Annotated in this window: 57 protein-coding genes, 1 tRNA gene and 1 pseudogene (2 of these 59 running past the window's edge); 23 read left to right on the forward strand and 36 right to left on the reverse strand. The window is 39.3% G+C overall.

Annotated elements, in window-relative coordinates; genetic code table 11:
• From WG904_RS12510 to WG904_RS12520, 3 genes are all read right to left on the reverse strand, one after another.
• A protein-coding gene (locus WG904_RS12510; protein WP_339579660.1) for a RagB/SusD family nutrient uptake outer membrane protein crosses the window boundary here: on the reverse strand, nt 1-434 show its 5' portion. The gene continues 1240 nt to the left of window position 1, outside the view; the window shows 434 of its 1674 coding nt (coding positions 1-434); its start codon is at nt 432-434; the stop codon falls past the left edge of the window.
• Between the two features lie 97 nt (nt 435-531).
• Entirely contained in the window at nt 532-3546 is a 3015-nt protein-coding gene (locus tag WG904_RS12515; RefSeq protein ID WP_339579661.1) for a SusC/RagA family TonB-linked outer membrane protein, read from the reverse strand.
• Nucleotides 3547-3641: 95 nt separating this feature from the next.
• The gene (locus tag WG904_RS12520; RefSeq protein WP_339579662.1) at nt 3642-4511 is read right to left on the reverse strand and encodes an inositol oxygenase family protein; all 870 of its coding nucleotides are present in this window, start codon (nt 4509-4511) and stop codon (nt 3642-3644) included.
• 227 nt (nt 4512-4738) lie between these two features.
• Between WG904_RS12520 and WG904_RS12525 the strand changes: the two genes are divergently transcribed.
• Complete coding sequence (locus tag WG904_RS12525) at nt 4739-5749, forward strand: LacI family DNA-binding transcriptional regulator (RefSeq protein ID WP_339579663.1); 1011 nt, start codon at nt 4739-4741, stop codon at nt 5747-5749.
• A gap of 212 nt (nt 5750-5961) precedes the next feature.
• Nucleotides 5962-6750, forward strand: a complete 789-nt coding sequence (locus WG904_RS12530; RefSeq protein ID WP_339579664.1) for an alpha/beta fold hydrolase — start codon at nt 5962-5964, stop codon at nt 6748-6750.
• Nucleotides 6751-6794: 44 nt separating this feature from the next.
• Here WG904_RS12530 and WG904_RS12535 read toward each other — a convergent pair whose 3' ends face one another.
• Genes WG904_RS12535 through WG904_RS12560 form a run of 6 tightly spaced genes read right to left on the reverse strand, consistent with a single transcriptional unit; the run spans nt 6795 to nt 13237 of the window.
• A complete protein-coding gene (locus tag WG904_RS12535) occupies nt 6795-7895 on the reverse strand; it encodes a metallophosphoesterase (RefSeq protein WP_339579665.1) in 1101 nt (366 codons plus the stop codon).
• 28 nt (nt 7896-7923) lie between these two features.
• Entirely contained in the window at nt 7924-8799 is an 876-nt protein-coding gene (locus WG904_RS12540; protein ID WP_339579666.1) for an endonuclease/exonuclease/phosphatase family protein, read from the reverse strand.
• Nucleotides 8793-9395, reverse strand: coding sequence for a histidine phosphatase family protein (locus tag WG904_RS12545; RefSeq protein ID WP_339579667.1), 603 nt, complete (start codon nt 9393-9395; stop codon nt 8793-8795). Before WG904_RS12545 ends, WG904_RS12540 begins: the two co-directional genes overlap by 7 nt.
• Nucleotides 9388-10830: an FGGY-family carbohydrate kinase gene (locus WG904_RS12550; RefSeq protein ID WP_339579668.1), complete on the reverse strand. Its 1443-nt coding sequence runs from the start codon at nt 10828-10830 to the stop codon at nt 9388-9390. Before WG904_RS12550 ends, WG904_RS12545 begins: the two co-directional genes overlap by 8 nt.
• Nucleotides 10830-12278: an FGGY-family carbohydrate kinase gene (locus tag WG904_RS12555; protein ID WP_339579669.1), complete on the reverse strand. Its 1449-nt coding sequence runs from the start codon at nt 12276-12278 to the stop codon at nt 10830-10832. Before WG904_RS12555 ends, WG904_RS12550 begins: the two co-directional genes overlap by 1 nt.
• Nucleotides 12275-13237 carry an NAD(P)-dependent oxidoreductase gene (locus WG904_RS12560; RefSeq protein WP_339579670.1) on the reverse strand — a complete coding sequence of 321 codons (963 nt, stop codon included), beginning with the start codon at nt 13235-13237 and terminating at the stop codon, nt 12275-12277. Before WG904_RS12560 ends, WG904_RS12555 begins: the two co-directional genes overlap by 4 nt.
• Nucleotides 13238-13455: 218 nt before the next feature.
• Here WG904_RS12560 and WG904_RS12565 point away from each other — a divergent pair, with 218 nt between their 5' ends.
• From WG904_RS12565 to WG904_RS12580, 4 genes are all read left to right on the forward strand, one after another.
• Complete coding sequence (locus WG904_RS12565) at nt 13456-14220, forward strand: DeoR/GlpR family DNA-binding transcription regulator (protein ID WP_339579671.1); 765 nt, start codon at nt 13456-13458, stop codon at nt 14218-14220.
• A 209-nt stretch (nt 14221-14429) separates the two neighbouring features.
• Complete coding sequence (locus WG904_RS12570) at nt 14430-15557, forward strand: metallophosphoesterase (RefSeq protein ID WP_339579672.1); 1128 nt, start codon at nt 14430-14432, stop codon at nt 15555-15557.
• Nucleotides 15558-15714: 157 nt separating this feature from the next.
• Nucleotides 15715-18765: a SusC/RagA family TonB-linked outer membrane protein gene (locus WG904_RS12575; RefSeq protein WP_339579673.1), complete on the forward strand. Its 3051-nt coding sequence runs from the start codon at nt 15715-15717 to the stop codon at nt 18763-18765.
• Between the two features lie 40 nt (nt 18766-18805).
• A complete protein-coding gene (locus WG904_RS12580; RefSeq protein WP_339579674.1) occupies nt 18806-20500 on the forward strand; it encodes a RagB/SusD family nutrient uptake outer membrane protein in 1695 nt (564 codons plus the stop codon).
• 77 nt (nt 20501-20577) lie between these two features.
• Here the strand turns inward: WG904_RS12580 and WG904_RS12585 are convergent, their stop codons facing one another.
• The 3 genes from WG904_RS12585 to WG904_RS12595 all read right to left on the reverse strand — a co-directional run bounded on the left by WG904_RS12585 (nt 20578) and on the right by WG904_RS12595 (nt 24264).
• Nucleotides 20578-21498 carry an endonuclease/exonuclease/phosphatase family protein gene (locus tag WG904_RS12585; protein WP_339579675.1) on the reverse strand — a complete coding sequence of 307 codons (921 nt, stop codon included), beginning with the start codon at nt 21496-21498 and terminating at the stop codon, nt 20578-20580.
• Between the two features lie 9 nt (nt 21499-21507).
• A complete protein-coding gene (locus WG904_RS12590; RefSeq protein ID WP_339579676.1) occupies nt 21508-22905 on the reverse strand; it encodes an FAD-dependent oxidoreductase in 1398 nt (465 codons plus the stop codon).
• Between the two features lie 108 nt (nt 22906-23013).
• Nucleotides 23014-24264, reverse strand: a complete 1251-nt coding sequence (locus WG904_RS12595) for an MFS transporter (RefSeq protein ID WP_339579677.1) — start codon at nt 24262-24264, stop codon at nt 23014-23016.
• A gap of 192 nt (nt 24265-24456) precedes the next feature.
• Here WG904_RS12595 and WG904_RS12600 point away from each other — a divergent pair, with 192 nt between their 5' ends.
• Complete coding sequence (locus tag WG904_RS12600; RefSeq protein ID WP_339579678.1) at nt 24457-24672, forward strand: hypothetical protein; 216 nt, start codon at nt 24457-24459, stop codon at nt 24670-24672.
• 49 nt (nt 24673-24721) lie between these two features.
• Here the strand turns inward: WG904_RS12600 and WG904_RS12605 are convergent.
• The 5 genes from WG904_RS12605 to WG904_RS12620 form a co-directional block, all read right to left on the reverse strand.
• Nucleotides 24722-24795: transfer RNA gene (locus WG904_RS12605), tRNA-Pro, on the reverse strand.
• Between the two features lie 265 nt (nt 24796-25060).
• Complete coding sequence (locus WG904_RS19640; RefSeq protein WP_431844425.1) at nt 25061-25261, reverse strand: YgaP family membrane protein; 201 nt, start codon at nt 25259-25261, stop codon at nt 25061-25063.
• 76 nt (nt 25262-25337) lie between these two features.
• On the reverse strand, nt 25338-25940 hold the full coding sequence (locus WG904_RS12610) for a YceI family protein (RefSeq protein ID WP_339579679.1): 603 nt from the start codon (nt 25938-25940) through the stop codon (nt 25338-25340).
• Between the two features lie 54 nt (nt 25941-25994).
• Complete coding sequence (locus WG904_RS12615; protein ID WP_339579680.1) at nt 25995-27317, reverse strand: hypothetical protein; 1323 nt, start codon at nt 27315-27317, stop codon at nt 25995-25997.
• Nucleotides 27318-27342: 25 nt separating this feature from the next.
• A complete protein-coding gene (locus WG904_RS12620) occupies nt 27343-27969 on the reverse strand; it encodes a YceI family protein (RefSeq protein ID WP_339579681.1) in 627 nt (208 codons plus the stop codon).
• A 242-nt stretch (nt 27970-28211) separates the two neighbouring features.
• On the opposite strand from WG904_RS12620, the gene WG904_RS12625 reads away from it, so the two are divergent.
• From WG904_RS12625 to WG904_RS12645, 5 genes are read left to right on the forward strand one after another with little or no spacing between them, the layout of a single operon-like run.
• Nucleotides 28212-29687 carry a L,D-transpeptidase family protein gene (locus tag WG904_RS12625; protein ID WP_339579682.1) on the forward strand — a complete coding sequence of 492 codons (1476 nt, stop codon included), beginning with the start codon at nt 28212-28214 and terminating at the stop codon, nt 29685-29687.
• A gap of 8 nt (nt 29688-29695) precedes the next feature.
• Nucleotides 29696-30568: a universal stress protein gene (locus WG904_RS12630; protein WP_339579683.1), complete on the forward strand. Its 873-nt coding sequence runs from the start codon at nt 29696-29698 to the stop codon at nt 30566-30568.
• Nucleotides 30569-30579: 11 nt separating this feature from the next.
• Nucleotides 30580-31458: a hypothetical protein gene (locus WG904_RS12635; RefSeq protein WP_339579684.1), complete on the forward strand. Its 879-nt coding sequence runs from the start codon at nt 30580-30582 to the stop codon at nt 31456-31458.
• A complete protein-coding gene (locus tag WG904_RS12640) occupies nt 31451-32218 on the forward strand; it encodes a DUF6920 family protein (RefSeq protein ID WP_339579685.1) in 768 nt (255 codons plus the stop codon). The genes WG904_RS12635 and WG904_RS12640 overlap by 8 nt, the downstream gene beginning before the upstream one ends.
• A gap of 2 nt (nt 32219-32220) precedes the next feature.
• Nucleotides 32221-32961, forward strand: coding sequence for an LOG family protein (locus WG904_RS12645; protein WP_339579686.1), 741 nt, complete (start codon nt 32221-32223; stop codon nt 32959-32961).
• A 95-nt stretch (nt 32962-33056) separates the two neighbouring features.
• Here WG904_RS12645 and WG904_RS12650 read toward each other — a convergent pair whose 3' ends face one another.
• Both WG904_RS12650 and WG904_RS12655 read right to left on the reverse strand, forming a co-directional pair.
• Complete coding sequence (locus WG904_RS12650) at nt 33057-33725, reverse strand: BON domain-containing protein (protein WP_339579687.1); 669 nt, start codon at nt 33723-33725, stop codon at nt 33057-33059.
• A gap of 88 nt (nt 33726-33813) precedes the next feature.
• On the reverse strand, nt 33814-35208 hold the full coding sequence (locus WG904_RS12655; protein ID WP_339579688.1) for an MBL fold metallo-hydrolase RNA specificity domain-containing protein: 1395 nt from the start codon (nt 35206-35208) through the stop codon (nt 33814-33816).
• 150 nt (nt 35209-35358) lie between these two features.
• Between WG904_RS12655 and WG904_RS12660 the strand changes: the two genes are divergently transcribed.
• A complete protein-coding gene (locus WG904_RS12660; RefSeq protein WP_339579689.1) occupies nt 35359-35889 on the forward strand; it encodes an RNA polymerase sigma factor in 531 nt (176 codons plus the stop codon).
• A 17-nt stretch (nt 35890-35906) separates the two neighbouring features.
• On the opposite strand, the gene WG904_RS12665 is transcribed toward WG904_RS12660, so the two are convergent.
• From WG904_RS12665 to WG904_RS12675, 3 genes are read right to left on the reverse strand one after another with little or no spacing between them, the layout of a single operon-like run.
• Entirely contained in the window at nt 35907-36473 is a 567-nt protein-coding gene (locus WG904_RS12665) for an HdeD family acid-resistance protein (protein ID WP_339579690.1), read from the reverse strand.
• Nucleotides 36474-36479: 6 nt separating this feature from the next.
• Nucleotides 36480-37358, reverse strand: coding sequence for a universal stress protein (locus tag WG904_RS12670; RefSeq protein WP_339579691.1), 879 nt, complete (start codon nt 37356-37358; stop codon nt 36480-36482).
• A gap of 32 nt (nt 37359-37390) precedes the next feature.
• Complete coding sequence (locus tag WG904_RS12675) at nt 37391-38800, reverse strand: L,D-transpeptidase scaffold domain-containing protein (RefSeq protein WP_339579692.1); 1410 nt, start codon at nt 38798-38800, stop codon at nt 37391-37393.
• 216 nt (nt 38801-39016) lie between these two features.
• Here WG904_RS12675 and WG904_RS12680 point away from each other — a divergent pair, with 216 nt between their 5' ends.
• The 6 genes from WG904_RS12680 (at nt 39017) to WG904_RS12705 (ending at nt 43596) form a co-directional block, all read left to right on the forward strand.
• On the forward strand, nt 39017-39466 hold the full coding sequence (locus WG904_RS12680) for a hypothetical protein (RefSeq protein ID WP_339579693.1): 450 nt from the start codon (nt 39017-39019) through the stop codon (nt 39464-39466).
• A gap of 117 nt (nt 39467-39583) precedes the next feature.
• Nucleotides 39584-39979, forward strand: a complete 396-nt coding sequence (locus tag WG904_RS12685) for a hypothetical protein (protein WP_339579694.1) — start codon at nt 39584-39586, stop codon at nt 39977-39979.
• 21 nt (nt 39980-40000) lie between these two features.
• A complete protein-coding gene (locus tag WG904_RS12690) occupies nt 40001-41074 on the forward strand; it encodes a class I fructose-bisphosphate aldolase (protein ID WP_339579695.1) in 1074 nt (357 codons plus the stop codon).
• A gap of 96 nt (nt 41075-41170) precedes the next feature.
• Nucleotides 41171-41572 carry a hypothetical protein gene (locus WG904_RS12695; RefSeq protein ID WP_339579696.1) on the forward strand — a complete coding sequence of 134 codons (402 nt, stop codon included), beginning with the start codon at nt 41171-41173 and terminating at the stop codon, nt 41570-41572.
• A complete protein-coding gene (locus WG904_RS12700) occupies nt 41569-42507 on the forward strand; it encodes a 1-phosphofructokinase family hexose kinase (protein ID WP_339579697.1) in 939 nt (312 codons plus the stop codon). Before WG904_RS12695 ends, WG904_RS12700 begins: the two co-directional genes overlap by 4 nt.
• 42 nt (nt 42508-42549) lie before the next feature.
• Entirely contained in the window at nt 42550-43596 is a 1047-nt protein-coding gene (locus WG904_RS12705) for a response regulator (protein ID WP_339579698.1), read from the forward strand.
• A 9-nt stretch (nt 43597-43605) separates the two neighbouring features.
• Here WG904_RS12705 and WG904_RS12710 read toward each other — a convergent pair whose 3' ends face one another.
• The 3 genes from WG904_RS12710 to WG904_RS12720 are packed head-to-tail and all read right to left on the reverse strand — an operon-like array spanning nt 43606 to nt 46113.
• Nucleotides 43606-44586, reverse strand: a complete 981-nt coding sequence (locus WG904_RS12710; RefSeq protein ID WP_339579699.1) for an MlaD family protein — start codon at nt 44584-44586, stop codon at nt 43606-43608.
• A 3-nt stretch (nt 44587-44589) separates the two neighbouring features.
• Nucleotides 44590-45342, reverse strand: a complete 753-nt coding sequence (locus WG904_RS12715; protein WP_339579700.1) for an ABC transporter ATP-binding protein — start codon at nt 45340-45342, stop codon at nt 44590-44592.
• Nucleotides 45343-46113 (reverse strand): MlaE family ABC transporter permease, encoded by a 771-nt coding sequence (locus WG904_RS12720; RefSeq protein ID WP_431844426.1) that lies wholly within the window; start codon nt 46111-46113, stop codon nt 45343-45345.
• Between the two features lie 163 nt (nt 46114-46276).
• Here WG904_RS12720 and WG904_RS12725 point away from each other — a divergent pair, with 163 nt between their 5' ends.
• Nucleotides 46277-47113 (forward strand): universal stress protein, encoded by an 837-nt coding sequence (locus WG904_RS12725; protein ID WP_339579701.1) that lies wholly within the window; start codon nt 46277-46279, stop codon nt 47111-47113.
• Between the two features lie 161 nt (nt 47114-47274).
• On the opposite strand, the gene WG904_RS12730 is transcribed toward WG904_RS12725, so the two are convergent.
• From WG904_RS12730 to WG904_RS12745, 4 genes are read right to left on the reverse strand one after another with little or no spacing between them, the layout of a single operon-like run.
• On the reverse strand, nt 47275-48177 hold the full coding sequence (locus WG904_RS12730) for a universal stress protein (protein WP_339579702.1): 903 nt from the start codon (nt 48175-48177) through the stop codon (nt 47275-47277).
• Nucleotides 48178-48214: 37 nt separating this feature from the next.
• The gene (locus WG904_RS12735; protein WP_339579703.1) at nt 48215-48844 is read right to left on the reverse strand and encodes a hypothetical protein; all 630 of its coding nucleotides are present in this window, start codon (nt 48842-48844) and stop codon (nt 48215-48217) included.
• 37 nt (nt 48845-48881) lie between these two features.
• Nucleotides 48882-49736 (reverse strand): universal stress protein, encoded by an 855-nt coding sequence (locus WG904_RS12740; RefSeq protein WP_339579704.1) that lies wholly within the window; start codon nt 49734-49736, stop codon nt 48882-48884.
• A 10-nt stretch (nt 49737-49746) separates the two neighbouring features.
• Nucleotides 49747-50844, reverse strand: coding sequence for a baeRF3 domain-containing protein (locus WG904_RS12745; protein ID WP_339579705.1), 1098 nt, complete (start codon nt 50842-50844; stop codon nt 49747-49749).
• A gap of 268 nt (nt 50845-51112) precedes the next feature.
• Here WG904_RS12745 and WG904_RS12750 point away from each other — a divergent pair, with 268 nt between their 5' ends.
• Entirely contained in the window at nt 51113-51532 is a 420-nt protein-coding gene (locus WG904_RS12750) for a hypothetical protein (RefSeq protein ID WP_339579706.1), read from the forward strand.
• Here the strand turns inward: WG904_RS12750 and WG904_RS12755 are convergent.
• The 4 genes and pseudogenes from WG904_RS12755 to WG904_RS12770 all read right to left on the reverse strand — a co-directional run bounded on the left by WG904_RS12755 (nt 51526) and on the right by WG904_RS12770 (nt 52705).
• The gene (locus WG904_RS12755; RefSeq protein ID WP_339579707.1) at nt 51526-51678 is read right to left on the reverse strand and encodes a hypothetical protein; all 153 of its coding nucleotides are present in this window, start codon (nt 51676-51678) and stop codon (nt 51526-51528) included. The two genes, WG904_RS12750 and WG904_RS12755, sit on opposite strands and share 7 nt — an antisense overlap.
• 19 nt (nt 51679-51697) lie before the next feature.
• On the reverse strand, nt 51698-51856 hold the full coding sequence (locus tag WG904_RS12760; protein WP_339579708.1) for an SDR family NAD(P)-dependent oxidoreductase: 159 nt from the start codon (nt 51854-51856) through the stop codon (nt 51698-51700).
• Nucleotides 51857-51866: 10 nt separating this feature from the next.
• Nucleotides 51867-52228: pseudogene (locus tag WG904_RS12765) on the reverse strand (putative PEP-binding protein).
• A 45-nt stretch (nt 52229-52273) separates the two neighbouring features.
• The gene (locus tag WG904_RS12770) at nt 52274-52705 is read right to left on the reverse strand and encodes an Hsp20/alpha crystallin family protein (RefSeq protein WP_339579710.1); all 432 of its coding nucleotides are present in this window, start codon (nt 52703-52705) and stop codon (nt 52274-52276) included.
• A gap of 208 nt (nt 52706-52913) precedes the next feature.
• Between WG904_RS12770 and WG904_RS12775 the strand changes: the two genes are divergently transcribed.
• The gene (locus tag WG904_RS12775) at nt 52914-55454 is read left to right on the forward strand and encodes a cation-translocating P-type ATPase (RefSeq protein ID WP_339579711.1); all 2541 of its coding nucleotides are present in this window, start codon (nt 52914-52916) and stop codon (nt 55452-55454) included.
• Here WG904_RS12775 and WG904_RS12780 read toward each other — a convergent pair.
• Complete coding sequence (locus tag WG904_RS12780) at nt 55441-56109, reverse strand: BON domain-containing protein (RefSeq protein WP_339579712.1); 669 nt, start codon at nt 56107-56109, stop codon at nt 55441-55443. The two genes, WG904_RS12775 and WG904_RS12780, sit on opposite strands and share 14 nt — an antisense overlap.
• 244 nt (nt 56110-56353) lie before the next feature.
• The gene (locus tag WG904_RS12785) at nt 56354-56965 is read right to left on the reverse strand and encodes a CDP-alcohol phosphatidyltransferase family protein (protein ID WP_339579713.1); all 612 of its coding nucleotides are present in this window, start codon (nt 56963-56965) and stop codon (nt 56354-56356) included.
• A gap of 136 nt (nt 56966-57101) precedes the next feature.
• Here WG904_RS12785 and WG904_RS12790 point away from each other — a divergent pair, with 136 nt between their 5' ends.
• Nucleotides 57102-57287 (forward strand): hypothetical protein, encoded by a 186-nt coding sequence (locus WG904_RS12790; protein ID WP_339579714.1) that lies wholly within the window; start codon nt 57102-57104, stop codon nt 57285-57287.
• Between the two features lie 218 nt (nt 57288-57505).
• Here the strand turns inward: WG904_RS12790 and WG904_RS12795 are convergent, their stop codons facing one another.
• On the reverse strand, nt 57506-57671 hold the 3' end of the coding sequence (locus WG904_RS12795) for a pyridoxamine 5'-phosphate oxidase family protein (protein WP_339579715.1). Its footprint extends 296 nt past the window's final position; the window shows 166 of its 462 coding nt (coding positions 297-462); its start codon lies off the right edge, out of view — the gene reads right to left on this strand; its stop codon occupies nt 57506-57508.

The raw sequence follows: 57671 nt of genomic DNA on the forward strand, positions 1-57671 counted from the left end.
CTCATTCCTCTTGCTTCGGCTAAAAATTTCTTAGCATTAGCATCATTACTAGTTTGTAATGCATTTATAGCCGTTACACTTCTCGACAACCCGATTAAGATATTATTCCAAGTATTTCTCACATTGGCATCTGAACTGATATTTTCGTGTTTATGTAGTTGAAGGTAAATGCCATTATCTCCCCAATCTGTTCCACCCCTAAACGGTAAGATTGCTTCGTCGGTAGAAATTTCTTGCAAGGCAAAATAATTGGTGTGCAAAAAAACATCTTCCAGCTTTGCGTAAACTGGTGCAATAATTCCTTCTGCCTGTTGCTTCTCTGTGAGTCCGGTAACAGACGATTCGTCGAGCACTTTTTCATCGAGTTTCGAACAGCTGTAAATTGCCGTAATGGTAATAAAACCTACTAACAGCATTAATATTTTTGTTTTCATTGTTATATGTTTTGTTTTTAAGGGTGATGAAGCCGCATCGATTTAAGGATGTGATCGCAATATCGTGAAGGGTTCATATTCTTTATTTTATTACTTGTTAAAATGAGACATTTAGGCCAAAAATGATAGACCTCGCCTTTGGATAACTTAAAAAATCAATTCCATAAGAAGATACCCCATTAATTGCTCTATCGGCGTTTACTTCAGGATCGTATCCCGTATAATCGGTAACTACAAAAAGATTTTGCCCAGTTACCGATAAACGAATACCAGAAACCCATGTATTTATACCTAAATTTTTGGTATTGAGGTTATAGCCCAAAGAAGCATTATTTAATCGTAAATAAGCACCGTCTTTAAGGTATCTTGTAGTTACCGGCGTGGCATTGTTTAATGATTCTGATGCATTAGCAATTGCTTCTCGAGTTGTATTTGCATTTTTTGCAAGTCTCAACTTCGAAAAACTAACATTTTGTGTATAGTCGTAGATTTTATTTCCAGAGACGCCATTAAAATTTAAGCTTAGATCGAAGCCTTTAAAAGCTACGCTTCCAAAAAAACTATAGATTTTATTTGGTAGAGCAGAACCAGCAGCAATCCGATCTTTATCCGTAACCACACCATCTCCATCCAAATCACGATAAGTACTTAAACCAGCACCGTCAAATCCTGTAAATTCCTTTAAGAAGAACGTTCCAATAGGTTCGCCATTTACATAGCCATTGATGGTTGATGAGGTGATACCTGCACCAGAAACTGAACCAGCAGGAATAACTGAATAAGGAGAATTTTCTACCTTATTTTTCATGTAAGCCATATTACCACCGATAGAATAAGAAATACCATTTTCAGATTTATGGCTGTAATTTAATTCCACCTCTAAGCCTTTATTGGTTATCGTCATGTCTTTAACATTAGACCAAACCTCTGAGGCTGGCTGAACAGGGTCGGCCGGAATTACTTGCAACAGAATGTTCTCCGAGATTTTGTTAAACACATCTACAGTACCTGTTAACGCACCTTTAAATAGTCCGAAATCTAAACCGATATCCGTTTGTTTCGAAGTTTCCCATTGAATATTCGGGTTGGCAAGTCTCGAATACGTTGTTCCAGCTGGGTAAGCACCTGTTGGGTATAATGGATAACTTGCCGAAGCAAGAGAAGTAAATAAAGCTTGTGTAATTTTTGGTGGAATTTCTTGATTACCCGTTTCACCATATCCAGCTCTTAATTTTAAAGTACTAAAAATCGAATTCTTCATGAAATCCTCTTCAGAAATCTTCCAACCAAGCGAGAAAGATGGGAAATATCCATATTTGTTATTCGATCCAAATTTAGAAGACCCGTCTGCTCTAAAGTTGGCTGTTAATAAATACTTGTTATCAAGCTGGTAAGTTACCCGTCCAAAAAAGGATTGCAGTTCGTTAATAAAGGCAAATCCGCCTGGTCTGTTATTTGCCAAGGTTAAATCTTGTCCAACACCTGGATTGTAAATTGGATCTATGCCCCCAACTAAAAATTTGTTTATGCTATTATTCCGTTGTTGTACATAAATTCTTTGGTATGAATGTCCGCCTAATACAGAAACATTATGGCGGGTATTGTTCCAATTGTAGGTAAGGTAATTTTCGATCAGTGTGTTTCTATTGTAGTTATAAAACGTTTCTAATCTTCCTTCTCGCAAAGGCACTGCATTAGGTAAGTTCAATACATCGCGTGTAGCAGTAGAATTATCGACACCTAAATTTGCTTTATATACCAATCCTTTAATTAGTTTAAAAGAGGGAGAAACATTGCCTATTATCCTATTAATGGTGGTAATTTCTTTATCCAAATCGAAAAATAGCAAAGGGTTGTTGATGTTCTGATAAATCGCAGTTGCGCCATTTGCATCTCTTGCAGGATAAGTTGGATTATTGATGAGTACATCGGTTAAGATACTCGTAATTGGCGGGCGTTGTTGTTTGGTATTTGAAGCGTTTAAATTTAACTCGAGCACCAATTTATCTTCTAAGAACTTCTGGGTTACATTAAATCGGCCAGAATATCGATTAAGATCATTTTTCTTAATTATACCTTCTTGCTTTTGAGCGCCCAGTGAGGCAAAATAGGTTAATTTATCTGCCCCTCCACTCATGTTAATATTATAATTTTGAGTTTTGGCCACTCGTGTAGCTTCTTTCTGCCAATCGGTATCACCGCCTTTATCGTCTAAAACACCTCCCGCTTTGGGCACTTCTACACGAAATTCGGCTGCTGTTAAAACAGGTAAAGCATTTGCCATTGAGGAAGTACTAAATGTTGCAGAGGCTCCGAGTGTAGAAACTCCTGCTTTACCTTTCTTAGTGGTAATGATAATTACACCATTGGCACCGCGAGATCCATAAATGGCGGTTGCAGATGCATCTTTCAACACATCGATCGATTCGATGTCCTGCGGATTAATAAAATTCAGTGGATCGCCCCCACCTGTATTCGAGTTGTCTAATGGCAAACCATCTACTACAAAAAGAGGCGTACTGCCCGATCGCACTCCACCTGGCCCTCTAACTGTAATTCCCATAGGTGCACCAGGTTCGCCACTGGCAGAAGTTACGTTTACTCCAGATACTTTACCCTGTAATAATTGTTGTGGAGAATTAATGATACCTTGATTAAAATCTTCGCTCTTCAATGATTTTACAGCTCCCGTTACGTCTTTTTTATTTTGGGTTCCATAGCCTACAACCACTACTTGAGAAAGATTGGCGGCAATGGCTTTAAGGCGAACCTCAATTCGGGTTCTGTTGCCTACTAAAATTTCTTGTGTAACATAACCTACGTATTTAATAACAAGAACCGCATTGTCATCGGGAACACTTATGGTAAAAGCCCCGTTTCCATCGGCAATTACAGATTGGGTACCGGCTTTAACGGAAATGCCTGCACCGGGTAGTGGTTTACCGTCTTCCGAATCCAATATAGTTCCGGTAACCGTTTTTTGCTTCACTACTTTAGCGCTGTTGTTTTTTGCGAATGTATTTTCTGGATTGAAAATGCAACAGCAGATAATAAACGCAGCTGAAAATAATTTTAGCCAACGTTGTGAATAATAAAAGTAAATTTTGCTCATATAGTTGTTTTTGTTTGGTTGCAAATTAGCATAGGCATATTAATTCCCTGTTAGTGGAACCCTACGGATGTGTTAATACTGAAAAAATATTTTATCTAAAATTTTAACGTTTCAGGCAAGTATTTTGCGACAAGATTTTCGTAATAAGGTTTTAACTTTTTCCAATCTGGCGGCTCTGGATTTTTCGAATACAAATCGTATGGATTAAATAGTTGCACCCATTTTAGCATCTCTCGATCGTGATCATCTAATAGATACTCGTATTGCCCCTCACGATGCCATGAATAGAAAGAATGATAACGAAGCATATATAAGCCCGCTTCCGGGATACGATCTTTAAGCATATGATATACATATTCATCATGCCCCCAAGACATGGTTACCTTTCGTAAACCACAACCTTTGTCATAAATTCCGCATTGGGTTTGGTAGACTGGATTGGTATAGTCGGGGTTGTTTTTAAAAAATTCAGGGTATACAATTTTATCTGAAAAAGCACAGCCTACTGGAAAGGTATCGCCAACTACCGCCCATTGTGGTTCGTCGAATAAACAGAGTACTTTACCCATGTCGTGCATTAGCCCAACCAACACCATCCAATCAGGATGTCCATCGCGACGGATCGCTTCAGAGGTTTGTAGTAAATGCTGAAATTGGTCTAAGTCAGTATCGGGATCTGAATCGTCTACCAACTGATTTAAAAATTGAAAGGCCTCCCAAATGGGCATTTCCTTTTTATCGAATTTTAAATAGTTATTTCGTTTTTCTTGCACAAACGCATAGGTTTGATAGGTATGGTTTATGCGATAAAATTCTCGAACATGATCTTTTGTAGAATCGTCGTACGTACGGTATTCTTCTGTTTTTTTCGCAGTGGCAATGCTATCAGGATCTGGATAACGTTGTAATACATCATCTTCCCATTCATCGAGATTGGCTAGCGGATTATTTTGGTTAGTATCCATCACATACACATATTTGGTTACTCTAAATTGGAGTTTTTTTAACCTGCTTGTTCATAACTGATCAGATTTATTTACGAAACCGTTTTCGCTTACCTACTGCAAAGCCGAAAAGGTAAGAAAGCAGGATTCACACAAATCCGTGTTTTTGTGTTTAGGTATAGTTTTTCGATATGCGAGTTTTTTTGTATGTTGTAGAACCAATTCATAGCTGATATTTAGTTAACCAAATGAAAAATATAAACATTAAAGAACTTGCGCATGAGCTGAATCTTTCGGCTTCTACCGTCTCAAAGGCTTTAAACGACAGTTATGAAATAAGCGAAGAAACCAAACGGCGCGTACTGGAAACCGCAGCAAGACTTAACTATGTTCCCAATCCTTATGCCAGTAGTTTAAGAGGCAGGAAAAGTAAAAATATTGGTGTAGTGATTCCCGAAGTAGCCGATAGTTTTTTTTCCCTAGCTATTAATGGCATCGAATCGGTAGCTAAAGAAAAAGGGTATCATGTACTAATCTGCTTAACGCACGAAAGTTTTGAAAATGAAAGAACAATTTTAAAGGAATTTCAAGGTGGAAGAGTAGATGGTGTACTTTTATCCGTGTCGAGCGAAACCACACAATGCACTCACATTAACGATTTAATGGCGAATGGCGTACCCTTAGTTTTTTTTGATCGTGCTTGTGAGGATGTAGAAACAGCGAAGATTACTACTGATGATTTTGAAAGTGGATATAAAGCCACGGCTCATCTGATACAACAAAAGTGTAATCATGTTGCTTTTTTAAGCATTTCGAATAGCTTATCGATCAGTAATAAAAGATTGGAAGGATACGTACAGGCTTTAAGTGATTTTAACCTTCAAGTTAACCCTAAACATATTATTCAATGTACTCATGATGCAGCTCAAAATTATACGCTCATTAAAAAATTATTACAACAAAAAAATAGACCTGATGGTATTGTAGCCTCTGTTGAAAAATTAACTACACCTGTGTATATGGCCTGTAAGGTGTTAAAATTAAAAATACCTATAGATATAAAGGTTATTTGCTTCTCTAATTTAGAAACGGCAGCTATTCTTAATCCATCACTTACTACCATTACACAACCTGCATTTGAAATGGGTAAGAGCGCTGCTACACTTTTATTTAGAGCGTTGGAAAATAAAAATTTTAGCTTGATTAAGGAAGATTTCATGATTCCATCTGCTCTTGTAGTGAGGGGTTCGAGCAGGTAAGATAGCGTTTTTTAGAAATTCATTTGCGCAAGTAAATACTTGCTCTTATATTTGCAAGCATATACTTGCGGAATAATGTCACTAAACTTAAAAACTACAATTTTTTAATTTACCTAGTTAACCAACTCATGATTTTTAACCTTCGTGCATTGTCTACAATTTTTATGCTATTGAATATTTTTCAGGCTAACGCACAAAAACCCACAGACTGGATGAAAACAACAACAAACTCAGGAAATGCTCCAATTAATGGAATTAGCATGTATTATGAAATTCACGGCAAGGAGGGTATTCCTTTAGTATTAATCCACGGTGGCGGCTCAACCATAGCGAGTTCTTTTGGTGTTTTGTTACCATTGTTAGGCCGTGATCATACCATCGTAGCCGTTGAACTGCAAGCACATGGCCGCACTAGTGACAGGAATCTTCCCGAATCTTTCGAGCAAGATGCTGATGATGTAGCAGCTTTGCTTAAGTACTTAAAAATCGATAAGGCGAATATTGTCGGTTTTAGCAACGGTGGTACTACCACCCTGGAAATAGCCATCAGGCATCCAATGTTATTAAACAAAATGGTGATCATGTCTGGTGCATATAAAAGAGATGGCTTTATAAATGGTTTCTTCACCTTTATGAAAAGCGCCACATTCGAAAGCATGCCACAGCCGTTAAAAGATGCTTATTTAAAAGTTACCCCTAGCCAGACAGGGTTATTAAACATGTTCAATAAGGACAAGCAGCGTATGATTGATTTTAAAGACATCAATGAAGATGCAATCAAAAACATAAAAACTCCTACACTATTTATGGTAGCTGATAAGGATGTTGTAACCCTAGAACATACAATAGCTATGTCAAGAATGATAAAAGGTGCAGATCTAATTGTATTACCTGGTACGCATGGGCAGTTTTTTGGTGAAGTAGGATCGGAAAATGTTGGAACGCAATTACCCAAAGCCACGGCGATGTTAATAACAGAATTTTTAAAGCGGCAATTTTAAATGTAAACATTGTTGTGTCTTGCTTTGCGATACAAATACTTAACTCACTCGAACCTTATCGTATATTCATTTCTAGCATCCTTCTTCCAAGCATTTGGTTGCGATGTAGGCGATATGCCAAACAGTGGAGAAAATGTACGTACCTTAACTGTTTTGTTGTCTGGGAAGAACTCCAAGATACGAAGCCAGCCGTCGCCGCCATTTCCTGTTCGGCCACCGCCACCCATAGATTGGGCATCGAACATAATTTGATGAACGGTTTTACCTTTATCATTCTTATCCTTACGGTAACCTTCGCCAGAATAATGCCCGCTAAGTACCATTTCGATAGTAGAAGACGGCTTTACCAGCTTCTCCCAGATCTGTTTGCCACTATTAGCAAATGGTAGTTTGATTCGTGGCGATTTCTGGATCATGTTGTTAATACGGTAAGGCTCCCAGTATAACCAACTTACATCCGCATCACCTAGATTATCTTTCGCACTAAGGTAACTGTGCGTAGACATAATGATACGGTGATTTTTATATTCTTCCATGGCAGCTACCTTTTTTGCCCAGGTTATTACGGTATCTCTTGGCGCATACTCAACCGTTAAAAAAAGATAATCCTTACCATTTAGATTTTTAAGTTCGTACGCCGAATTCGCTAAAGTCTGCTGGCCTTGTTCATCTCTTGCTTGCTGAACTAGGTATTTCTGGTTAAGGTAATTTTTTTCTATAGGAAAAAATGCATTGTACCGAGAAGTTCTGTTTCCTTCTCTATCGATACTGTAATCATGATTACCTGTAGCTGCCACATAAGGAACTTTCCCATTAAACCGATCAAAAAAGCGGGAAGCTGCCTTCCACTGCTGATCGCTGGTCTGGTCTCCATCATAATCATTCATAATTTTCTCATTGTTATTCACCAAATCGCCCATACCTAAAACCATTTTAATATTCAGCGAATCAAGGTTATTCTCGATCCAAGCCGACATAAGATCGAGGATGGGTTGGTTCGTTCCCCATTTTACGTAATTCTGTATATCGGGTACCATAATTACCGTAAACGACTTTTTGTTTTCCAGTGCGGGCTTTTGGTAGGTAGACTGAGCTTGGGTAATTGTTGCAGCTAGAAACAGTATATAAAATAAGATCTTTTTCATCTGTATAAAATTTATTTTCAATTAAAGTTTATTTCCAAGTTATGTAAACCGGATAATGGTCGGATAATTGATTCGTTTCATCGGTCTGCAGTATGTCGGCAGATTTAATATGCGAAGCCATTGCCTTATTTACCCAAATGTAATCGATCCGGATTTTTCTTCCATGCTCAGCCGCATGATCCTTTGTGGGTGCGCTGTGTTTAAATGTAGTATTAGCCAAATAATAGGAATCTTTAAATCCGGCTTTCACCATCCGGTTGGTCACCGTATAATCGAGCCTGCCATGGTCGAGGTTATTGTAATAAATGGTTTTAAACTTCACAATGGCAGTACCGCTTTTAGGCTGCAGCTTACCATCCGTTTTAAGCATTGCCGTAAGCAAATCTCGACCATAATTAGCCGAATCAACCGCAGAAAGGGCATTAAAATCGCCTGCTATCACTATTTTTTCATTGGCAGGGATCAACTTTACATGCGCCAGAATGCGATCTACATCATTCCTTCTTGTATCTACTTCAAAAGGTGAAAGATGCGTTACAAAAAAGTGAATTCCATTAATGTTACCATAAAGATACGAGTGCCACATATTTGTTGTTACCTGCTGCACCATCACAATCGGATAGCGAGAGGTAATCCCCAGGGGATGCGTTACTCCCGTATTTAAGATGGCATAGGGGTGTCCATACCGCTTTCCAAGTTTTTCCAAACTGTCTTGTGTATAGCCATTAAGTTCTTGATAAGCAATTATATCGGGGTTTTCCTTGCTAATCCAATCTACATAACGTTGTTCAAGCGCTTTATCATTGTTAAATCCATGAAGTACATTGTAACTGATGAACTTCTGCCCTTTGCACACAAAAAAGCTTAGGAACACTACGATAAGTGAGCTTATTTTTTTTAACATATTAAAATAGCATTTAGTTTTTTAAGTGTAAAAACACCGTCATCATCGAGTTCAAATAAGGTTATGGACGAATTTTCTTGAGCCAGTTGACGGTAATTTTTCAAAGGCATCCCTAATTTATGTGCCATATATAATCTATTCACACCATTGTGCGCAACCGCTAAGATTGTCCCATTTGGGTGTTTTTTATAGATTTCTTTAAAAAAATCGTCTACCCGTTCTACAATTGCTTGGCCACTTTCACCCGTACCACCTGCATTTGATAGTTGTGGGTCTGTCGACCAATTTGTCCATAGTTCTTCATTCTCTATAATAAACTGCTCGCGAGTTTTGCCTTCCCATACACCAAAGTCCGCTTCAATTAATCGATCATCCGTAATCACATTGTCTCCCGATGCAATCGCTGCGGTTATTTTAGCACGCTTTAGCGGAGAGGAGTACACTGCATCAAATTGAACATCTTTTAAAAGGGTATTCGCCAAATTTGCTTGGGCTAATCCTTTTTCGGTAAGGTCAATATCGGTTCTTCCACAATACCTGTTCCCATCGGCATTGTAAGTTGTTTCTCCGTGACGTAACAAATAAACTTTAAGCATCAATAGTTTCTTTAATATATCCTTTTGTGATCAGCAGATTAATAAATTGTTGATAGTTTTTATTGTATTTTTCAACTAGTTTATTGTCGGGCTGAACTTCTTTTTCAATGCATGTTAATTTTTCAACTGCCTCAATTACTGAACTAAAATAAGTATTCGAAGCGGCTAAAATGGCAGCTCCAACGGCACCACTTACGTTTTTCATCTTTATTATGGGCAGATTTAACACGTTACTTCTGATTTTTAACCATACGTCGTTATTACTTCCCCCGCCTGCAGTATAAACTGCTTTAATTTCTTCTCCGGTAAATGCTTTGATCAGTTCGAAAGCATATCTTTCTATATACGCAACGCCTTCCATATTGGCTGTAAATTTTTCTTCAATTGTTAATCCTGCGGGTTCAAAACCGATTGCATTAGGAGCTAACATTGGAAACCTTTCTCCCTTTTGTCTTAATGGATAAGCTAAATGGCAGGAAGGAATTAATTTTGCAGCTGCATTACTTAAATGTGCAAGTTCTTGACCAAATTCGTTGGTTACCCAATCTGCACCGGTATTGCTTGCCCCACCTGGCATCCAATATCCTGCAGGATGTCTGTGGCTATAAATTCTTCCCTCCTCATCAATAACCTGTTTGATCGTTACCCCCTTAATTACCATGGTTGTGCCAATGGTGGTGTTCCAATCGCCAGGTTTAATTGCACCCGAAGCAATTTGAGAAGCGCAACCATCAGTAATGCCAGTAATCACCTTAATATGCTTTGGAAGTCGGAGAACATCTGCTAACGCAGGGTCAACCGTACCGATTACACTTCCAGAAGGCAATACTTTGGGCAGCCATTTTTTATCGATCAATAAATCTGTTGTGAGATAAGAAGGCCATTCTAATTTATTTACATCGTAGCCCGATTTAAATGCATTAGTGTAATCCGTAATTCCCCATTCTCCACTCAGCTTACCAGTAATGTAATCTGCCGCATGGATCCATTTACTAAGCCTACTTGCCTTTTCAGGATAGGTTTCCTGGAACCACACCATTTTAGCCAAGCCACTGGAGGAGTTAAATCCAGTAAACCCTTCAACCTTATATTTAATAGCTAGGGAAGTACATTTTTCTCCCTGTGGTGCCGCCCGCTTGTCGCTATACATGATTGCATTGTGCAGAGGCTGATTAAATTCATCTAAGGGAATAACCGTTCCAGAGGTAGAGGTAACCGCAATTGCAATAATATTTGCACTGGTTGCTGTTTCTGTTAAATCTAACAGACACGCTTTACAGGCATCCCACCACATCTCTGGCGATTGCTCCTCTCTAGATAGTTCGTCTAAACCAAAGCTTCTTTCGCTGCATGCCGTAATTTCCCCAACTTGGTTTAAGATTACTACTCTTGCTCCCTGTGTTCCAATATCAATTCCTATAAAATGTGCTGCCATTAACAGAAGGTCTTTCTAAATGAGTTTCTTGTCTCTTTCCATTGCGTGTAACGTTCTTCAAATTGCACAATGCTTTGTGGAATTGTCTCGTCCAAAATTGAGGAATTTAAGGGCGCAAAGCCTAAGGCCTCATTGCAAATGTACACACCGCCAATTACAGAAGCTTGCCGATAATCGGCATTAATAATAATTTTTTTACCTAATAGATTAGCTAAAAATTGACGTAACACGGGGCTCTGTACACCACCGCCACATGCCCATATATAATCGGGTTCGTGTGCAGTTACCTCACATAAGGTTTTGTAGTTTTCATTAATGCAACAGGCAATATCCCATAAGGTTGCCCAAACAAAACTGGCCCGGGTTAACTGATGAGAAATGGGCACATTAAAGATAAACCCACCCCTAGTTAATGGCGATTTTTCCTTAGCCACTAGCGAACCTAATGAGGCTACACATTGAAAGTCCTGCAGTTCGGCAAGTTCCTTTTCAATCACATCATAATCTTCCGTAGGATAAAAAATTTCCTTTAAACGTTGATAATTTAACCCAGTTACACCAGCATTGGTTTCTAAAATAAAACTATTTTCGTCTGTATGTCTATTGGTCCAAGTACGTTGTAGTTGATCAGTGACATACGTTTCTGTTAATTTAATGATCGGAGTGGTTGTGCCCGATACAATAACTACATCATTAAGAGAGGGCTTAGTACTAATTACCGCCAATTGCGTGTCGGCACCCCCTACTATTACCTTCGCATTTGGTGAAATTTGAATTGCTTCGGCCTCACTAGCGAGTACAGTTCCCAGAATTGTTCCCGAAGGGGTTAAGTTTGCAAGCAGTTTAAAATCCAGATTAAACAAATCACACAGCTTGGGAGACCACTCTTTTTTTGCTACATCGTATAACAATGTTTCAGATGCTTGTGAGTGTTCGTAATGGATTACACCACTCATTTTATATTCGACCCAATCACTAATGCTCATAAAAGAAGCCAGCTTCTCCCAAATTTCCGGTCTTTTCTTTTCGATACCGATAAGTTTAAACGCCGAAAATAACGACGTTGGGAAGCGACCGGTTAGTTGATAAACTTCGTCTTTTGCCAATAACATGTCTTCCCATGCTCGTCCTCGGTGGTCGATATTGGGTAGTCCGATAAGCGACTCTCCATCTTTACCAATCAGTACAATGCCTTCTCTTTGGCTTGTAGCAGTAATTCCTTCAATATGTATATCAGGCGCCTGAGCTAAACTTAATCTCGCTAGTTCTTGAATTTGTTTCCATAATTCATTAGGTTCAAAATATAAACTCTCTGTATAGTTGGGATCCTTTATGTTCTTAAGATCGGCACGAGCAATGCCTAAAATACGACCCTCTCTGGCTACTACGGCAACACGCACGTTGCCAGTACCTACATCAATAATTAAGTATCCTCGTTGGTTGTTCATGATAATTGTTTTTCAGTTGCAAACCAATTGATAATTTTTTTATTCATAATTGCCACATGGTGATCTTCAACCTCATGCGTAGCCCCCGCAATATGGGGAGTAGCTAATACATTAGGGTGATTGATTAACCTATAATCTTTTTCATCTGGTGGCTCATGATCAAATACGTCTAGTACTGCGCCCCTTATCAAATTGTTCTCAATGGCATATAAAAGATCATCCCGCTTTACTACCGATGCCCTTGCTGTGTTTACTAATATCGCATCCGTTTTCATGTTAGAAATCAGCTCGTGGTTAATCATCCCAATGGTGCTATCATTAACGGGTAAATGGATGGAAACAATATCGGAGGTTTTAAATAACTCGACTAAACTTATTTTTTTATACTTTTTAGTGTCCAGCTCAATAAAGGGGTCGTAAAATTGAATGGCACAAGGAAAATTCTCTACCATGTGTGCAATTCTTTGTGCCACTGCGCCGAAACCAATCAGGCCTATTGTTCTGTTGGCCAGCTCATTTCCTTTAAACTGCAAATAAGAGGTGTGTGCGCCATCGTCCCATTTCTTTTCCTTTAGCCATTGGTTACTCGCTATTGTTTTGCGTAATAGATCAATCACAGTAGCGATAAATAACTCAGCTACGGCTTGGGCATTTCGTGCAGGGGTATGAAAAACAGGAATGTTTTTTTCTTTGGCGGTTTTTAAACACACGTTAGAAGGAGTACCTCTGCAAACACCTATAAAAGCGAGATGTGGATTAGCATTGATAACTTTGGAAGTCACATGATCATGTTCTGTAATTAAGGCATCGGCTTTGGTAGATGCAATTAAATCAATAAGCTCATCTTCATTGAAAGCTCGTTCATTTGCTTTCCATGGTCTGTAAATAACTTCGCCAAGCAATGCTTTGAGCTCGGCTTGACCGTTTTCGTGATAGGGTGCGGTAACTAATATCCTCATTTAGTTAATAGTAATTCAATATGTTTGATAGTTGCTCAACAAATTAAGTTAATTTAACTTAAAAAAACAAAATAAAAATATAATGAAAGAAAATTTTAGTCTTGTAAAGCATTTTATCGTTTAAAACTTAATTATGCTTTAATTAAATTCTTTTAATTAAATTTGTGCTAATGAACCAAATTAACGCATTAAACCAGCGTTAAAACAAACTATATCTAATGAAAAACATTACCGATAGACACGAACTCATACTCCAACGACTTAAAGAAAATGGCAAAGTAACTATTACCGAGCTTACAGCGTTAATGAAAGTAACCGGAGTAACCATTCGAAAAGATTTAAAGCTTTTAGAAGATAAAAATCTTTTGTTTCGCACTAAAGGTGGCGGTTCTATTCATAATCCTTACGCCTCTGAGCGCAACATCAATGAAAAGGAGTTCATCAATTCTGATCAGAAAAAGAAAATAGCTAAAGCGGCGTTAACCTTAATCGGGGACAGCGACTCAATAAGCATTGGTTCTGGAACAACCGTTTTTGAACTGGCACATTATCTATATCCCGCTAAACCCTTAACCGTAATAACGCCAGCATTAAAAGTAGGTTTAGAATTAAGTAATCGCCCTAATGTAGAAGTTTTACAGCTAGGCGGACTTATCAGATCTAATTCTTCTTCTGTTGCGGGATCTTATGCAGAAAGAATTCTCCAAGAATTATCCTGCGAAATTATTTTCCTAGGGGTAGATGGTATCGACCTCGACTTCGGTTTTTCGATTACCAATATTGCCGAGGCTACACTCAATCAAAAAATGATTGATACGGCCCAAACAGTTGTTATTTTAGCCGATAGCACCAAATTTAATCGTAGAGGCTTAGGCAAGATCTGCGGTTTTGAGCAGGTTCAGTATGTAGTTACAGATGATAAGGTAGCTGAGAAAACAATAAAACAACTGGAAGACCGTGGGCTGAAAGTAATCGTTGTTTAAATTTCAAATTTCTTTCTTTTTGTTTTTAGGTCAATTCTAAAGTGTTTAGGATATGACCTCTATTTGTTAAAACAAAAATTTTAAAATAAAATTATGTTTAATAAACTTTTTATTTAGCTTTGATTTGCTTTAATAATATTATATTTACTTTAATTTAGAGTAAATAAGTTAATACTAATTAAAAAGCAACTAACCAAGATTTGCTAAGTATGAAAGAAAAGAACCGGATTGAAGAACTCGGCATGCGCCTCAAGTTTTTAAGTGGTAGAATTGCTAGGGTTGTAACGATTGCATTGGTAATAATTGCCATAGATGGGTGCAAACATACGGGAGAACAAGTTATTCCGAAAGAAAAACCGGCAGCCGATGAGAATGATGAAACTTTTTCAATAGCAATCATCCCCGATACCCAATATTATACCTCTCTTAAACACAACGGCACAATGTCTATGTTCGAACAACAAATTCAATGGATCAGAGACAACAAAACGAAAGAAAAAATAGCTTACGTGATTCATCTTGGCGACCTGGTCGACACAGGTAGCGATCAGGCACAATGGATTAGAGGTAAAACCGAGATGTATAAACTGGAAACCGATCACATCCCATATGGTATCGCAGTGGGCAACCATGACCAATCTCCAAATGGTGATCCAACTTTTCCAAGTACCGAATTGGGCTACAATCTTTATTTCGGTAGAACACACATGTCTGCATTTCCATGGTTTGGCGGAGCAGAGGGCTCATCCAACAATGCAGACAATCATTACGACCTCTTTACCGCAAACGGAGTAGACTACCTTGTGCTTTACGTAGAATTTAACTCACCAGGCGCTGCGGAATATAATCCTGCACTAGAAGCCACCACAATGAATTGGGTTAATGGTGTTTTAACTACCTACGCCAATCGCAAAATAATAGTAGTAAGCCACAGCATCTTAAATGTACCTAGCGAAAGCAATAGCCCAACCATTCCAGGACAGGGGAATAATAATATAGAGGGGCAATTTACCGTTCAAGGCAAAATAATTTATGCAAATATGAAATTGCATAAAAACGTATTCTTAATGCTAAGCGGCCATATCTCTGGTGAAGGCTTTAGAAAAGATGAATTTGATGGCGGAGTAATCAAAACCTATTTAGCTGATTATCAATCCCGAGAAAATGCACCTTATAACGGCACTAAGAGAAATGGAGGAAATGGCTTAATGCGTTTAATGCGTTTCAACAAAACCAAACAAACCTTAAGTGTACGCACTTTCGCACCTCAAAAAGACGGAACGCTCATTGAAGAACGAGATAGCGATAGTGAATTTACCAAACCCCTTTATAATTAAGTAAGTACTAACGTTAAATAAATGTTAATATAACTTTACTATTTTCTTTTATTTTGTTTTATTTAATTTTATTGTATTTATTTACATAAATTTTTAAATCGCAAAAAGAAATGAAATTAAACATTATAAATGATTACAAAACCAAATTATAAACCATATGACTAAAAAAATCTATTTCGTAATGCTGATGTTGTTAATGTCGTCTCTGATGGCTTTAGCACAACAGATACAGGTGACTGGAAAAGTTACCGACAATCTCGGAGCTGCAATTCCAGGGGTTACTGTAACTATAAAAGGAACCACCAATGCGGTAGTTACCGATGGAAAAGGAGTGTATATGTTGCCAAAAGTTGACGGCAACGCTGTCTTAGTGTTTTCTTCGTTAGGAATGAAAATGCAGGAAGTAAAGGTAGGCAATCGTAATACGATTGATATTTCTTTAGATAGCGAAGCTTTCAGTTTAAACGAGGTGGTAGCCATTGGTTATGGCGTTACCAAGAAAAAAGATCTTACAGGCTCTGTAGCAACTGTTAGCGGAGAAACTTTGGCGAAAAGAGCGACTACTCAAGTTTCTCAGGCCTTGCAAGGAACCATGCCGGGCGTAACCGTAACTAGATCGAACAGCGAGCCGGGCGCCTCTGCTTCTATTAGAGTAAGGGGTATCACAACAATTGGTGATAGTAGCCCATTGGTAATTGTAGATGGTGTACCGGTAAATAGCATGGACGATATAAATCCTGATGATATTGAAGACATCTCCGTTTTAAAAGATGCTGCATCTGCTTCCATTTATGGAGCAAGAGCTGCAGCTGGTGTAGTGATTATTACCACAAAAAGGGCTAAATCTAATCAAGTAAACATAGATTTTACCACTAATTTCGGCTTCGATGCACCAACAGCCTTCCCTGAAACAGTAGGTGTACAAAGATACATGCAAATGATCAATGAGTTTTCGTGGAACGATGCCGGAAATGTGGTAGGTGGCGAGTACAGTTTATACCCGAAAAACGATATAGAAAATTGGTTAACCTTAAACCAAACGAATCCAAACCGTTATCCAAACACCAACTGGATCGATTTAATTGTAAAAGACCGTGCACCTCGTTTTAGTCAGAACATTTCCTTTTCTGGAAGTTCGGGAAAAGTAAAAACCTTTGCTTCTTTAAACTACGAAAATGTAGATGCTCTGTATGCACATAGAAATTACGAAAGAACCATGGCTAGGGTTAACAATAGTATTGATATTTCTAATAAGTTTACGGCAAATGTCGATTTCTCCTTTAACTATGTAGTGAGAAAAAGTCCATCTGTAAATCCCATTTGGGATGCACAACGTTACCCGGCTGCCTTTGCAGCTACCTGGGCCGACGGTAGGATTGCAAGTGGACAAAATGGCAGCAATGCTTATGCAGCTTTAGAATATGGTGGTTTTAATAATAGTACAGTAAGCAGAGTAAACGGAAGAATTTCACTTCAATATAAGCCGATTAATGATCTTAGCTTTACCGCAGTAGTTTCACCTTATTTTACCAATAGCAAAGGAAAGCAGTTTACCAAGCAAATTCCCTATTATTCTGATTTAGATCCTACGCTACGCTTAGGATATATTGCAGGGTATGCAACAACCTTCTTATCCGAATCTCGAGACGATGGGAAGACGTTTACCAAACAGTTTTTGGCTAATTATGATAAAAAGATTGGCAGCCACACGATTAGTACATTAGCTGGGTACGAAGATTATACTTCCTTTTCAGAATCATTAGGTGCACGTGCAGACAACTATACCTTAACTAACTTCCCCTACCTAGATCTAGGCCCATTAAATTACACTTCCAATAATGGAAATGCTGTAGAAACTGCTTACCGTTCTTATTTTGGAAGAATAAATTACGATTATAAAAAACGTTATTTACTGCAAGCAAACATTAGGTATGATGGTTCTTCTCGCTTTCATCCCGATTTCCGTTGGGGAACATTTAGCTCAGGATCTGTTGGATGGGTAGTAACAGAAGAAGATTTTATGCCCAAGAGCAAAATCTTATCTTACCTTAAATTTAGGGCATCATGGGGTCAGTTGGGTAACGAAAGAATAGGTAACTATCCGTATCAATCATCTATCGGTTATTCAAATGCGTTATTCTATCAAGGAAATACTGTCGTTTCAGCTACCACAGCAGCTCAGTTTGCTTATGCTATCCAAGACATCTCTTGGGAAACAACAGAAACTACAAACCTTGGCTTCGATGCTACTTTCTTTACTAACCGTTTATCGCTTACGGCCGACTATTTCCAAAAGAAAACTAAAGACATGCTGTTAGAATTAGAAATTCCTGATTATATGGGATTTGAAAACCCTAATCAAAACACAGGGTTAATGACTACCAAGGGATGGGATGCACAATTGTCTTGGAAAGATAAAATCGGAAAATTTGGGTATTCCGCAACGGTAAATATCTCAGACTCCAAATCCAAAATGGGAAATTTAGGCGGTACTGTATTTACAGGGACTCAAATTACCAGAGAAGGAAGTGAGTTTAATGAATGGTATGGATACCGATCGAACGGCATTTACCAAAACGCAGAAGAAATTACGAGTTCTGCAAAATTGTACAAAAATGTAAAGCCAGGGGACATTAGGTACGTAGATATTAGCGGGCCGAATGGAGTGCCCGATGGGATTATTAGCCCAGATTACGACCGTGTACAATTGGGAGGTTCCCTACCTCGTTACGTTTTTGGTGGCATTATCAATTTAGATTACAGCGGCTTTGATCTGTCTTTAGCTTTTCAAGGAGTTGGCAAACAAAATGCAAGGTTAGCAGAGCAAGTGGTTAAACCATTTAACTCTTCTTGGACCAATCCACCAGCAATTATAGATGGAAAATACTGGAGTGTTTATAATACACCAGAGCAAAACTTAAGTGCGCAATATCCAAGATTGTCGTATACTTCTGGAGAAAATAACAACTATGTGATGTCAGATTACTGGATGATCAATGGTGCTTACTTCCGTCTTAAAAACGTTGTATTGGGTTACACATTCCCTTCCGCATTAACATCAAAGCTAAAAATTGATCGCGTTAGGCTTTTTGCTTCCGCTACAGATCTGTTCTCTGTTGATAATTATCCAAAAGGATGGGATCCAGAAGTGGCCTACAATACCTATATCAGCAAAACTTTCAATTTCGGATTATCAGTTAAATTTTAACATTTGAAACCATCATCATTAAAGACAAATTATAAACAGGATGAAAAAAATACTAGCATTATTATTGTGCCTTAATTTATTCGCAGGATGCGCTAAATTAGACCTCAATCCACTGTCTGAAGGTTCTTCCGAAAATTGGTATTCGGATGAAACAGAAATCGCCTTATCTTTAAACGATCTATATAGAACCTATTTATGGGAATTTGAAAGTGACTTTAACGCTGAGCGAATGAGCGATAACTGGACTCAACGCCAGGCTATCGATGCATTTCCAGCAGGTTCCATTACCAGTACTTGGTCTAGGGGACAAGATTTGTGGTTAAATACCTACAAAGGAATTACCAGGGCTAACACCATTTTAAGTAGTTTAGATAACGCTGTAGGCAAAGTAGCACCTGCAAGAATTAAGCAGTTGGCAGGTGAAGCTTACTTTATGCGTGCTGCTTATTATTCACGCCTAATCTTCTATTGGGGAGATGTGCCTTTCTACAAAGAAACCATTAGCATTGAAGATGCATTTAAGCTTGGTCGTACCAGCAAAGCGACCATTTTAGCAAGTGTTTACGAAGACTATGACAAAGCAATCGCCAGCTTGCCGGTAACTTACTCTTCTTCTGAATTGAAACGCGCTACCAAAGGAGCCGCTTTAGCTTTTAAGGCTAGAACTGCTTTATATATGGGCGACTTTTCGCTTGCTAGAGATGCGGCAAAAGCTTGCATGGACCTCAATACCTATTCACTTCACCCAAGCTATGGCGATTATTTCTTGTCTAAAACAAGAAACTCAGCAGAAACCATTTTTGCTATTCCACGTTCATTTACTTTAGGTGTTTCATGGACGGCCACAAACTTCTACACCAGAACAGCAGGCGGTAGTGCAGTAGCTCAGCCTTCTTGGGAAGTTTTCTGTTCGTACACCTGTACAGACGGACTACCGATCGATGAATCGCCTTTGTTTAATCCACGCCAGCCGTTCGATAACCGCGACCCAAGGTTAAAAGCAACTATTGCCGAATTTGGTAAAGAACATTTAGGAATCATATACGACCCGAACCCAACTGCACTAACCGTATTAAATGTGGCTACAGGTAAACAGGTTGCAAATAAAGACAACCGAGCAGTAGATACTTTTGCCGCATATAATGGTTTGGCACTAAAAAAAGGAGTCGATGCAGATTGGTCAGACGATAAGCAGACAGATTTTGATATCAGAATTATGCGTTATGCTGATGTATTGTTAATATATGCCGAAGCAAAAATCGAATTAAACGAAATTGATGCTTCCACTTTAACCGCCATTAATGCTGTTAGAGCAAGAGCGTATGGTGTTCCGGTTAATTCAACCACCTCCTACCCGGCCGTTACCACGACCAACCAAACACAGTTGAGAAAAATATTGAGAAATGAAAGACGCGTTGAATTTGTTTGGGAAAACAGAAGATTTGATGATTTATTAAGGTGGCATTTAGCAGAAAAAGCGTTAACTAGGCCAATCTTTGGTGTACTAGATCCGGCTGCTTTTAAAACAAAGGTTGTAGACAAAGGCTTATATTTCTTCTCACAGACTCCTCAAATTGATGAAGATGGAATTGCAGACTTTAGCGCTTTGCAAGCAGAGGGTACAATAAAATTACTGGTAAACAGAGCCTTTGATAAGTCGAAACAATACTTGTTTCCAATCCCCTCGAAAGAAATATTAATTAATAACAATTTGGTTCAAAACCCTGGGTATTAATGGTCTCGTTATCAGCTCCAAAACAAAAAAACCATCTGCAAAATGCAGATGGTTTTTTTTTACACTTTAAGTTAGCATCAAGTAAACGCAATCTCAGCACTTACAAAATAATGATCGCTTGGATAAATGCCATCAACCATGTCATCAATAATTTTAGCATTTGTAGTTCGGATATTTCCTTTGCTAAAGATAAAATCGATTTTCCCAGTTTTCTTTTCAGTAGATTTTGAATAGTCCTTTCCTAAAAAATTATGGAAGGTTGGTCCTGGCTCTACATCTCCATAGATTGTACGATACGTATCTTTCCAGTTTCCAGCTACTATAATGCTGTATACAGGGTTTGTCGCATCAACATTAAAATCACCTATTAATAATTGTGGAAAATCGGCGGCATATTGATTGCTTTCTTTTACAATTAGCTGCCCTTGTCTATTTCTGGCTTCTTGATCTTTATGGTCTAAATGAACGGCCATAATTCTGAACTGCTTGCCCGTTTTTTTATCTTTTAATCTCAACCAATTCACATGCCTTGCTCTGGCCGTATTCCATGATTTGCTGCCTCCAATTTCTGGTGTTTCCGATAGCCAATAGCATCCGGCAGCGACCATTTCGTACCTCTGTTTAGCATACAACACCAAGTTTTTTGCGATGCCATTATAGGTTTCTGGATTAAGATCCATCTCTGGGCCCTCAAAACCAAAACAGCCATAATCTTGCATTTCATTTTTAAGATCATCTGCCTGAACTTTCAGTACCTCTTGAAAACCTATTAAGTCTGCTTTTTGAGCTTTTATGAGTTTTATACACGCTTTTTTTCTTGCTGCCCAACCTCGTCCCATCGCATCATCTTCTGGTAATGCTACCCTAATATTACATCCAAGTACTTTATGCAAGTTTACATCACTAAGATTGGGACTAGCAAATCCAGCATTCGGAAGGTATGAAGCGGTTATCGCTAATCCGGTTCCTTTGATAAAATTTCTTCTCGATAACGACATGTTGTGCGCTTAAGATTCTACTAATGATTCTGGATTTAAAAAAGCACCTTTACCAATTAATTCTTCTCTAAGAGTAGATACATCCAATTGTGAAGGCGTTACCCCAGCGCGAATTGCTAGTTTTGCGGCCCTACCAGCTGCTTCACCCATTGCCATGCAAGGTGCCATTACACGAATGGCCGACATGGCTTCATGAGTTGTAGAAATGCATCTTCCGGCAACGATTAAGTTTTCTATATTTTCTGGAATTAGTGAGCGATAAGGAATGTCGTAACAATCGCCACACCATTCTAAGGTACAGCCACCCCCCTGTGGATGATGAAGGTCTAACGGGTAACTCGCAACGGCAATCGCATCATCAAATCGCTTACAACCTAAAATATCGGCAGCGGTCATCACATATTTGCCAACAATTCTACGGGTTTCGCGAATGCCAATGAAAGGAGCCATCTTGGTAAAGTATGCGTTTTCAAAGCCTGGCACATAATCTATTAAATACTTTTGAATATCATGGATTTGCCTTCTTCCTTCGGCTTCGCCCCAAGTTAAACTAGCAGGGTCGGTACCATCCAATCCGTTTACCCTGGTCATATTCACCCAAACTTCTCCTTCCCTTAGTCCAGTAATTACAATGGTTCGTTCAGTGGGTAGTTTTAAGCCATCTTCGGTAGCCTTTTGTATCAACGAACGTAGACCCACTACTATAAATTGATTATTTTGCCCAAAATATTCGTTAGGGATAAAGTCTGTTAAATAGGTACGTGGCTCTTCCGATATGCTCAAGCGTAACTTTTCAGTATCCACACCACCCAAGGCAAACATTAACGTTGGTGGTTGTACTCCGCCAATATCATTGCCTTGCTCGCAGGTGACACCCGCACGATAGGCTACATCTGCATCACCGGTACAATCTATTACTGTTTTGGCTAAAATTACCTCTCTACCAGATTTACTTTCTATAATTACGCCTTTAACTGCATTTCCTTCTTTAATTACGCCAGCAAAAAACACATAGAGCATCACTTCTACACCACTTTCAATTAACATTTCCAGTCCAACATTCTTTACTGCCTCTGGCTCAACCAAAGTGAGGCTCATGTGTAACGGACAAGGGCGATGTTCGCTTGCTGCATTTTTAGCTTTTAACCTATCAATAAATTTCTGTGGAATGCCTTTGATAATCTGATTTCCTTTTTGCCCCAGAAAGCCTAAAATAGGTAAACCTATGGTCATATTGCCACCTACAAAACTGCGGCTATCAATCAACATCACTTTTAAACCGTCTTCTACCGCCGCTTGTGCCGCAATTAAGCCAGCAGGTCCACCACCCACTACTAATACATCTACGTCGGCCCTTACGGGTAATTCTCTAGCGGCTTCTGTTATTGTTTGCTTTTCTGTTTTCATCAGTATATAATTTGTTTTTAACGGTGATGAAGCTATCATGAGCACTATTAATAATGGTTTGTAAGTGTTTGTTCATGATGGTCATTACTATAAGGAAATAATTTATTATTAATTGCTTGTTGTTAATGTTTTTGGCAATTCTGGTTTAATCATTGTCCATAAAATGATTACCCCTATAGGGTGTAAAAATGCCATGGCTATAAAAATCTGTTCGGCTCCAACTTTACCCATAAATTGACCAACGAAATAGTTAAAGCACACGGCGCCCACAGCGCCACACCCCCCTGCTATGCCCAATACACTGGCTACATTCCGGCTCGGGAATGCTTCTGCAACTACTACACTAACGGTAAACAGCCAGCTTAAGCAAGCGATGGCCACAATGCTAAAAATTAATAAAGTAGCAAATGCAGAAGGAAGGTATGGAGTTAAAATACACAATGGAGAAAGCACGGCAACCGCACTTAGCATTATTTTTCGGGCATTTAAAGGCTTTCTACCCTTTCTCACCATATAATCAGACCAAGCAGACGTGCCTATTGCGCCCAGATCAGCTACTAGGAAAGGTATCCAGCCGTACAGGCCCATTTCTTTCAAAGATAAACCCGATTGTTCCTGTAAATATCCAGGAAGCCAAAACAAACAGAAATACCAAACCGGATCGGTTACGAAGCGAATCAATAAGATTCCCCATAAACTTTTTGTCTTCCAAAGTTGTCCCCAACTAAATCCCTCGCGTTCTACCGTAGCAGATCGGCCGGTAGCTTCTTCCAAAATCTTTGCCGGTGGATCGATGTAAATTAAAATCCACATCAATGCTATAATTAAGCCTGAAACACCAGCAATGATAAATACCATGTGCCAATCGTATTTAATAGCTAACCATGCTACTAGAGGAGGCGCTATAATTGCACCAATAGAACTACCCGCTACACACAGACTATTGGCTGTTGCTCTTAGCTTTCCAGGAAACCATATGGTAACCACCCTTAATTGGGCGGGAAAATTAGTTGGCTCTGCCGCACCTAACATGCCTCTGAAAAATGAAAACTGACCAATTGTTCTAGCAAGCCCCCCTCCAATTGAAGCTAATGACCAGCCAATGATACCGAAAAACATGGTCAATCTTGCTCCAAATCTATCAACTAGCCAACCTGTAACGGGATACATAAGTGCATAGCAGATCGTAAATATATTTAATACAAAGGCATACCCGTCATCACCAAGGTTGTATTCTTTTTTGATAATCGGTTTTAGGATGGATACAATTTGCCTGTCGAAATAATTGAATACAATAGCTATAAAAATAACTGCAATAATGAGCCATCGTCGTCTTTCAGGAGCTAAAGTTGTTGCCATTTTTATTTTGTTAAATATTTGGGTAAGGTAAAGGATAGCACGTTAAATTAATATCCCTTATGTGTTATCAAATGAACAAAATAAATATTTTAAAACAAAATTTAATTAAATAAAAATATTTTAAACGTTTTTAAAGTTTTTGTAAGGATTATAGTAGTTTTAAATGGTAAAATTTTAAGAATAATTTCATATATGATTAAAAAAGAGTTATCTGAAAACAAAAAAGGAGAAATCAAAACTAAATTTGACTTGTCCTCTCTGGTCGGGGTGGCAGATTACCTTCGCTGCGCTCCGGTGATCCTAAGTGGGGGAGATTCAAATCCAAGCCTAGGCTGCTCGTATCTCGCATCCTGCTTTATTGTTTTTCCGCTGCGCCGTCAAGCCTTCGCTGCGCTCGGCTTGGGCTGACTGAAAAACAATAAAGCCCCTTTTGCTTCGCAAAAGAGGCTTGAAATTGTCGGGGTGGCAGGATTCGAACCTACGACCTCCTGCTCCCAAAGCAGGCGCGATACCGGGCTACGCTACACCCCGAACTGGTATCGATCTTTTGTTAGTATGAAAAAGAAGAATTCGAAAATAAACTTAACGAGTGATCTATCCTTTTTTAAAATTGCAGCTGCAAATTCTATGGCGCAAATATAGAAAAAATATCATTAGAACAAATTCAGACAATGAATTATTTTGAAAATATTTAACACCAAATTTTTTAGGTTAAAAATCAAGCAGTTATTAATGTCGGACGATGAAATTCTAGTAATACGAGGAGAATATAATCTGTTTTTTAAAATCAGGAACTCTATTTTGAAGTCTTGAAATCGATTAGTGCATATATCAGGCAAAATCCAAAAATACTTGAAATACAAAGTATGCCTGCAATCACAACCATAATTATACCAATCATGGAACTGATTCCTTGAATGAAATAAATGCTGGAGATTAATCCCAAAGCCAACATTAGCCTGAGGATTCGGTCTAGGGGTGCCATGTTAGTTTCCATGTCTATTGAATTTAATTGTTAATTTTTGTTTTATGCAGCACTTCAGATTATTGATTAGAGATTGTAGACTATCGAGCTAAGAAGCCTCCTCCATTTTAAGAAAAAACACTACTTTGAGTTGATCTTTAGCTTGTATCAGCTTCCCCATCTTTTTAGGGGGTTCTAATTTGAAATCAGAGAAATTAATAAGCTGACATCCAGTGAAGTACATCGTATTTTTATCGAAGCTTAACTGGTAATCAATTTCAAATCGTTTGGCAATGCCAGCAATCTCAATCTCCACAAGCCCCCTTGCAAAATCTCTACTTTGTATGGAAGCGGGTGTTGCCTTCAATGATAGGAACCGAACTTGAAGCGTAGGAAATTGTGTTTCTTTCAACGTTTTGCGCAACTCCTGAGTCATTAAAGAATTATTACAGTTAAAGTTTTTCACTTCGATATTAATCTCGCCCGACAATGAGAAGACATTTTTTTGATCCTGTGAGCTTCTCACGGTATCCGTTTTAGGATACTGAACGATCGCACAAGAGAATCTGTTAACGTTAGTACTACCATTTACAGCTAAGCTACTGCTTTTGCTAATTACCCATTTCGACGATTTGCCGAATACCGGGTGATGACGAACATTATCGAAACTGGTTAACATCGAAGCCATCAAGATTATCATTAGCGTTTTCATCTCTTTCATTTTTAGTGAAAAGCAGGCAGCTTTGAGCTGCCTGCCTTATTAATTTTAAAATCCAACGACGGCCTGAATCACATACCCATTAAATTTACCTGCATTGCGATAATCTGCTGTTGGAAAATCTTTGTATTTCTGTGTTACATACTCGCCTTTTAACAAAATGTTCTTGGTCATGAACCATCCTGCTGCAAAAGCAACACGATCTATTTTAACATCCCCTGAATAGTTAATGGCTGGGGAGGTTCCAGCGGCAGCCATGTTGGCCAATCCTGCGGTAACTACATTATATTTGGCTCCAATAAAGAAGTCTTCTGAAGCTCCAAAACGGTATACACCGTCGATAGCAATCTGTTCTGCGTTACGCTCACTTATCTCTGTTTTTGCCCGTCCTTTGGCATTTTCATAAGTTGCAAATACTTCTAGGCCTTGTAATTTCACAAATGCATTCAATTGCACGGCATTTACCTTTTTACTGAAGCCTGGATTAAATCGTCCAGAGAAGGCATTTGCAGTAGTGGTGCCACCCACTTTTTCCAATACCATGAAATAGTTAGACCCTGTGCGGTCGCCCCCAAAAAGAGTTTGCCCGCCTGAACTATTATTGGTGTAATAAGAACCCGCCAAGCGCAGCCTAAGATCTGTATTCACTTGTTTATCGAATCCTCCTTTAAAATAAAAGGCTGGTGATTTATGGGTGTTTGCATCTTGTGATGTTGCTACCAATTCATCGATATTTCCTTTGATCATGCCATTAGATACTGCTGCCATACCGAACAACGCATTTTTTCTCACAAGAATTTCTCCGCCAATTTCGGTAGTGAAACCATCCATAATGTAGTTTTCGATAAAGGGATTTGCTATGGTCTGTCCACCATCAGATCTGCGAAAATGTTGGTCGCCATAATTAATTTCCATGTGTCCAACTTTAATCGTAGTTACCGACATAATGTCTTTCCATAGCTCGCCCTTAAACGGAAGTTTATCAAATTGGATGTAACCGCCTTTTACCCAAGTTTCGTTATGGTGTCGAGAAGAAAGATAGCTGGTTAGATTTAAACGTATGCCATCCGCTAATTGTACATCCATAAATAGATTTGCATTCGCAGTATTAAATCCAGAGGTGATTTTGTATAGGCCTCCGGATGCATTTTCGTGTTTCAACCCTTGAAAGGATTGCGTAAAGCCAGCTCCAAACTGTACCTTTAGCTTATCGAAAATCGCATCCTTATCTTTTGGAGCTTCAAAAACATTTATTCCCGATTTATCGTACGGCCTGAGATTAGACACCTGAGCCATTAGATGATTACCAAACATGCTGAGTGCAAAAAATGCAATGACGGTAATTTTTTGAGTTGTAAATTTATTTTTCATGACTATTTTTTTTATGAGGTTAATATTATTTAGCATTTACAGCTTTATTATAGTTAAGGTCGAATTTGATAGTAAGGTCGTTTCCAACTTTCATCGCCCCAAGCATAAAACTAGGTGGGTCGATTTTATAATCGGTTAGCTTTAACTTTTCTGTTCCAGTGCAGGTAATCGATTGATCTGGGTTCAAAGTTGCCATCACGTTTAAGGTAATGAGCTGTGTTGCGCCAGCGATGGTTAGGCTTCCCGTAGTTTGCAATTGAAACCTATTCGATCCCAAAGGATTTACTGTTGCTGTTTTTAATTGGTATACAATTTTGGGAAAGGCATCGGCAAGAATGCTTTTATACGTTCTATCGTCCATTGACGATTTTCCACTTTTTAAACTCCTTGCCTGTACCGTGAAAGTAAAGGCAGATAATCCAATCAGCTCGTCTTTTGAATTAAATTTAAAAACACCTTGGCTTTCAATGCCTGTACTGGTCATCGTCCAGTCGTGAACATTCGATGTACCATATACTTTTACAAAAACATCGTTAGCAGGAGTTAATTTATAAACGGGTTGCGCCATCAGTCCTATAGGAGAAAGGGCAATTGATAAGACTGCAATTTTGAGTACAGTGCAAATTCTCAGGTTGTGTAATGCGGTTTTCATGATGATTACTTCTTAATAAATGAATACATCAAAGTTATAGCAGGTATTTTTTAGGGTTCCTGACAATAGACAGAATTAAAACTGATTGTCGTCAACCTTTTTGCAGTGGCTTATCCCACTGGTCAAAGTTTCTAGGCCAGAAGTCTAATTTGATAGCTGTCGATAATCATTTCGAAAAGTGATCGCTGTCAGTTTTTTAAAATTCAGGTATTCAGAACTTTACCACTTTAAGAACGAATAGTATGAAATCACCAAACAGACCCTTCCCCCTAAGAAAACAAGATGATAGCAGCAGTATATGGATTGTTGGTACGATCATTTTAGTACTTCAACTCATCTTTCACCTCACGTTGGGTGCACAATCCATTTCCACTACCGATTCTATCAAAACAGAAATATACACACAACTCAACAACGCCACGGTATTAAAACAACTTAATTTCCCAAATACAGTAAGGCGCTTCTATGGTAACGATTTTACACCCACCTGGTTACGATCCGATGAAAATATTCAACCTACAGTGAAGGCAATGTTATTGTTAGACTGTGTGAGGCAATATGGACTCCAGCGCAAAGACTATCATCCAGAAATATTAGACTATTTCCGTATGCATAATGCACTCAGTGAATCAGGCATAACTGCAAGCAAAAAAGTGCAGTATGAGATCATGCTTACCGACGCCATGATCAGCATGATCAATCACCTCCACTATGGTGCATATAATCCCAACCTAACGAGTGTAAAGCTAGACAACGGTAATGCAAGCGAATTTAGCACTGAAGACTTTCTTCATAAAGCACTAGCCAGTCCAAATCTAATGGATGCTATTCTTAGCGTACAACCTCAAATTGATCAGTACAAACAGTTGCAAGGATACATGAAGTTGATTGCCGGACAGTATACGTGCGACTCGTACGAGACTCCAGAAGAGGAAATTAGAACGATTGCCATTAATATGGAAAGATTGAGATGGCGAGAAATTAAAAGCGACAACTTTCTTCATATTAATATCCCCTCATTCAAGTTAACCTACTTCGATCAAAATTCAACACACGAATTTAAAGTGGTAGTTGGCAAACCCTCAACACCAACACCGACCTTAGCCAGTGAAATCAGTTATCTAGAAACAGGTCCAGACTGGAATATCCCACAGGCTATCTTTTCAAAAGAGCTATTGCCTAAACTGATTAAGAATAATAGCTTTTTTGAAACCAATCACATGGCTATTTACGATAAACAAGGACACTACATTCCCATCACAGCTAAATCAATAGCCAATATCAGAAAAGACCCTTCTCAGTTCCATGCTAAACAAAGCCCAGGTTGTGGTAATGCATTAGGTAAAGTGGTATTCAGGTTCAATAATACGTATGGCATCTATTTGCACGACACTCCAGAACAACCCTACTTTGAACGAAAAAAAAGGGCGCTCAGCCATGGATGTATCAGGGTAGAACATGCGGAAGTATTGGCCACTTTATTGTTAGAAAGAGACAGACAAAATGCACTCATTGCACCTTTGAAGAAAGCCATGTCTAACTATAGCAAAGAAAAATTTGCCCTAAAAACACCCGTTCCCATTTTAATCACATATCTGACCATAACTGTCGAGGGCGGACTTTTAGCCCGTCATGAAGATGTTTATAGGCTCGACAAGATTTTGATGGACAGAATGTATAAACCATTCGAACAACTTGTTAAGACAAAAGTTAAATAACCACATTCATGAAAAAGATCCTTGTTCCAATAGATTATTCATCCTACTCAGATCAGGCTGTTAGACATGCCATTCAAATTGCAAAAAAAATTAACGCCGAAATTCACCTTTTCCATGGATTGGAAATACCTGAACTTCTTCCCATGGCAGGGGTGATGATGTGGCCATTAGAAAACTTTGAAGAATTGAAAGAAGAATCTGACGAAAGACTGGAAAAATACATCGATGTCTTAAAAAATGATTATATACTCACAACCCCTTACTTGCCAACCCTCACCTCCAGCACCGAAACAGGATCAGTTGTACAAATCATCGATAAATTAACCAGCACTTATCATTTTGATCTTATCGTGATGGGACTTGCAGGAGCTGGCAGATTGAACCAGCTTTTTTGGGGAAGCAATAGCAGAGCGGTCATTGAAAAAATCAAACATCCGGTACTTTTAGTGCCCAAAAATACTGATTTTGTTCCCCTGCGTAAAATTGCCTTTGCAACTGATCTCAGTGAAAGCGATCTGAATTCTATCCAATCTGTCGCCAGATTGTTCTCCCTATTCGACCCCGAAATCTTACTGGTTCATGTAAATAAAGATCCCGGCGACGAACACAACCCAAGTTCCTCAGAAAATATATTTTTAAATAACGTTAAAGGCAAATTAAATTACGGAAAAATATATTACCGGCATCTTATCGCTTCAGATATAAATGAAGGTTTGACTTGGCTTGCAGAAAACGGTCTAGTTAACCTGATGGCCATCATCCATCGGCACGCTAGCCCGCTTACAAGACTGCTAACTAGCGGCCATACCAAGATGCTTGCAAATAGCTTGCATATCCCATTACTTGTTCTTCCAGAAGACAAAAGGCCTATTGGCTGGTAAATTACATACATATGAAAACAATACTTGTACTTACAGATTTTTCAAAAACAGCAAGAGTTGCAGCAAATTTTGCTAGTGCGATTGGCTGTCGACTTGAATCGGCTCTTCTATTACTCAACTCCTACCAGCTCCCTTTTGCCCTGTTTTCTGCGGAAACTGAAGGCAGATCAATAGTAGATTCGGCCCTAATCGCTACAGCTAGTGAAAGCGGATTGAAAAAAGAAGCTAGAAGACTCAGAAGGTTGATCGATAAACAAACCACAACCGCTTTTAAACCCAAAGTAACTACCTTTGCCTCGATCGAATCTATCGCTCAAATTCTTAAAAATTTAAATCCCTCTCTGCAGATTTCGATGATGGTGATGGGGATGCATCACACTTCTCTACCGTTAATCTTCTCTGCCATAGATTTAGAAGGTCTACTTAAGCAACTAAACTATCCGCTATTAATCATCCCCAAAAACCATAAGGGCACTCAAATAGCCGATTTTGTTTTTGCCACTGATCTAGGGGATGACGATCTCTCCTTTTTGAGAAGGATCCAACCTTTTGCTCAAAAGCATAAATTCAACATTCATGTCTGCCACATTGCCAAACCTGTATTTATACCCGATTTCATCCAAGAAGACAAGGTAACGAAATTCGAACGGAATGTAGCAATGTTAGGTCGGGCAAACATCACCTTTACCTTGCTTAAAGGAGAAAATATGATAAAAACTTTGAACGAATTCAATGCAACAATTGGAGCAGATATGCTTGGAATCATTTATAACCCACATTCCCTTCTATATAAAGTATTAAATGGCAGCCATACTACCAAACTGGCAAGGCACCAAAAACTTCCGCTATTAATCTTCCCTGCTAACCTTTTAGCCAAACATCATGGATAGTTTGAAAAGTCTATTTTCACTAGAGCTTAAAAGAGCAAGGGCGCTTGTTAAAAAAATCTATACAGGCAAGCGCAAGGTAGATGAATTGCCAAATGCGCTGCAACACTTCGTTCAGCAGTCTGGTTTTATCACTCAAGGTGACATCCACGAAACCAAAGTGGAATGGAAAGCAACGAAGCTAAAATTTTCAGAAAACGGAAAGTGGAAGCTGATGGAAAGTGTACAGCACAATTTTCTACCCGATCCGATCCGGCTGGCCTATATGAAAACTAAATTATTTGGTTTATTTACACTCGAGGGCTTCGATAGCTTTCGGCATGGCAAAGGCGGTATGTTTATACGCATGGCTAGGCTCTTCAACCTTGCTAGAGCACAAGGACCAGAGATAGACAAGGCAGAACTGGCAACTATTTTGGCAGAAACGATGATCATTCCAGACTATGCGCTTCAGCGTTATATTCATTGGGAAGAACTTAGCAAATATGTGGTAAAAGGTACAATCGATTATCATGGTCTCAAAGCCAGCGGAATATTCTTTTTCAACACTAATTTTGAAATCAACAAATTCGAAACCAATGATCGTTATTTTACTGATAAAAAAGGGATTTTTCACCCTGTTAAATGGACGGCCGAATGCAGTAGTTACGTAACTCACGGCGGCATTAGGTTCCCAACATTCTTCAACGCCACTTGGAACTTTTCACACCGCGATTTCTGCTATTTTCAGGGTAGCATAAACGATATGATCATCAACCCCTAGCCATGGATACAATAACGAAATCTGGCAAAAAAAACGACGGCGAAAAAATTTTCCTAGAAGGTCCGAGATCGCGTCTAAAAGAACTTTTTTTTGCAATAAAAGTACTTTTCGAGTTTATTTCGGGATTTAGGGTTTTGCACTTTTTAGGCCCTTGTGTAGCCGTTTTCGGATCTGCAAGAATCAAATCAGCTTCCCCTTATTATGAAAGCGCAAGGCAAATCGGAAACAGACTCGCCCAGCTTGGCTTTACCACCATTACCGGTGGGGGCCCGGGTATTATGGAAGCCGCTAATCGGGGAGCGCGAGAAGGTAAGGGTTTGTCTGTAGGCTGCAACATCAGATTGCCCAAAGAGCAGCATCCCAATCCCTATCTCGACAAATGGTTTATTTGCAAATACTTTTTTGTTAGAAAAGTATTAATGTTCAAATATTCTGATGCATTTATCATTATGCCAGGCGGAATTGGAACACTTGATGAATTTTTTGAGGCCCTCACCTTAATTCAGACCAAGAAAATTCTCGATTTCCCAATTGTCCTTTTTGGCAAAAATTTTTGGCAACCCCTAACACCACTCTTCAATACGATGATCAAGGAAGGAACAATTTCACCCGAAGATTTGAAGCTTGTCCTTATGACGGATTCGGTTGACGAAACATTGGCACACATAAAAGTCATAGCCTTTAAAAAGTATTCAGAAAAACGCAGACAAAGTTTCCGTCGACTTCGAATATTAGGAGAATAACGTGAATTAACCAACTTGATAGCACATAAAGTATAGGCAAAATTAAACCGTTCTAAAAAAATATAGAACGGTTTATGGCAGGCTTGTAAATCTCATTAAAAAGCCATTTGTGGGATTTCAATATCCAGTTTATTTTCTACTGACAATACCCCTGAAGCTGCCCAAGCCGCATTTTCTGCATCTTGTTTTTCTGCAAACGAATGAACCGTTCCACGCAATATTACTTTGCTACCGACAACTTCGGCCCTAACAGCTTTACTGTCTATACTGGCACTTCGCTGAAATGCAGCTGCGATTTTTTGCTCGATATCTGAAGGTATTACTTGTGGCTTTAAGGTAACGAAATTAAGCACCATTCGAACTCCCTGAAGCTTCTCGATTGATTTTTTTGCCTCTGATCGCTGAAAATTCCAGTCAGCCTCACCCTCAAGCTTTACCACCCCATCCTCCACTTCGATTTTAATACGCTCGTGCTGAACGGCAGAATTCCACTTTAGGGCATTGAGTGCAGCGGCAGCAATCTCGGCATCCGATTTTTTAAAACTTGGTGATACCCCAACTTGGATATCTTCGGCGACAGCTTTAACGCCCGACACCTTTTTTGCAGCTCTCTCTGCTGCAAGTTTTTTGAGAAAGCTATCTACTTGGCCCGACAAGGTGACCACGCCATTTTTAACCGCTACCCCTATTTCAGACGATGTGAGGTTAGGTTGCCATTTGATTTCGTCCATCACGTCCTTTTGGATCTGAAGATCTGTTTTCATAATCATTTATTTTGAAGTAAAAACCCCATTGTTCTTACCCTCCAAATTTCCCAGTTAAATACAGATTTTATCTTGCCCGTGGTCAACCTTAGGAATGATTTTCGTCACCATCAAAAAGAATTACTTGTTGTTGCTGTTTCATGATCTTGGCGTCAATTTGGATTTCATCTTTAATCTTCACCCGCAAAGCCTCCAGCGCACAAGGTTCCCCATGCACAAGCATGATCGCCTTGGGTAACCTTTTTAACTTTTTAAGCCAAGTAATTAGTTCTAACTGATCGGCATGTGCAGATAGCCCCTGCACTTCAATTGCTTTGGCCTTCACAGGATAAAACCTACCATGGATCTTCAGTTCATGGGCATGGTTTAACAATGCCCTGCCCCTAGTTCCCTCTGCCTGAAAACCTATCATTAAAATGGAAGTATTCACATTACCCAAATCATGTTTTAAGTATTCTAGTACCCTCCCTCCGCTTAACATCCCACTTGCGGCAACTATTATCTTGCTCTGTTTATCATTCACGATATTCGCTGTACCGCTATATTCCTTATTTACACGAATATGTTTTAACATGTCTGTCCATTGCCCGGCTGCAACACTAAGATATTGCTCGGCAAATCGTGTGTGGATTTCAGTTGCAGCAGCGCCCATTGGACTGTCGAGTATGATCGGCAGATCTAAAGGAATTCTTTTCTGTAATTTAAGAACGTGTAAGATATAGAGCAGTTCTTGTGCCCTACCAACGGCGAAGCTCGGAATAATCACATTCCCCCCACTCTCCAAAGTATCGTTAATACATTCAGCAATCTCGGTATAGGGATCTATATTTCCATGTAGCCTGTCCCCGTAGGTCGATTCCATAACTACATAATCGGCTTGAGTAAAACAATCAGGAGCAGGAAGGATTTGACTTAGTTTTCTCCCAATATCGCCTGAGAAAAGAATATCCCTTCCATAACAATTAACCCGCACTGAACATGCCCCTAGTATATGTCCTGCCAGCTTAAAGGTAAACAAACAGTTTTCGTTCAATCTAACGGGTACATCTTCTTGAACTTCAACAAAATACCTAAACGAAGCTTTAGCATCGTTGATGGTGTATAACGGTTTGGCGGGATGGTGTTTAGAATAGTGATACCGGTTTGCATTTTCCGCTTCTTCTTCCTGTAGTTTTGCGCTATCGAGCAAAATAAGTTGGGTAAGTGCCGCTGTAGGTTTCGACATATATATTTTACCCTTAAAACCCTTCTTTACCAGTAAAGGAATGTATCCGCAATGATCCAAGTGCGCATGCGTGAGCAGAAGTGCATCAATCTGTTGTGCGTCGATTTGCAGGGGCATCCAATTCTGCTCTCTCAAGGATTTAATACCTTGAAATAGTCCACAATCTACGAGTAAGGTAAACCCAGGGATTTTGAGCAAGTGTTTTGAGCCAGTTACCGTTTCGGCAGCACCAAGCGATTCAAGTATTACAGCTTTCATGTTATTTGTTTCTTTAAAGTTGCTGCAATTGGGTGAACTGCAGCATGAGGGTTGCTATTATTTTTATTGATTAACATCATTTTTTAGGTTGCCGAAGGTCAGGGGCCACTTGCAAAAATTCAATGAACTTTATAGCAAATAGGAATAAATATGGATAATCCCTCAATAACAGTATCTGCCAATTTCAAGATTAACCTAATTGCCCAAATGCCTCTCCTAAAAAAGTTTGCAAAGAAATTTACAACAGAACGAGAAGACATTGATGATTTGGTTCAAGATACCCTACTAAAAGCGATGACCGCTTCTGATAAATATCAGAGCGGAACAAATTTAAGAGCCTGGTTATGGGTTTTGATGAAAAATATTTACATCAACAACTATAGAAAACATAAGCAACATCAAAGGATTTCTGAAATTGAAAAAACGATATCATGCCATTTTTCGACATGCACTTCTTACAAGAATGGTGGAGAAGAAAAATTGATTAATACCGATATAAAAAAGGCGATGAACCAATTAAAGCCTTCGCTATACCTTTCAATTAAGCCTTTTGTGCTAGGTTATAAATACAAAGAAATTGCCAACTCCCTTCATATACCACTTGGTACGGTTAAAACCAGAATTTTTGAGGCCCGTACACATCTGAAAAGCTTGCTAACTCCCTATCATTTGAGGAAGTAGTATACTATTAGTCACCCCTAGCCTATTTGCCAATAATTTTTGAGTTGGCGGGAAAAATACACTCTAAAAACACCTGAAAGAATAAAAGATATCCCGGTAACGACTACAACGTTAACCAAGCCAACAATTGGATTAATGAGAATGATGAGCGATGGAAGGATCAAGATCAAACTGGTAATAACCAACCAAATCCAATCGCTCACGCCTAGTATTTTTAATACGAGATGGCTGCTTACCGTCATAAATCCCCTAATCAACATCCAAACCCCAATAATCAGCGGCATCAATAATAAAGAGAGCAAGGGAAAATTCAGCACATAGATACCGAAAAAAGTATCTATACAACCCCCAGCAAATATCCATCCCCAACCTTTGATCTTATGGTTTTGAAGAAGCGAAAATACGGCCTCAAAAAGCCCTGATGCTAGCATTCCGATCGCAAGCAATCTGCTGAGGAAGATGTAGCTCTGCTCTGACGTAAAAATAATCCAAATGCCCAGGCAGATAAAAAAAATTCCTACAACGGCCAATACTCGCCAATACCGTGAATCATAGCCTACAACATTATAATTTTGCCTCCTCATCTCGTACTATATTTTATAAAGTTTTTCACAGGGCTGGAAGACCAATAGTGGAATTTGGGTAATTCTTGAAACTTTGAGAACATGGCTACCATTAAAAAGCTTATCCAATAAGCCATGCTGCTGATGTACCATCGCTAAAAGATCAACCCCCTCTTCGTTAATAATGTACTTCAAACCTTCATTCACGTTTGAATGCCAGATGGCCTGAAAACTTATTTTTGGGTAGTTAAGCTTTGCAGCCACTTCTTCATTAAAACGGCGATCCAGACCATGATCTTCTTCGAAGTGTTGTACATCGAAGCTGGTAATATGGTAAACGATAACTTCAGCATCCAAATCCTCTGCCAACCTGCACAAATACTGTAGATGTTCAAGATCGTCGACAGAGAAAGCTGTGGCAAATCCAATCTTTTTGATTTCTTTATAACTCGCCGGATAGGGCACATAGAGGACCGGAAAGTCAGCATAATCGATCATCTTTTTGCTGTTGCTACCAAGCGCCCATTGCACTATTTTTCCTGCGCCAGACATGCCCATAACAACCAGGTCTGCCTTATTTAACTTTACCATATCGGTTATCACTTTACAGACCTCACCTTTCTGCAAATCAAAAGCCACTTTTGGGCACTTTCCTGTTTCATCGCCACTGCCATTGGCGCACATCTCTTTAATCAAGTCATTTAAACTACTCTGGGCTTCCAAGTCAAGATCGGCTTCTTCCATCAATGGCCAGGCTATCTGCGCAGCCATAGGGGCATCTGAGGGAACATTATACGCATGGCACAATAGAATATTCGCAAAGAGCCTCTTGGCGAGGGAATTAGCATAATGGGCTGCATTTTCGGCTGGTACTGAAAAATCAGTTGGCACAAGTATAGTTTTCATAAGTATAGTATTAGTGTTAGGGTTTTTATTTCTTAATGATTCCTTAGTTCAGCTAACATCTCTGCTTTGGGGTAAAGTTTATTTTCTAGTTCTTTATCCTTTCCATAGATATCAGGATAAAGAATTAATTTGCCCTGCCTTACCTCGGCGGTCTGATAGGTAATGGCAAGAGGAATGCTTTTTTGAAGCACAAAATTTCTTGCGGTATATGAATTAGCCGTCCATTTCATTTCAGCAACCCTAGAAGTCTGCCCGTCATTCTTCAAGATTAATTCTGCAAGTTTCTCGGCATTCTGCACACCGATAAAACCATTGGTAAAAGCTCTCTCCGAAAAGTCAAACAGATCGGCTTGCTGGGCTTCAAAAAGATAGTTCACTTCATTGCCCGGGAAATAAAAAGCAATCCGGCCCAAGGTAAGTTCCCGTCCTGACGACTGACGGAGGTGATAGTCTTGGGGCTTTTTTTTCAACTGTTGTAGAAGTTTAGCATCGATGCGCAAAAATTTACCCCCTTCATCGTAAACTGTATAGTGATGATCGGCTAAAAAATTAATATCGATCAGCGCTTTAGGTAAAACACTGGTTACGAAGAGTTCATGCGGGACTTTCCAATCTGGGCCAGTACGAAAATAGCCTATGGCACTATTTAATGTTGGTGTTGGCAACGTAGGCTTTCCTACAAGAACCTTAAAATTTAAAGCAGTATCTGGCAAATGGAATGTTAGGCTATAGGATGGAATGTTAATTTCAACGTACACTTTTGCCTCCGGACCTATCCATTTTAGTCGCTCTATGTTCATTGCTACTTTTCTAGCCTCCGCTTCTGGGGCACTATAACAGGCGTCAAGCTGTTGGCCCCGAATGGCCACCATATACTTCTGAAGATCAATATAAGCAGTTGATTTGGGCTGTACATCTAGTATTTGTGCCAAAAAATCTTTTCTACCAATAGCATGGGCAAGAATAGTCTCGGCGTTGAAATCTACCACATTGCCCTCATCTATTTTTTGACGTGTAAATAACGGGTTAGCTTTACCAAAATGAAGATCATTAATAAAGGTAATCAGTGCGTCAGTGAAGACCACATCAAGGTGAGCCTTTTCCCGTGTGGTGGCTTTTTTAGGGTCGTTCATGATTTCGCGTAGCCTTTCATATAAAAGTTCATCAGGATGATAGTCTGCATGCACAAGGCCGTATTGCTTCACACAATCCAGCACAAGCATCGCTTCCCAGGTTTGGGTAGGTTTAACGGGAGCTTGGATCCAAGCAGATTGGTTTCCATTTTTCGCATAGAAGCGTTTTACGGATTGGGGATAAGTAAGCCCTAAAGTGGAGTTAGACTGCTCCAGCTGCGCCACAATTTCAATTCCAACCGCCGAGTCTCGGCAATTTGGGATCGCTAGGATAAATACTAGCAACGAGAAATTCACTAAGCTTTTCATAACTGCTATTTTGCTTAACCAAAGCTCTTATAAATGAAGCCATTAGAGAGTGACGATGGTCACATCTTTCAGTGATTTTGATTGACTAATAAATTCTTTTCAAAATAGCTCCGTTGTTTTCCTTTATGACCAAACTCATCGCATTATATGATGGGAGTCACCGCTACTTACTTCAAAACAAGGAATTTTGATTATCCTTTCATTAATCACATCAATATGAAACCAATCCGAGTATTTACAACCGTGTTTTCGTTGGTTCTCTTTCTGGGCTCTTGTGTCGCAGAAAAAAAGAATGATCAAATCTTAAAACATAGTATACCCGACACCCTTAACAAACAGTCGAGCTATGGGACTATAAAGAACCTAGGAAGGCTAAAAAAAGTAGACCGCGATGGATTATTGTTTGATCAATATATTGCCAACGATTTCCGTTTACCTAAAAAGAAGAAGGACAGCGCTGCAGTTGTTAATTATTTTGTTGAAACTTCCTTTGCTCAGCTGGGAAGAAGGGAGTTTCGGCAATGGGACATTGTAGTCATTAGAGGGGTTGTCTTTCAGGTCAACGTCGAAAAGAAGTTGGAACCCGAACGTCCCTTATTTCCAAATCAATTTAAAATAGAATTGATGGGGATGATCTTTCTGCTTTTAGGGTATTATTTTTTTTAAATAAAAATTTGAAGTGATCATTGCTTAGGGAGCTTGTCGAAAATCATCCAACAGGTTGATGAGCATCACTCCATCGTAACCTGATTAATTTAAAATTTGTTTAAAAATTTGCCAGACATGAAAGCAATACTAAACAGGCAGAAATTGAAAAGGATGGATAAACCACCTCCTGTCATACATGTTTACCAAACATGGGAACGAGAGGTGAATCTAATCCAAATTCAGCTCGCCCAACTACGGGCTATTTTTGAACGAGGTTCTTTTGTATTGTCAAAAAGAGATTTCGAGCGGCTCGGTGCATTAGAGCGTTCACAAAAGGAACTCCAGAAAAAAATCAATCCACTGATCCAAAATTTAGGAACTAACCAAATGAGCATACATTGTGCCAAGCACAAAGTTCTTAAAAATATAGCGAATGAAATTGAGCAGGGATTAATATTACTATACAGTTCACTTGCCAATCTTAAAAAAGAAAAATTTACACATACAAACAAAACCACTACTTGTCTTTGATTCTTGGTAAAAAACATCCCCATGAGCTATAATAAAATTGCCGAGTTGTTGGGAAACGAAGGGCCTTCGCTACTCGACCATACCTGTAAAGCCATTAAAAAAGAAATGCTGCATCAACCCGGTCCAAATTTCATTGCCAATACAGTAACTCATTCTGCTAGAAACAACCAGACTTTAAGAAGCATAGCTTCACTTTTCGCGTCAGGAAGACTGTGTGGAACTGGCTACCTCTCTATTTTACCAGTGGATCAGGGAATAGAACATAGTGCTGGAGCTTCATTTTCGGTAAATCCTATCTATTTTGCCCCAGAAATGATCATTAAGCTAGCCTTAGAGGCTGGATGCAATGCCGTGGTTAGCTCTACGGCCCTATTAGCCAGTGTTTCTAGGGAATATGCACATCGAATTCCGTTTATCGCAAAACTCAACCATAATGAGTTGCTTAGTTACCCTAACGCTTACCGGCAAAACATGTATGCTAGCGTAAAACAAGCATGGGACTTAGGAGCATTGGCTGTAGGGGCAACAGTATATTTCGGTTCGGCGGATTCAAGGCGCCAACTGGGTGAGGTAGCCGAAGCATTCGAGGCTGCACACCACTTGGGGATGGCAACTGTACTTTGGTGCTACTTGCGTAATGACCATTTTTCAATAGCAGGTACAGATTATCATACTGCAGCAGATCTCACTGGTCAGGCAAACTATCTCGGCGCATCTATTCAGGCAGATATTATTAAGCAAAAACTGCCCGAAAATAATGGTGGGTATCGTATACTGAACAATAATGGCTTGCCATTTGGTAAGTATGATCTAAGAATGTATACCGATCTTTGTTCCAACCATCCAATCGATCTTTGCCGGTATCAACTGCTCAATTGCTTCATGGGTAGAATAGGCATGATCAGTTCTGGGGGGGCATCGTATGGGGAAGCAGACCTAAGGGCAGTAATTCGCACCGCCGTTATCAATAAGCGAGCCGGTGGCATGGGTGTAATTGCTGGCAGAAAAGCTTTCCAGCGCCCCTTAAAAGATGGAATTGCATTATTGAATGCCATACAAGACGTTTATCTGGAGAAACAAATCGAAATTGCTTAAACTCCTAAAAGTGATGATAATCAGGATAATACCTGTTAAAAATCATTCATCACAAAAACATCGTGTGTAGATTTACGCTACATTAACGATGTAACCATGAACAAATTACTGAAGACTTTGTTGTTAATCCTGCTTTTGACAAATGGGGTTAGTGCAGTGTATGGGGGATGGCATATGATCGATAAGCCCGATGGCACATCACTGAACCTGCCCCTTCAATATCTACGTTACACTCCCTTTAACGACTATCTATTGCCGGGAATTTTACTCTTCAGTATGATCGGCATGTATAGTATTGCCTTGTTTGCTATGGTTATGGGCGGTGCAGTTAAATACGGCTGGCTGTTGATTATCGAAGGTGTTGTGCTATCGCTTTGGATTATTGCCCAGCTTATTTACCGTATTCCTTTTTCCACTTTACATGGCGTATTTTTATTCATTTCTGTTATCTTCATTTACACAGGCATGCTAAAATTGCGCACAAGCATATTATCATGAAGCCAGTCATCATCACCCTCACACTTAGCCCAGCTATAGACAAAAGTACAACTATTGAAAAATTGATCGCCGACAAAAAGCTCAATTGCAGTTGCCCCGTATATGAGCCAGGTGGAGGCGGTATAAATGTAGCAAGAGCTATCCATAGGCTTGGTGGAAATGCACTAGCTGTTTATCCGGCCGGCGGTTATCCTGGAAAAACATTTCATAACCTTTTAACTAGAGAAAATGTTCATCAGCTAGTTATACAAACCATAGAAAACACACGTGAAAATCTGGTCGTACTCGAAACCTCAACCCATAAGCAGTATAGATTTGGCATGCCAGCACCCCTATTGGCACCCCAGGAAGTTGACAACTGTTTAACGGCCGTAAGCAACATCAAACAAATGGCATTTTTGGTAGTCAGCGGAAGGTTTCCTTCAGGAACGCAACGTACGTTGTTTGCAGGCCTGGTTAAGATTGCGAAAGCGAAAAATGCCAAGCTAATTGTGGATAGCTCTGGCGAAGGACTCAAACAAGCGGTTGATGTAGGTGCATATTTAATAAAGCCCAACGTCAGAGAACTTTCAGCTTTAAGCGGAAAAGTACTAAGAAATAAGCATTCAGTTATTATTGCCGCAAAAAACATCATTTCAAACAGTGAATGCGAGATTATTGTGGTATCGATGGCAGAAAAAGGAGCGTTGCTCGTTACCTCAGAGATGGCGCTGCAGGCAATCCCACCAAAGGTAATGGTTAAAAGTACTGTGGGTGCGGGAGATAGCACGGTTGCGGGTTTAGTGTGGTCTCTCGCCCATGGAAAAAGCCTTAAAGATGCCTTGAAATTTGCAGTTGCCTGCGGCACAGCCGCAACCATGAATGCCGGCACGGAGTTATGCCATGCCGGGGATGTGAACGAGCTCTTAAATCGGGTTAAATTGTCAGCAATGTGAGGATCTACTATCATAGCATTAATAATACCTAAACAGTTTCTTATGAAATCTATCTTAATTATTGAAGACAATCCGCAGCTTCTTGAAAGCTGTTCGGAGATTTTAGAATTATCAGGATACCATGTAATCCAAGCAAAGGACGGACAGGAGGGGGTGAGCATAGCAATAGATTCAAATCCCGATTTAATACTTTGCGACATTATGATGCCCCATCTGGATGGCTATGGTGTTTTCTCGATCCTTACCAACAACCACAAAACAGCACATATCCCATTCATCTTTCTAAGCGCTAAATCAGATTATCTCGATATGAGAAAGGCAATGGAAATGGGAGCTGATGATTATCTTACTAAACCTTATAATCCCGATCAGCTGATTAAAGCAATTCAAACGAGGATCAACAAGGCGACTCAACAAAATGCAATTCTTCCTTCGATACCTCAATATGAAAATGCCAATTTGCTTAGAATCGGCCATGGACTTGAACAGCTCCATCAACTGGTAGGCAGGAGTAAATTGCGCACGATTAAGAAAAAGCAAACCCTATATTACGAGGGAGATTATCCTCAAGGCCTATACCTTTTAACAGATGGCTACATTAAAACGATCAAACTTACAAAAGATGGAAGGCAACTAATTACAGGGCTATATAAACCGAAAGATTATATTGGACTTGATGCATTGCTTTTGGATACTCCGTTTACTGAATCCGCCGAAGCAATAGAAGATTCCAGAGCTTACCTTTTACCAAAAGCAATGGTTGTAGACATATTGGATAAAAATCCCGAACTGTGTCGGCATTTCATTAAGGTCCTCTCCAAAAATATTCATGAAAAGGAGGAGCAATTGGTTGAGTTAGCTTATGAGTCGGTTAGGAAGCGATTGGCTCAAGTATTAGTGAGGCTCAGCAATCATATTCAGGTAAAAAATATTAGCATTTCTCGGGAGGAATTGGCAGGACTAGCGGGCATTGCCACAGAAACAGTAAGCAGGGTACTTACTGACTTTAAGCAAGAGGGGTTAATCGAAAAAACAATTGGTCATATCGAGGTTCTAGATCTTGATCGCCTGATTAAAATGAAAAGTTAAACCCGATATTTACTTTATTGTGGGTTTTGATTTAGCTTTCTCTTTTTCCAACTTCTTAAAATAGCCTCTAAACAAAATATTGCTTTTCAGTGCTTCCATATTCTGATTAAAGCCAGCTGTACCATTCTGTACATTATCCATCGTTGCTTGGAGTTTTTTAAGGAGCACGGTATCCCTTAACATTAAATACACCAAGCCATTTTCACTTCTTGCACCGCTATCGAGCATCTTTGCGGTGCGCTCAAGCTGAAGTACCGTAGCATCAGCCCGAGAAGCTATTGATCGAATTTCAAGAGCTGCTTGCCTTAACGTATTGGCGAGCAAAGTATCTGAAAGCAACATCCCAACCGTTCCCCGCTCATTTTTAACTCCAGCTTTTAAACTTGAACTCAAGTCCTCAACATTCGCGGCCGCCCGTTCGATATGGATGATACTCATCATCAAATTTTGAGCTGTTTTCTGATCTTTTAGCAACGCAAGTAAGGCACTTTTATGAATGTCCTGCACAGTTACCTTAAGCGCCGTTGATATTCCTTCAACATTCTGATTGGTACGCGCGAGTACCTGCAACATTTCATTCATATTTGGTCCTTGTATACTGGGCAACAGATCTCTCATGGCAGCCTTATTTCCTGATCCATGAGGTTGTATTTGCACAATCTTATTACCCATTAAACCTTCGTTGCTAATTGATACGATTGCTTCTTTGTTAATGAAGTTGCGTAATTTATCATCTATCGAAAAAGTAACCTCTATAATGGTGTCATTTATTAAAGTTATATCTTTCACTGTCCCCGCTTGGATGCCCGAATATAACACATTATTACCTTTACGCAATCCATTGACATTCGCAAACCGTGAGCGAAGTTCGAAATTTGCGCCAAAGAGACTTTTATTTTTCCCGATCATGTATAAGGAAAAAATAAGAATAATCAATCCCAAAGACACGAATATGCCTAGCTTTAAGTTATTTTGGATAGGATTTTCCATCGTTTATTGAAAAAATTGTTTAACTTTATAATCTGCTGAGTCTTTAAGTTCACTATAACTTCCCTGGGCATAACATTTTCCATCAAGTAATAGAACCACCCTATCGGCAGTACGCCGAACGCAATTCATATCGTGTGAAATGAGAATGGAAGATGTTCTATACTTTTGTTTTAAGGTTAAAATAAGCGATTCGATTTCCAATGCGGTTACTGGATCTAAACCAGCAGTAGGTTCGTCATAACACATAATCTCGGGTTTAAGGATCATCGCTCTCGCAAGCGCTATTCGCTTTGCCATCCCACCAGATAAAGCTGATGGCATCATATCAATAGTATGTTCCAAGCCAACATCAGCCAATGCTTCTGTAACAACACGCTGAAACTCCCTTTCAGTCATTTCCCTTCCATGTCTTTTTAAGGGAAATCGGAGATTTTCGCCAATGGTCATCGAATCATATAGGGCATTGCTTTGGAATAGAAAGCCCATCCTTGCCCTTGTTTGATCGAGTTCATCTTCCCGCAACTGGTTAATATCTTGGCCAAGTACTTTAATGATTCCGTGATCGGGCGCAATTAACCCAACAATACATTTTATCAATACAGATTTGCCAGAACCCGACCTTCCCAGTACCACCAAATTCTCTTCACGGTAGAGCTCCATGTTGAAATCGACCAATACAGGGAGATTCCCAAACTTTTTATAGAGATGAGCTACCGAAACTACTATTTCCTTTTGCATACCATTCATCTTTCCCATTTAATTAAACCCCAAAAGTCCAGTTAGCTGTACAACTAACAAGTCGACTATAAAAATCATTACCGACGAAACCACTACTGCGGAATTCGCTGCATTCCCTACTCCCTGGGTACCTTTACTAGAATTATATCCTTTGTAGCATCCTATAGCTCCCACGGCAAAACCAAAGAAAAAGGTCTTAATTACCGCTGGAAGCACATCAGAATAAGATAGGCCTTGAAAAATCTGATCGAAGAACAGCGTAAAACTGGTAACCGAACTAATATTAACACCCATATAGGCACCTAATAACGAAATCGTATCAGAAAGTATCGTAAGCACCGGTAACATTAAAGTTGTTGCCAAAATTCTGTTCACCACCAGATAGCTAAAAGGGTTTATCCCACTAACCTCCATGGCATCGATTTGCTCGGTAACCTTCATTGAACCTAATTCTGCTCCTATACTGCTACCAATTTTTCCAGCAAAGATCAATGCAGTAATCACGGGGCCGATCTCTCTCACAATGGCAATCCCTACCATCAATGGAAGTTGCGACTCTACCCCATATAAAATAAGTGATGGTCTGAGCTGCATGGTCAATACCAGACCCATAATAAAACCCGTTAAACCTATCAGTGGTAGAGACCTATAGCCAATTTGAAAACATTGCAAGGAAAACTCAGCTAAAGTGGAACCCTTACCCATTCTCATCGCAAAAAATCTGGAAACAAATTTTGTCGTATCTCCTACGGCAGTTAAAAAGTTCACATACCCGTTAAAGAATTTCATAGGTTTCGATAACTAAATGTTTTAGAGCAATGATTTCACTAAGCTAAATTAAGCCTAATTAATGCCGATAGGTTGATGCTTATATCAAGAAAAAAAGTGATGTTCGTCATGGTCTCTTATGAAAAGCCTATATAATTTTAGGGTAACAACTAAGATTAAAACGATGAAAAAAATTAGCGCAGCATTCGACGGCCTCAAGTTTTCAGAAAGCACATTGGCCTATTCCATCGCGCTCTCAAAAGCAGCTAAGGCAGTGCTTTCGGGAGTATTCCTGGAGTCATTCCTTTATCATAGCTATCGCCTCGAGGGCATTATTGGTAAAGAGGGTGCATTACAGGCAAAGATAAAACAACATATGCGGGAAGACAAAAAGATCAGGGAACATTCGCATAAACTTTTTGAAGCGGCCTGTAAAAAAGCAAAGCTAATGTATTCGATCCATTGCGACCTCGGCATTACAATGTTGGAGGTCATTCGTGAAAGTGTATACAGCGATTTAATGATTGTAAATAACAACGACACTTTTAGCACTGTAGAACAACCTAAGCCTTCGTTATTTATTTATGAGCTCTTGTCCGAATCGAAATGTCCTCTATTGATAGTGCCTAAAAAGTATCATAAAATCGAAAATATTATCATACTCTATGACGGACGGCCAAGGGCAGTTAACGCAATCAAAATGTTCCATCATCTTTTTCCTTTGATGAAAAATTTACCAATTGAAGTGATTTCAGTGTCGGCGGTTAACAAACAATCTGAAAATCCAGATAAGGAGTTGATGGATGAATTTATACAATGTCATTATCCACAAGCCAATACTGTTGAACTTATGGGAGAACCGAAAGAACTTATTTTAAACCATATAAAACATGCCAATCTAGGCAGCCTAATTGTTATGGGGGCAAACCAACGAAGTTGGGTTTCACGTTTCTTCAATCCAAGTTTTGCTGAAAATGTACTTGAAAACGTGAATATACCAGTATTTATAGTGAATAGTTAATTTAAATGCTCATGGAATGCTCGTCACTACCGATTTTTCTGCAAATTCAGAATCAGCTATCCGATTTGCGCATAAACTATACGAGGTGCGGTTATGATTGTTTTGCATGTCGATGAACTACCAGTACCCACTGGATGGAGCTTTACCGAAATTGAGCTATACTATTCCCCTTTTTTTGGTTGGTGATTTTTAAGAAAATACCTTGCGGGCAACAATAACTTGGGAAGAATTAAAGTAGGAAGAAGTGGTTTTTTAGTCGCTTTAAGTATGGTACTTTGATGAAAAATCGGCAGAAGCATGTTTCGTTGATAATCAGCCATCGCTAGCCAATATTCACTTCCTTGTTTACAAAGACTATTAATTTGTTTTACCAAATTCTCGCCCACGAGGTGGGTGTAGTAAATATCTATGTCATGAAAATCTTCGAGCCTTTTAATAAACTCAAACTCCCGCCTATTTTCTTCGATCTTAGACGAAGGTCGATAAACATGGACAACTTCGATTGAAAATCTTAAAACTCTACCAAGCCTTGCCAAATAGCTGAGAGCGTTAACATCCTCAATGTGAAAGTCGGTGGTAAAGATTACCTTGTCGATTTTTTCCTGTGGCATAACCTCAGGAACGACAAGTACTGGGCAAGAACTAGTACTCATTACAGCACGTAACACATTTCCTATAAGCAAATGTTCAAAACTGTTTCCCCTACTTGTACCCATCACCACCAGTTCTATATCTTCCCTCGGAATTATATGCGAAACTTTTATTCCAATATCTCCTTCAGTAACTACCGAGCGAACCTTAGGAACATAGCCTGAATCGGGCATTTTTGATAGTTCCTCTCTAATCTGCTTCACCTTGGTTATCATCTCTTCTTGAGTTTCATCGTAAATGCCAGAAGATACCATGCTATCCGATCCGCCATTGGCAAAAGGTATCAGAGGGATTGAATCATAGTTGTTCATGACCAGTAGATCGAATTGCAACTGAGTACAAAGATTCAACGCCGTCATCTCAGCATATCTATTCCGTGGTGAAAAATCGGTGAGCAACAATATTTTATGCATTAGAATGTAATTATAATTTTTAACGGTATCGTTTTTTTCAGTGCACCTGCTGAAGGATTTTGTTATTCAACAGATACTGGATTATAATCTCTCCGTACTCATGGGCAAGACTTTGGGAGCTATTGGGGTTAAACGATTCGGTCTGCACCGAGCAAATCAGGTCCTGGTTTTCCATTTCATATAGATTACTTTCCCAGAAATAACGTGTACTCACCACAAAGTAACCAGGCTCATAAATCCGGGTAAGCCCTCTCCTATAGTCCCAAAATCTACTAGTTCCAATACTTGTTGGATAATAAACCCTGCCTGGCACATAATTTTTCTCTTTATGCTTATTGAGCAAAGTAATAGTTAAAATGGCGTCGATACCCTTGTTTTTTAGTTTTCTGATGGCAGCTTGTTCATCCATGCCATCAAACACTTTTGGTCCAAATTCACTGAGCGAAGAAACAGCATGATAACCAGCATCAGTAAGATCTGCAACCATATGGTTTTCCATTTGCTGCTGCAGGGAATGGTCAGCATTGTGGGTAAGGCCCAGAACTAGTATTTTATCATAATGCTTCTCTGCTCTATTTTCACTTTTCCATGAATAAGTAATCCTAGAAGTTGTGCAGCCCATTGCCACCAGTAGCAAAAAGGCCACGCTTATTATTATTGCTTTCATATCTTTATCGATAAATAATTTCTAAGCTTACAATTTTTCAGTGCATTTTGATTGTTGATGGAATGGCGAGCAAGGGGACTGTAGTATGGTAACTTACTCGCCTGGTGGTACTTGGATTAAAAATTCCTTCAAACAGCTTTCGCTTGTGTGTAACCATCGCCAAAACGTCAATTTGTTCCTTTCTAATATATTCATCCAGCGAAGCTTCGAGATCTAGTCCATGGATATGGTTGGTAACAGCATCAATCCCATACTGCGATTTAATCTTCTCCTGATAAGAATTCAATTGGTACTGATGTTCTACTAGCGTAAGTGCCTTATCTTTTTTATCGTTTGTAAAAACCACGATATGAAATTCTGCTTTATAAAACCGTATGAAATTCAAGATATATTCGATTACTGCCGGCTGCTTTTCGAAACCATTGGTAGCCAGTACTATTTTTCGTGGCCTTTTCCACTTGTATTTACAGGGAATAGCCAGTACAGGTACATTAGCTGAGCCTATTACTGCGCCGGTCCCACTTCCGAATAACTTTTCCTGAAGCCCAGAGGCACCATTGGTGCCCATTAAAATAAGATCTGCATGCTGATCTTTCTGTGCTTGAACAATACCGCTGCTAATAGGACCTTCGTAAATTGTGGCACTAATGTGAAGACTTCCCTTTCTCATAAGCTGATCTTTTAAGTCCTTGAGCTGCTTTTCCATGTCTTCCCGGTAAATTAAAGGATAGGAGGCTGCGAAGCCAGAAGGATCCCCATATATCGCAGGGTAGAGTTCCATAACATGAACGAGCGAAAGTTCAATCGCATCAATTTTAGCAGACTGCATCGCAAAATCTATTGCAATAGCTGCACATTTTGAAAAATCGGTTGGAATCAAAATCTTTTCCATTTCTTTAGTTTTAATGGGTTATAAGGGCAATATGTTGGTATTTATCTAAGAAGTTATGTTCGGTAAAATCGACATCCCCACCATAGGCAATAACCTTGGCAATGATATCATCAACGACATCGGGGGTGAAGATAGCCTGCTGGCTTCCAGGATAGCTTCCTATCAGCATTTCATCTTTATCCATATCCAAAAGAATGGGGCTCATAAAATCACTTTCGACCACCAATTTTTGCCCTCTTTTGCCTAACGCGGCCTGCCATACCTCATTTATTCCTACAGCCAGTTTCCGCTGGTCTGCAGCCTGATCAAGTAAAGTTAACAGCTGCGCTTGTCGATTAATTTTCAATTCCATCAAATACGGCCGCAACAATTCCTGCAATTGTGCAAAGCTGGCTTTATCATAATTGCCGCTTATATAGGCAGCAATACTATCACTGTTTTTGGTAAGCTTTTTAAAATGGCCTAAAACCTTTGTTGTTCCAAGCACAAAAACGGGTAAATGATTGATAGCAATCAAGCGACCGATCTCCCGATCAACCTGATGTAGAAATTTATCCATTAAAACTTCCTTCCTTTCGGAGAGAGCGGTATGTCCAAACGGTTCCTCACCCAAGTCTCGCTGGTAAGCAAAAATGGATTGTGGAATGGAAGAAATGACTTTTAAAAACTGATGTGTGCTCCCTTGGTAGAGCTTAAAATTTCTACCACTTAGCAGAAGAATCAGGTATTTGTCTTGCAGTTTATCGTTCTGTACCAAGTCCCGAACTTCAAAAGTGTCGTTAATGATTATTCTCTCTTTAATGGGAACATCCAAAAAGATCGACTTTTCAAAATTTTGCGACACAAATATTGCAATTCCCTTTTTATGAATATCTACATTTATCGTTGCGATGATAGACCGCAATTTTTCCATAACGGAGCTTTCAACTTCTTTTGGATATTTTGCTGAAAGTTCGCGACCTACCCTATCTACTATCGTTTTAAACTTATGTAACAAAGTGCTTTTAAATGAAAACGTAGGTTCGATCGGTAAGATAATCGAAACAGCAGGGCGATTGGGCAATGCGCCCATCACTTCAGTTAAGTCGGGTGTAAGATTGGCTTGCATGGTCTTTTAATTACACTACAAAATTAATACACGAAAATCTTTACTGGGCTGATAAGCGTCATTGCGCTAATTGATTCATATCACCCCTTTCTTTAACCGTTCGCGCCAACACTAGCGTCAAAACTAGACGTAACGGGCTTTTAACTGTCGTTTCGCATTCATGATCATTATCAGGTACTCGATTGACCTAAAACAAATTTAAAAGGTATTTGAACTGGTATTTTTGGATAGCGAAAAACATGTAACACGAACTTAAATAAGTTGAGCAATGAAAAAACGATCTACACCTGCAAAGGATCGAATGAAATCCATCTTGATTAGCCTCCTTGTGATTGCCGCAGCTAGTTGTTATTATGGTGCGATAAATTTAATTGAAAATGGAGGTGGATCAAACATAGGGCTTAGTCACGATTTTTTAGATACTACCGTTGTGGAATATCTCTTCCCTGGGGTACTTACCTTTTATGCAATCGGTTTATTTACCATCATCGTTTTCATCGTGTTCCTTGGTAGAAAGAGAATTTACAGATGGTTATTGATCAGTGAAGGTGCGCTACTACTACTTTGGAGTGCTATCCAGCTCATCCTATTGGGCTTCCCCCTTATTCCCTTGCACTTTCTATTAATTTTCTTAGGCATATTATTTACCTTAAGCGGAATTTTTAACACCGCAAAAATTTATCAGTAGGCGGTCAAGCCACCATCGACAACCACAACACTCCCATTGATGTATCTCGATTCGTCTACGCTACCCGCCTCCATTCGATCCAGCCCAAAAGGGTTTGGATGAGCATAGTGCTTTAACAGCTGCCTTACTAGAAATATCTGCTGCAAAACATTTTACACTTCCTTTCTATCTGGAAATCAGTGCTGCAACCATTTCAATATTCTCATATTTGGTGTCAATCCCTACTCCCTTTGCGTCATGCTGCGCAAAAAGCCTTGCTATTGCCTTACCAATTCCTGAACCAGCACCAGTAATCAGGGCTACTTTGTTTTCTAATAATTTCATCCTATTTCGCTTAGTTTACAGCTACGATCTGCTTGTTATCTTTCACTCGATTTATCACTCGGATACCTTTCAATAGCGCATCAGGATTAAAAGCTATACTGTCTATTCCTTGATCAATAAGTAGGGCGGCTAAATCATCAGAACCGCTGGGTGCTTGTTCACAAATCCCAACATGCTTCCCTAACGCTTTAGCTTTTTTGATCATTTTAACGATCAGCGGCTGCTGGCAGCATTTTGTTCGTCGCAAAGATTGTAAATAAGAGCAGAATCATGATCTATACCCAGAGCAAGCTGGGTAAGACCATTTGAACCAATAGAAAAGCCATAGAAAATCTGCGTAAATTCTGATGCCAAAAGCACGTTACTTGGCATTTCGGCACTAACCAATAATTTGTAAGAAATTTTCTTTTCTAACTGTTAGTCGATTTTAACCTTTTTTGCTTCCTTTAAGGCTTTATCAGACTTTTTAAGCGAGATATGCAACAATCCATCTTCATACTTGGCCTTAATTTTTCCTTCATCAATATTATCAGGCAAAGTAAAGCTTCTCTGGAACGAAGATCTAGAAAATTCCTTGCGGGTATAGTCTTCCTTCTCTTGCTTACTTTCTTCCACATTATCTGCACTAATTGTCAGCATACCATTTTCGATCGACACATTAAAATCGTCCTTTTTAAATCCTGGTGCAGAGACTTCAAGCTGATAGCCATCCTTAAGATCGCGGACATTTACTGCCGGAAGCAGTGACCCATTAAACATCGGTTTGTTAAAGAAACTGTCTACATTCCAAAAATCTTCCATCATGCTTCTCCATGAAGGAAACGGATTTGTTTTTACTAAAGTTTTCATATAATTTAAAATTTGATGATCAAAATTACTGGACAACAGTTGCAATAGGCGTGATAATGGTCAAAAGCCCTCTTGATTGTGGTCATGCTTAAAAACAAGGTGATATCATTTATCAAAATGATAAAAGTCACGGAATAGTTGCTTGTGTTACCTATATTTAACAAAGCATAACATTAATTTCCTATAAAACTAAACACCTCATTAACTTGTGGCTTCAAAATATAAAAATCAAACCCAAAAAACCGAAAAGAGCGAATATATAAGTGGGATAACGGGATTAACCTCACTTCAGGTTGAGCAGGCAAGGAAACGCTATGGACCCAATCGCCTAATCTATTCTAAAAATTCACTCATTTTTGTGGCATTGAAGAGTTTGGCTCAAGAACCAATGGTGGTTTTATTGATCCTTGTTTCTGGCATCTATTTCTTCTCAGGACAACAAAGTGAGGGCATATTCTTATTAGTTTCGGTTGTATTTATTGCTGCCATTTCATTTTACCAAGACCATAAGAGCAAAAATGCGCTCGCCGCACTGCAACGGTATACTCAACCCACCTGCAAGGTAATAAGAGACGGATCGCTTTTAAGCGTCGAAAGCGAGCAATTGGTTGTGGGAGATAGTTTAGTGCTCGAAGAAGGAGACTTGGTTCAGGCAGACGGCGTCCTAGTCAGTGCGAACGATTTTTCGATAAACGAATCTATACTTACTGGAGAATCAATGGCAGTATATAAAGCTATCCATCAAGAAGATCATTTGGTATTTATGGGTACTACCATCGCAAGTGGGCACGCCATTGCTACCATAACAGCGATTGGTAATCAGACCAAATTAGGTCGCATTGGTAAAAGCATAGAATCGATTAAAGAGGAAGAAACACCATTAGCCAGGCAGATCAAGGTGTTTGTAAACAAAATGATTGTTATTGGTGCAATGGCCTTTTGTTTATCCTGGGCATTTAATTATATATATCATCAGAATTTTATGCAAAGCCTGCTAGGCGCACTTACCATTGCCATGAGTATCCTTCCAGAGGAAATACCTGTAGCATTTGCCTCTTTTATGGCCTTAGGTGCTTGGCGATTGATGAAAAAGGGCATTATTACTAAAAAAATGGGAACGGTAGAAACCTTAGGTAGCGCAACCGTGATTTGCATAGATAAAACAGGCACGATAACCGAAAACAAGATGGCGCTTATAGAAATTTTTACGATTAACTCGGGGGTAAGCAAACTAAATAGCGATTTTGGAAGCAGCGAAAAAAATTTGATAAAGATGGCCATGTGGGCTAGTGAACCTACGCCTTTCGATCCGATGGAAATTGCACTCCATGAAGCCTATGCTGAGCATTTTAAGGTAGACGAACGCCCCCGTTTTCATCTAGTACACGAATACCCTCTAGGTGGTTCTCCACCTATGATGACACATGTTTTTGAAGACAAGGATAGTAATAGGATCATAGCTGCCAAAGGTGCCCCCGAAGCCATCATCCGCTGTTGTAACTTAAAAAAAAGTGATCAAAAATTGGTTGAAAATGCGATTACCGAGATGGGTTCTAAGGGATTCAGGGTATTGGCGGTAGGCGAGTGTGAATTTAAAAGCAACGATTTTCCCGCTAACCAGCAAGAAATGGATTTCACGTTCGTTGGTCTTGTCGCATTTTATGATCCTCCCAAGCAGCATATTTCGAAAGTCCTTAAAAGTTTTTATGATGCTGGAATTGGCGTTAAGCTTATTACCGGCGATAACCCTGTAACCACTGCAGCTATAGCTAAACAAATTGGCTTTTTAGGCTATGAGCAAAGTCTTAGTGGTGAACAGTTGATTAATCTTACAGATGCTGAGCTCCAAAAAACCGTAAAAGAGATTAATGTATTTACACGAATGTTCCCAATGGCAAAACTAAGGATTATCAATGCATTGAAAGATAATAATGAAGTAGTAGCGATGACAGGCGATGGTGTAAACGACGGTCCCGCATTAAAGGCGGCCCATATTGGAATTGCCATGGGGAAAAAGGGAACAGAAATTGCCAAGCAAGCCGCTGCACTTATCTTAGTAGAAGACAACCTTTCTAAGATGGTTGAAGCCATTGCCATGGGAAGAAGAATTTATGCAAATTTAAAAAAGGCTATCCAATACATCATATCTATACACATTCCAATTATTCTGGTCGTTTTATTGCCACTACTGCTCAACTGGCAATTTCCAAATCTACTGTTGCCTATGCATGTAGTCATTCTAGAGTTAATTATGGGTCCAACATGCTCAATCATCTTTGAAAATGAACCCATCGAAAAAAATGCAATGAGACAAGCCCCACGCCCTTTTACACAAACATTCTTTAACCCTAAGGAACTCACAACAAGCATCGCCCAAGGGCTAATGATAGCCTTTGGTGCCTTTGTAACCTACCAATATGCAATTGCTCATGAGGCTACTGAAATCGGTACAAGAACCATGGTGTTTGCAACGTTAATTTCTGCTAATATTATGCTTACGCTATGCAATCGTTCTTTTTACTATGCGATAACTACTACTCTACGATACTCGAACAAACTTATGCCTCTTGCAATTGGCGGTACAATGTTAATGGCTGCATTATTGCTGTACTTAAAACCCGTTGCTAACTTTTTTGGCTTTGAAGCTTTAGGTCTTTCAGAATTGGCCATGAGCATAGCTCTGGGCTTTATCTCAGTGATTTGGATTGAGGCTCTTAAATGGCGCAAAAGAGTAATTAAAAATCGTTAGTAAGCTCGTCAATATCAAGCTTATTATCAACAGCTAGCACACCAGGGCCAGCCCAAGCTACATCTTCCGCAGCTTCACTTTGTGCAAGAGAGCGAACTTTTCCCTTAAGGAGCACTTTGTTTTCATTTACGTTAACCATTACCTTACTGGGATTTAGTATTGCACTGCGTTTTAAAGCGATTTGAATATTTTCTCCAAGGTCGCTTGTAGTGGGTATTGGCAAAATTTGGATTTGATCCCTTATAGATTTCACTCCAATTAAGTTGGAAACTACTCGTTCAATAGCTGTTCGTTGGTATTTCCATTCCACTATCCCCGACAGGGTGACTATACCATTTTCTACATTAACATGTATGTTATTTTGTTCAACTGCCGAATGCCATTTAAGTGTTTCTTTTACTGCTAACTGTATGTCGGCATCTGTTTTTTGATGTTCTGGCAATAAGCCCACCTTGAGTTCGTTAACAACTGCCTTAACACCAGCTATCCGTTCGGCTACCTTTTCTGCCCTTCTTTTTTCGTTGTAATGATCAACTTGGCCTAAAAGTGTAACAGAACCATTGTTTACAGTTACACCAATCCTTGCTGAGTTTACCGATGGCTCCCAACTAAATTCATCCATCACCTCTTTTTGAAGTTTTATATCATCTTTCATTGTAGTTAGATTTAATCTTTATTAAGTAACAAGGTATCGAGAGATAGGTGATTGCACAATGAGCAAGGTCAAGTTAATGGATGATAATTATCAACATCCGCCTCTTTGCGACAATCAAGGTACTTAACTTCCTTAACCTCTTTGCGGCCAAGGCGAGTGAGATGGTTATCATTGCTGGTAGTGCCTCTGGAATAGCAGAAACGGTAATGCTTTCATCGCATTATAACCCTCTTTAACCATGACATTAATTAAGTCGACGATGAAATTGCCGCCTATCATTTTCAAATTGTTGGAAAAGCCAATATATACCTTTAACATTGCATCTATATTCTTTCACCAGGTTTACCAAAATAATTTCTTCTAATAAACCTATTGCGGTAACAACTATCGTGAGATAGAAGAAATACTTGTTTGGCTGCCCCATAAAAAAGAAAGTACATAAGTACAATCCCTGAAGCACAGCAGCAGCTTTCGAAAAGTAAGTATGAAAAGCTGTCATTTTCCCAAATTTCAGGATTGCATAGGAAACCTCAAAAACTAAAAGAATTGGCAAGATGAGCATCCATTCCCAATGATCTGCTAAAAATTCGTAATTCCATCGAAACATACCAACTAAAGCCACTCCCACCGTTAAATCATCGCCCAATGAGTCGAGTTGTGCTCCCCTTTCGCCAGCTATATGGAATTTGCGTGCTAAAGGACCATCAATTGCATCTGTTAAAAAACTAAGGGCAAGCATCCATTTGAACGCATTTACCTGATCTGCAAAAATTAAAGCCAACAACACGGGCGAAGCAAATATGCGATACCACGTTAGGGCATTTATCATACGGAAGGCAAGTTTTGAAATTTTCATATCATAAAAAACCAATGAACATCCTATAAAAATAGTTTGAAAAAGCCAATGAGTTGATGACAATTATCATTCATCGAAATGATGATTGTCAACCGAAAGTATCGGAAGTGTACCGAGCTTTACTAAAACAAGTAACATGATCAAACGACCAACAAAAATGTACTCCCAATCTTCTGCTATTTATGCAATGGCATTTCTCGGCGCCCTAGTTTATTTCATGCAACATGCGCATACCTTTTGGGAAGTGGTTTTGGGCTTTTTCAAAGCGGTAGGCTGGCCCGCAGTATTAGTATATAAAATTCTTGAATTTTTTAAATTATAGCTTATAAATAAGGGGGGCCATAACAACCATTTCCAAAGTACTTGCAAAACTTAAAATTGAAGCCTTTTTTCTGCAAGAAGGTTCAAATCCATCGTGGCTGGATTGTAAAGCAAGGCTCCATTCTCGGCTACGATACTGTCGAACATTCCGTATCGGGAAATAACGATTGAAGTGAATTAAGCTTCCTTCCCGTAACTAGCACTAGGGCTTAATTTGACTTAGGTATTTTGGTGCAATTCGAACCTACCCGATGATTTGTATATCAGAATTCTGTAGACAATCGTCTTTACTTTCGTGTCAATATCCTGTTCTACTGAAGCAATCCCATGCCAAGGATGCTGGGAAGGGAGATCTGTTAATGGCATAATTCGATGCACCAGTGCT

The organism is Pedobacter anseongensis (assembly GCF_037482965.1).
GTDB lineage: Bacteria > Bacteroidota > Bacteroidia > Sphingobacteriales > Sphingobacteriaceae > Pedobacter > Pedobacter anseongensis.

Bases quoted from the DNA above. Each gene is read 5' to 3' on its own strand.
- WG904_RS12515 (WP_339579661.1), bottom strand. From the start codon at position 3,546: ATGAGCAAAATTTACTTTTATTATTCACAACGTTGGCTAAAATTATTT.
- WG904_RS12520 (WP_339579662.1), bottom strand. From the start codon at position 4,511: ATGGATACTAACCAAAATAATCCGCTAGCCAATCTCGATGAATGGGAA.
- WG904_RS12525 (WP_339579663.1), top strand. From the start codon at position 4,739: ATGAAAAATATAAACATTAAAGAACTTGCGCATGAGCTGAATCTTTCG.
- WG904_RS12530 (WP_339579664.1), top strand. From the start codon at position 5,962: ATGAAAACAACAACAAACTCAGGAAATGCTCCAATTAATGGAATTAGC.
- WG904_RS12535 (WP_339579665.1), bottom strand. From the start codon at position 7,895: ATGAAAAAGATCTTATTTTATATACTGTTTCTAGCTGCAACAATTACC.
- WG904_RS12540 (WP_339579666.1), bottom strand. From the start codon at position 8,799: ATGTTAAAAAAAATAAGCTCACTTATCGTAGTGTTCCTAAGCTTTTTT.
- WG904_RS12545 (WP_339579667.1), bottom strand. From the start codon at position 9,395: ATGCTTAAAGTTTATTTGTTACGTCACGGAGAAACAACTTACAATGCC.
- WG904_RS12550 (WP_339579668.1), bottom strand. From the start codon at position 10,830: ATGGCAGCACATTTTATAGGAATTGATATTGGAACACAGGGAGCAAGA.
- WG904_RS12555 (WP_339579669.1), bottom strand. From the start codon at position 12,278: ATGAACAACCAACGAGGATACTTAATTATTGATGTAGGTACTGGCAAC.
- WG904_RS12560 (WP_339579670.1), bottom strand. From the start codon at position 13,237: ATGAGGATATTAGTTACCGCACCCTATCACGAAAACGGTCAAGCCGAG.
- WG904_RS12565 (WP_339579671.1), top strand. From the start codon at position 13,456: ATGAAAAACATTACCGATAGACACGAACTCATACTCCAACGACTTAAA.
- WG904_RS12570 (WP_339579672.1), top strand. From the start codon at position 14,430: ATGAAAGAAAAGAACCGGATTGAAGAACTCGGCATGCGCCTCAAGTTT.
- WG904_RS12575 (WP_339579673.1), top strand. From the start codon at position 15,715: ATGACTAAAAAAATCTATTTCGTAATGCTGATGTTGTTAATGTCGTCT.
- WG904_RS12580 (WP_339579674.1), top strand. From the start codon at position 18,806: ATGAAAAAAATACTAGCATTATTATTGTGCCTTAATTTATTCGCAGGA.
- WG904_RS12585 (WP_339579675.1), bottom strand. From the start codon at position 21,498: ATGTCGTTATCGAGAAGAAATTTTATCAAAGGAACCGGATTAGCGATA.
- WG904_RS12590 (WP_339579676.1), bottom strand. From the start codon at position 22,905: ATGAAAACAGAAAAGCAAACAATAACAGAAGCCGCTAGAGAATTACCC.
- WG904_RS12595 (WP_339579677.1), bottom strand. From the start codon at position 24,264: ATGGCAACAACTTTAGCTCCTGAAAGACGACGATGGCTCATTATTGCA.
- WG904_RS12600 (WP_339579678.1), top strand. From the start codon at position 24,457: ATGATTAAAAAAGAGTTATCTGAAAACAAAAAAGGAGAAATCAAAACT.
- WG904_RS19640 (WP_431844425.1), bottom strand. From the start codon at position 25,261: ATGGAAACTAACATGGCACCCCTAGACCGAATCCTCAGGCTAATGTTG.
- WG904_RS12610 (WP_339579679.1), bottom strand. From the start codon at position 25,940: ATGAAAACGCTAATGATAATCTTGATGGCTTCGATGTTAACCAGTTTC.
- WG904_RS12615 (WP_339579680.1), bottom strand. From the start codon at position 27,317: ATGAAAAATAAATTTACAACTCAAAAAATTACCGTCATTGCATTTTTT.
- WG904_RS12620 (WP_339579681.1), bottom strand. From the start codon at position 27,969: ATGAAAACCGCATTACACAACCTGAGAATTTGCACTGTACTCAAAATT.
- WG904_RS12625 (WP_339579682.1), top strand. From the start codon at position 28,212: ATGAAATCACCAAACAGACCCTTCCCCCTAAGAAAACAAGATGATAGC.
- WG904_RS12630 (WP_339579683.1), top strand. From the start codon at position 29,696: ATGAAAAAGATCCTTGTTCCAATAGATTATTCATCCTACTCAGATCAG.
- WG904_RS12635 (WP_339579684.1), top strand. From the start codon at position 30,580: ATGAAAACAATACTTGTACTTACAGATTTTTCAAAAACAGCAAGAGTT.
- WG904_RS12640 (WP_339579685.1), top strand. From the start codon at position 31,451: ATGGATAGTTTGAAAAGTCTATTTTCACTAGAGCTTAAAAGAGCAAGG.
- WG904_RS12645 (WP_339579686.1), top strand. From the start codon at position 32,221: ATGGATACAATAACGAAATCTGGCAAAAAAAACGACGGCGAAAAAATT.
- WG904_RS12650 (WP_339579687.1), bottom strand. From the start codon at position 33,725: ATGAAAACAGATCTTCAGATCCAAAAGGACGTGATGGACGAAATCAAA.
- WG904_RS12655 (WP_339579688.1), bottom strand. From the start codon at position 35,208: ATGAAAGCTGTAATACTTGAATCGCTTGGTGCTGCCGAAACGGTAACT.
- WG904_RS12660 (WP_339579689.1), top strand. From the start codon at position 35,359: ATGGATAATCCCTCAATAACAGTATCTGCCAATTTCAAGATTAACCTA.
- WG904_RS12665 (WP_339579690.1), bottom strand. From the start codon at position 36,473: ATGAGGAGGCAAAATTATAATGTTGTAGGCTATGATTCACGGTATTGG.
- WG904_RS12670 (WP_339579691.1), bottom strand. From the start codon at position 37,358: ATGAAAACTATACTTGTGCCAACTGATTTTTCAGTACCAGCCGAAAAT.
- WG904_RS12675 (WP_339579692.1), bottom strand. From the start codon at position 38,800: ATGAAAAGCTTAGTGAATTTCTCGTTGCTAGTATTTATCCTAGCGATC.
- WG904_RS12680 (WP_339579693.1), top strand. From the start codon at position 39,017: ATGAAACCAATCCGAGTATTTACAACCGTGTTTTCGTTGGTTCTCTTT.
- WG904_RS12685 (WP_339579694.1), top strand. From the start codon at position 39,584: ATGAAAGCAATACTAAACAGGCAGAAATTGAAAAGGATGGATAAACCA.
- WG904_RS12690 (WP_339579695.1), top strand. From the start codon at position 40,001: ATGAGCTATAATAAAATTGCCGAGTTGTTGGGAAACGAAGGGCCTTCG.
- WG904_RS12695 (WP_339579696.1), top strand. From the start codon at position 41,171: ATGAACAAATTACTGAAGACTTTGTTGTTAATCCTGCTTTTGACAAAT.
- WG904_RS12700 (WP_339579697.1), top strand. From the start codon at position 41,569: ATGAAGCCAGTCATCATCACCCTCACACTTAGCCCAGCTATAGACAAA.
- WG904_RS12705 (WP_339579698.1), top strand. From the start codon at position 42,550: ATGAAATCTATCTTAATTATTGAAGACAATCCGCAGCTTCTTGAAAGC.
- WG904_RS12710 (WP_339579699.1), bottom strand. From the start codon at position 44,586: ATGGAAAATCCTATCCAAAATAACTTAAAGCTAGGCATATTCGTGTCT.
- WG904_RS12715 (WP_339579700.1), bottom strand. From the start codon at position 45,342: ATGGGAAAGATGAATGGTATGCAAAAGGAAATAGTAGTTTCGGTAGCT.
- WG904_RS12720 (WP_431844426.1), bottom strand. From the start codon at position 46,113: ATGAAATTCTTTAACGGGTATGTGAACTTTTTAACTGCCGTAGGAGAT.
- WG904_RS12725 (WP_339579701.1), top strand. From the start codon at position 46,277: ATGAAAAAAATTAGCGCAGCATTCGACGGCCTCAAGTTTTCAGAAAGC.
- WG904_RS12730 (WP_339579702.1), bottom strand. From the start codon at position 48,177: ATGCATAAAATATTGTTGCTCACCGATTTTTCACCACGGAATAGATAT.
- WG904_RS12735 (WP_339579703.1), bottom strand. From the start codon at position 48,844: ATGAAAGCAATAATAATAAGCGTGGCCTTTTTGCTACTGGTGGCAATG.
- WG904_RS12740 (WP_339579704.1), bottom strand. From the start codon at position 49,736: ATGGAAAAGATTTTGATTCCAACCGATTTTTCAAAATGTGCAGCTATT.
- WG904_RS12745 (WP_339579705.1), bottom strand. From the start codon at position 50,844: ATGCAAGCCAATCTTACACCCGACTTAACTGAAGTGATGGGCGCATTG.
- WG904_RS12750 (WP_339579706.1), top strand. From the start codon at position 51,113: ATGAAAAAACGATCTACACCTGCAAAGGATCGAATGAAATCCATCTTG.
- WG904_RS12760 (WP_339579708.1), bottom strand. From the start codon at position 51,856: ATGAAATTATTAGAAAACAAAGTAGCCCTGATTACTGGTGCTGGTTCA.
- WG904_RS12770 (WP_339579710.1), bottom strand. From the start codon at position 52,705: ATGAAAACTTTAGTAAAAACAAATCCGTTTCCTTCATGGAGAAGCATG.
- WG904_RS12780 (WP_339579712.1), bottom strand. From the start codon at position 56,109: ATGAAAGATGATATAAAACTTCAAAAAGAGGTGATGGATGAATTTAGT.
- WG904_RS12785 (WP_339579713.1), bottom strand. From the start codon at position 56,965: ATGAAAATTTCAAAACTTGCCTTCCGTATGATAAATGCCCTAACGTGG.
- WG904_RS12790 (WP_339579714.1), top strand. From the start codon at position 57,102: ATGATCAAACGACCAACAAAAATGTACTCCCAATCTTCTGCTATTTAT.